This is a genomic window from Rhizobium sp. AN6A (assembly GCF_900215635.1).
GTDB classification, from domain to species: domain Bacteria; phylum Pseudomonadota; class Alphaproteobacteria; order Rhizobiales; family Rhizobiaceae; genus Agrobacterium; species Agrobacterium tumefaciens.
The window spans coordinates 792535-849924 of the sequence record NZ_OCNC01000003.1; the positions used below are offsets into that span (position 1 = coordinate 792535).

Annotated in this window: 54 protein-coding genes, 1 tRNA gene and 1 pseudogene (2 of these 56 cut by a window edge); 45 read left to right on the plus strand and 11 right to left on the minus strand. The window is 59.7% G+C overall.

Annotated elements, in window-relative coordinates; genetic code table 11:
- The 5 genes from CRO62_RS07550 to CRO62_RS07575 all read left to right on the plus strand — a co-directional run.
- On the plus strand, positions 1 to 110 hold the final stretch of the coding sequence (locus tag CRO62_RS07550) for an RHE_PE00001 family protein (protein WP_097099762.1). The gene continues 1006 nt to the left of window position 1, outside the view; the window shows 110 of its 1116 coding nt (coding positions 1007-1116); its start codon lies beyond the left edge, outside the window; it ends in the stop codon at positions 108 to 110.
- Between the two features lie 258 nt (positions 111 to 368).
- A complete protein-coding gene (locus CRO62_RS07555) occupies positions 369 to 599 on the plus strand; it encodes a helix-turn-helix domain-containing protein (RefSeq protein ID WP_004431634.1) in 231 nt (76 codons plus the stop codon).
- Between the two features lie 222 nt (positions 600 to 821).
- A complete protein-coding gene (locus CRO62_RS07560) occupies positions 822 to 2072 on the plus strand; it encodes an adenylate/guanylate cyclase domain-containing protein (protein ID WP_097099763.1) in 1251 nt (416 codons plus the stop codon).
- Between the two features lie 232 nt (positions 2073 to 2304).
- Positions 2305 to 3297 carry an inositol 2-dehydrogenase gene (gene iolG / locus CRO62_RS07570; protein ID WP_004431628.1) on the plus strand — a complete coding sequence of 331 codons (993 nt, stop codon included), beginning with the start codon at positions 2305 to 2307 and terminating at the stop codon, positions 3295 to 3297.
- A gap of 264 nt (positions 3298 to 3561) precedes the next feature.
- Positions 3562 to 4446 (plus strand): DMT family transporter, encoded by an 885-nt coding sequence (locus CRO62_RS07575; RefSeq protein WP_097099764.1) that lies wholly within the window; start codon positions 3562 to 3564, stop codon positions 4444 to 4446.
- A 23-nt stretch (positions 4447 to 4469) separates the two neighbouring features.
- On the opposite strand, the gene CRO62_RS07580 is transcribed toward CRO62_RS07575, so the two are convergent.
- Together CRO62_RS07580 and rocF are read right to left on the minus strand one after the other, a co-directional pair.
- Positions 4470 to 5525 (minus strand): ornithine cyclodeaminase, encoded by a 1056-nt coding sequence (locus tag CRO62_RS07580; RefSeq protein ID WP_097099765.1) that lies wholly within the window; start codon positions 5523 to 5525, stop codon positions 4470 to 4472.
- 13 nt (positions 5526 to 5538) lie between these two features.
- On the minus strand, positions 5539 to 6459 hold the full coding sequence (gene rocF / locus CRO62_RS07585) for an arginase (protein WP_097099766.1): 921 nt from the start codon (positions 6457 to 6459) through the stop codon (positions 5539 to 5541).
- A gap of 132 nt (positions 6460 to 6591) precedes the next feature.
- Here rocF and CRO62_RS07590 point away from each other — a divergent pair, with 132 nt between their 5' ends.
- Together CRO62_RS07590 and CRO62_RS07595 are read left to right on the plus strand one after the other, a co-directional pair.
- Positions 6592 to 7029 (plus strand): Lrp/AsnC family transcriptional regulator, encoded by a 438-nt coding sequence (locus CRO62_RS07590; RefSeq protein ID WP_097099767.1) that lies wholly within the window; start codon positions 6592 to 6594, stop codon positions 7027 to 7029.
- Positions 7030 to 7153: 124 nt separating this feature from the next.
- Positions 7154 to 7227, plus strand: a tRNA-Gln gene (locus tag CRO62_RS07595).
- Positions 7228 to 7349: 122 nt separating this feature from the next.
- Here the strand turns inward: CRO62_RS07595 and CRO62_RS07600 are convergent.
- From CRO62_RS07600 to bioB, 5 genes are read right to left on the minus strand one after another with little or no spacing between them, the layout of a single operon-like run.
- A complete protein-coding gene (locus CRO62_RS07600; protein ID WP_097099768.1) occupies positions 7350 to 8336 on the minus strand; it encodes a beta-ketoacyl-ACP synthase III in 987 nt (328 codons plus the stop codon).
- 2 nt (positions 8337 to 8338) lie between these two features.
- Positions 8339 to 9652, minus strand: a complete 1314-nt coding sequence (locus CRO62_RS07605) for an adenosylmethionine--8-amino-7-oxononanoate transaminase (RefSeq protein WP_097099769.1) — start codon at positions 9650 to 9652, stop codon at positions 8339 to 8341.
- Positions 9649 to 10287, minus strand: coding sequence for a dethiobiotin synthase (bioD, locus tag CRO62_RS07610; protein WP_097099770.1), 639 nt, complete (start codon positions 10285 to 10287; stop codon positions 9649 to 9651). Before bioD ends, CRO62_RS07605 begins: the two co-directional genes overlap by 4 nt.
- Positions 10284 to 11426 carry an 8-amino-7-oxononanoate synthase gene (locus tag CRO62_RS07615; protein ID WP_097099771.1) on the minus strand — a complete coding sequence of 381 codons (1143 nt, stop codon included), beginning with the start codon at positions 11424 to 11426 and terminating at the stop codon, positions 10284 to 10286. The genes bioD and CRO62_RS07615 overlap by 4 nt, the downstream gene beginning before the upstream one ends.
- Positions 11423 to 12427 carry a biotin synthase BioB gene (bioB, locus tag CRO62_RS07620; protein ID WP_414896251.1) on the minus strand — a complete coding sequence of 335 codons (1005 nt, stop codon included), beginning with the start codon at positions 12425 to 12427 and terminating at the stop codon, positions 11423 to 11425. The genes CRO62_RS07615 and bioB overlap by 4 nt, the downstream gene beginning before the upstream one ends.
- Positions 12428 to 12667: 240 nt before the next feature.
- Here bioB and CRO62_RS07625 point away from each other — a divergent pair.
- The 9 genes and pseudogenes from CRO62_RS07625 (at position 12668) to CRO62_RS07665 (ending at position 19633) form a co-directional block, all read left to right on the plus strand.
- Positions 12668 to 13114, plus strand: a pseudogene (locus CRO62_RS07625) (acetyltransferase).
- Between the two features lie 105 nt (positions 13115 to 13219).
- Positions 13220 to 14119, plus strand: coding sequence for a helix-turn-helix transcriptional regulator (locus CRO62_RS07630; protein WP_097099773.1), 900 nt, complete (start codon positions 13220 to 13222; stop codon positions 14117 to 14119).
- Between the two features lie 122 nt (positions 14120 to 14241).
- A complete protein-coding gene (locus CRO62_RS07635) occupies positions 14242 to 15165 on the plus strand; it encodes a hypothetical protein (RefSeq protein WP_097099774.1) in 924 nt (307 codons plus the stop codon).
- Positions 15166 to 15253: 88 nt separating this feature from the next.
- Positions 15254 to 15667, plus strand: coding sequence for a hypothetical protein (locus CRO62_RS07640; RefSeq protein WP_097099775.1), 414 nt, complete (start codon positions 15254 to 15256; stop codon positions 15665 to 15667).
- Positions 15668 to 15754: 87 nt separating this feature from the next.
- Complete coding sequence (locus CRO62_RS07645) at positions 15755 to 15985, plus strand: hypothetical protein (protein WP_065663201.1); 231 nt, start codon at positions 15755 to 15757, stop codon at positions 15983 to 15985.
- Complete coding sequence (locus CRO62_RS07650; RefSeq protein WP_097099776.1) at positions 15982 to 17442, plus strand: TolC family protein; 1461 nt, start codon at positions 15982 to 15984, stop codon at positions 17440 to 17442. The genes CRO62_RS07645 and CRO62_RS07650 overlap by 4 nt, the downstream gene beginning before the upstream one ends.
- A gap of 14 nt (positions 17443 to 17456) precedes the next feature.
- Positions 17457 to 18806, plus strand: coding sequence for a multicopper oxidase family protein (locus tag CRO62_RS07655; RefSeq protein WP_004431584.1), 1350 nt, complete (start codon positions 17457 to 17459; stop codon positions 18804 to 18806).
- 41 nt (positions 18807 to 18847) lie between these two features.
- Positions 18848 to 19324, plus strand: a complete 477-nt coding sequence (locus CRO62_RS07660; protein WP_004431582.1) for a plastocyanin/azurin family copper-binding protein — start codon at positions 18848 to 18850, stop codon at positions 19322 to 19324.
- A 24-nt stretch (positions 19325 to 19348) separates the two neighbouring features.
- On the plus strand, positions 19349 to 19633 hold the full coding sequence (locus CRO62_RS07665) for a copper-binding protein (protein WP_004431579.1): 285 nt from the start codon (positions 19349 to 19351) through the stop codon (positions 19631 to 19633).
- A gap of 89 nt (positions 19634 to 19722) precedes the next feature.
- Here the strand turns inward: CRO62_RS07665 and CRO62_RS07670 are convergent, their stop codons facing one another.
- Positions 19723 to 20559, minus strand: coding sequence for a phosphatase PAP2 family protein (locus tag CRO62_RS07670; protein ID WP_097099777.1), 837 nt, complete (start codon positions 20557 to 20559; stop codon positions 19723 to 19725).
- Between the two features lie 170 nt (positions 20560 to 20729).
- On the opposite strand from CRO62_RS07670, the gene CRO62_RS07675 reads away from it, so the two are divergent.
- The 14 genes from CRO62_RS07675 (at position 20730) to CRO62_RS07740 (ending at position 38381) form a co-directional block, all read left to right on the plus strand.
- Positions 20730 to 21428: a response regulator gene (locus CRO62_RS07675; protein ID WP_097099778.1), complete on the plus strand. Its 699-nt coding sequence runs from the start codon at positions 20730 to 20732 to the stop codon at positions 21426 to 21428.
- Positions 21425 to 22582, plus strand: coding sequence for an ATP-binding protein (locus CRO62_RS07680; RefSeq protein ID WP_097099779.1), 1158 nt, complete (start codon positions 21425 to 21427; stop codon positions 22580 to 22582). The genes CRO62_RS07675 and CRO62_RS07680 overlap by 4 nt, the downstream gene beginning before the upstream one ends.
- Before the next feature lie 320 nt (positions 22583 to 22902).
- Complete coding sequence (locus CRO62_RS07685; RefSeq protein ID WP_097100421.1) at positions 22903 to 23931, plus strand: ketopantoate reductase family protein; 1029 nt, start codon at positions 22903 to 22905, stop codon at positions 23929 to 23931.
- Between the two features lie 49 nt (positions 23932 to 23980).
- On the plus strand, positions 23981 to 24559 hold the full coding sequence (locus CRO62_RS07690) for a TetR/AcrR family transcriptional regulator (RefSeq protein ID WP_097099780.1): 579 nt from the start codon (positions 23981 to 23983) through the stop codon (positions 24557 to 24559).
- Positions 24556 to 25158 carry a 2-hydroxychromene-2-carboxylate isomerase gene (locus tag CRO62_RS07695; protein WP_097099781.1) on the plus strand — a complete coding sequence of 201 codons (603 nt, stop codon included), beginning with the start codon at positions 24556 to 24558 and terminating at the stop codon, positions 25156 to 25158. The genes CRO62_RS07690 and CRO62_RS07695 overlap by 4 nt, the downstream gene beginning before the upstream one ends.
- Positions 25159 to 25279: 121 nt before the next feature.
- Positions 25280 to 26686 (plus strand): FAD-binding oxidoreductase, encoded by a 1407-nt coding sequence (locus CRO62_RS07700; protein ID WP_097099782.1) that lies wholly within the window; start codon positions 25280 to 25282, stop codon positions 26684 to 26686.
- Between the two features lie 18 nt (positions 26687 to 26704).
- Entirely contained in the window at positions 26705 to 28999 is a 2295-nt protein-coding gene (locus tag CRO62_RS07705; RefSeq protein ID WP_097099783.1) for a molybdopterin guanine dinucleotide-containing S/N-oxide reductase, read from the plus strand.
- A 462-nt stretch (positions 29000 to 29461) separates the two neighbouring features.
- Positions 29462 to 31111, plus strand: coding sequence for an ABC transporter substrate-binding protein (locus CRO62_RS07710; RefSeq protein WP_097100422.1), 1650 nt, complete (start codon positions 29462 to 29464; stop codon positions 31109 to 31111).
- A 37-nt stretch (positions 31112 to 31148) separates the two neighbouring features.
- Complete coding sequence (locus CRO62_RS07715; RefSeq protein ID WP_097099784.1) at positions 31149 to 32153, plus strand: ABC transporter permease; 1005 nt, start codon at positions 31149 to 31151, stop codon at positions 32151 to 32153.
- Positions 32150 to 32998 carry an ABC transporter permease gene (locus CRO62_RS07720; RefSeq protein WP_097099785.1) on the plus strand — a complete coding sequence of 283 codons (849 nt, stop codon included), beginning with the start codon at positions 32150 to 32152 and terminating at the stop codon, positions 32996 to 32998. Before CRO62_RS07715 ends, CRO62_RS07720 begins: the two co-directional genes overlap by 4 nt.
- Positions 32977 to 34716, plus strand: coding sequence for a dipeptide ABC transporter ATP-binding protein (locus tag CRO62_RS07725; RefSeq protein ID WP_097099786.1), 1740 nt, complete (start codon positions 32977 to 32979; stop codon positions 34714 to 34716). The genes CRO62_RS07720 and CRO62_RS07725 overlap by 22 nt, the downstream gene beginning before the upstream one ends.
- Positions 34713 to 35792 carry an LLM class flavin-dependent oxidoreductase gene (locus tag CRO62_RS07730; RefSeq protein WP_097099787.1) on the plus strand — a complete coding sequence of 360 codons (1080 nt, stop codon included), beginning with the start codon at positions 34713 to 34715 and terminating at the stop codon, positions 35790 to 35792. The genes CRO62_RS07725 and CRO62_RS07730 overlap by 4 nt, the downstream gene beginning before the upstream one ends.
- 191 nt (positions 35793 to 35983) lie before the next feature.
- Positions 35984 to 37087, plus strand: a complete 1104-nt coding sequence (locus tag CRO62_RS07735) for an LLM class flavin-dependent oxidoreductase (protein WP_003518064.1) — start codon at positions 35984 to 35986, stop codon at positions 37085 to 37087.
- Positions 37088 to 37199: 112 nt separating this feature from the next.
- Positions 37200 to 38381, plus strand: coding sequence for an acyl-CoA dehydrogenase family protein (locus CRO62_RS07740; protein WP_097099788.1), 1182 nt, complete (start codon positions 37200 to 37202; stop codon positions 38379 to 38381).
- A gap of 25 nt (positions 38382 to 38406) precedes the next feature.
- Here CRO62_RS07740 and CRO62_RS07745 read toward each other — a convergent pair whose 3' ends face one another.
- Positions 38407 to 39930, minus strand: a complete 1524-nt coding sequence (locus CRO62_RS07745; protein ID WP_097099789.1) for an MFS transporter — start codon at positions 39928 to 39930, stop codon at positions 38407 to 38409.
- Between the two features lie 151 nt (positions 39931 to 40081).
- Between CRO62_RS07745 and CRO62_RS07750 the strand changes: the two genes are divergently transcribed.
- The 5 genes from CRO62_RS07750 to CRO62_RS07770 all read left to right on the plus strand — a co-directional run bounded on the left by CRO62_RS07750 (position 40082) and on the right by CRO62_RS07770 (position 45130).
- Positions 40082 to 40930 carry a LysR family transcriptional regulator gene (locus CRO62_RS07750; protein ID WP_025595263.1) on the plus strand — a complete coding sequence of 283 codons (849 nt, stop codon included), beginning with the start codon at positions 40082 to 40084 and terminating at the stop codon, positions 40928 to 40930.
- A gap of 235 nt (positions 40931 to 41165) precedes the next feature.
- Positions 41166 to 42689: an FAD-dependent monooxygenase gene (locus CRO62_RS07755; RefSeq protein WP_097099790.1), complete on the plus strand. Its 1524-nt coding sequence runs from the start codon at positions 41166 to 41168 to the stop codon at positions 42687 to 42689.
- Between the two features lie 145 nt (positions 42690 to 42834).
- Positions 42835 to 43617 (plus strand): pyrroline-5-carboxylate reductase, encoded by a 783-nt coding sequence (locus CRO62_RS07760; RefSeq protein ID WP_097099791.1) that lies wholly within the window; start codon positions 42835 to 42837, stop codon positions 43615 to 43617.
- Positions 43618 to 43660: 43 nt separating this feature from the next.
- Positions 43661 to 44506 (plus strand): PhzF family phenazine biosynthesis protein, encoded by an 846-nt coding sequence (locus CRO62_RS07765; RefSeq protein ID WP_097099792.1) that lies wholly within the window; start codon positions 43661 to 43663, stop codon positions 44504 to 44506.
- 27 nt (positions 44507 to 44533) lie between these two features.
- Entirely contained in the window at positions 44534 to 45130 is a 597-nt protein-coding gene (locus tag CRO62_RS07770) for an NUDIX domain-containing protein (protein WP_038494553.1), read from the plus strand.
- A gap of 149 nt (positions 45131 to 45279) precedes the next feature.
- On the opposite strand, the gene CRO62_RS07775 is transcribed toward CRO62_RS07770, so the two are convergent.
- Together CRO62_RS07775 and CRO62_RS07780 are read right to left on the minus strand one after the other, a co-directional pair.
- Positions 45280 to 46203, minus strand: a complete 924-nt coding sequence (locus CRO62_RS07775) for an SMP-30/gluconolactonase/LRE family protein (RefSeq protein ID WP_179783965.1) — start codon at positions 46201 to 46203, stop codon at positions 45280 to 45282.
- A 35-nt stretch (positions 46204 to 46238) separates the two neighbouring features.
- Positions 46239 to 46952 carry a GntR family transcriptional regulator gene (locus CRO62_RS07780; protein WP_179784474.1) on the minus strand — a complete coding sequence of 238 codons (714 nt, stop codon included), beginning with the start codon at positions 46950 to 46952 and terminating at the stop codon, positions 46239 to 46241.
- A gap of 106 nt (positions 46953 to 47058) precedes the next feature.
- Between CRO62_RS07780 and CRO62_RS07785 the strand changes: the two genes are divergently transcribed.
- The 10 genes in view from CRO62_RS07785 to CRO62_RS07830 are tightly spaced (at most 57 nt apart) and all read left to right on the plus strand, a layout consistent with a single transcriptional unit that may run on beyond the window.
- Complete coding sequence (locus tag CRO62_RS07785) at positions 47059 to 48111, plus strand: Gfo/Idh/MocA family protein (RefSeq protein WP_097099793.1); 1053 nt, start codon at positions 47059 to 47061, stop codon at positions 48109 to 48111.
- Positions 48104 to 49120, plus strand: coding sequence for a Gfo/Idh/MocA family protein (locus CRO62_RS07790; protein WP_097099794.1), 1017 nt, complete (start codon positions 48104 to 48106; stop codon positions 49118 to 49120). The genes CRO62_RS07785 and CRO62_RS07790 overlap by 8 nt, the downstream gene beginning before the upstream one ends.
- Complete coding sequence (locus CRO62_RS07795; RefSeq protein WP_097099795.1) at positions 49117 to 50190, plus strand: Gfo/Idh/MocA family protein; 1074 nt, start codon at positions 49117 to 49119, stop codon at positions 50188 to 50190. The genes CRO62_RS07790 and CRO62_RS07795 overlap by 4 nt, the downstream gene beginning before the upstream one ends.
- Positions 50191 to 50212: 22 nt before the next feature.
- Entirely contained in the window at positions 50213 to 51481 is a 1269-nt protein-coding gene (locus CRO62_RS07800; RefSeq protein ID WP_097099796.1) for an ABC transporter substrate-binding protein, read from the plus strand.
- Positions 51482 to 51538: 57 nt separating this feature from the next.
- Positions 51539 to 52507, plus strand: coding sequence for a carbohydrate ABC transporter permease (locus CRO62_RS07805; RefSeq protein WP_003518048.1), 969 nt, complete (start codon positions 51539 to 51541; stop codon positions 52505 to 52507).
- Complete coding sequence (locus CRO62_RS07810; RefSeq protein ID WP_003518047.1) at positions 52500 to 53543, plus strand: carbohydrate ABC transporter permease; 1044 nt, start codon at positions 52500 to 52502, stop codon at positions 53541 to 53543. Before CRO62_RS07805 ends, CRO62_RS07810 begins: the two co-directional genes overlap by 8 nt.
- A 23-nt stretch (positions 53544 to 53566) precedes the next feature.
- Positions 53567 to 54646 carry an ABC transporter ATP-binding protein gene (locus tag CRO62_RS07815; RefSeq protein WP_038494532.1) on the plus strand — a complete coding sequence of 360 codons (1080 nt, stop codon included), beginning with the start codon at positions 53567 to 53569 and terminating at the stop codon, positions 54644 to 54646.
- 39 nt (positions 54647 to 54685) lie between these two features.
- The gene (gene araD / locus CRO62_RS07820; protein ID WP_003518044.1) at positions 54686 to 56410 is read left to right on the plus strand and encodes an L-arabinonate dehydratase; all 1725 of its coding nucleotides are present in this window, start codon (positions 54686 to 54688) and stop codon (positions 56408 to 56410) included.
- A gap of 16 nt (positions 56411 to 56426) precedes the next feature.
- Positions 56427 to 57224: an NAD-dependent epimerase/dehydratase family protein gene (locus CRO62_RS07825; protein WP_097099797.1), complete on the plus strand. Its 798-nt coding sequence runs from the start codon at positions 56427 to 56429 to the stop codon at positions 57222 to 57224.
- A 34-nt stretch (positions 57225 to 57258) separates the two neighbouring features.
- Positions 57259 to 57390, plus strand: partial view of a ribonuclease activity regulator RraA gene (locus tag CRO62_RS07830; protein ID WP_097099798.1) — the start only. 588 nt of this gene lie beyond the right edge of the window; only the first 132 of its 720 coding nucleotides appear in the window; its start codon is at positions 57259 to 57261; its stop codon lies off the right edge, out of view.

The following is a 57390-nucleotide window of genomic DNA, read 5'->3' on the forward strand; positions in this document are numbered from 1 at the left end:
TCGTCAGGGAACTCGGCACCACGCCGCAGGGTGCGATCGGGCTCGCCAATCAGCTGGAGTTGAGGGAGGTTACGGGCCGAGGCCGCTTCCGTGCCTGGGGCATGCTGTAGCACAGGCCGCTCAGTCTTCATCCGCCTAAACCCCGGATAAATAGTATTTTTCTCAACCCCTTGTTCCTGCGATAAATCCCGGAAGAATCCTGCGATCACGAATCTTAACAAAATTTAACTATTGCGTAGGTGGATGAAGCGGCTATGTTCTCGCTGCGTTGCAACACGATTTTTCTCCGGTAACGCGGTCGCATTCGGCTCCGGCAACCTTTCTTTGCCATCCGCATTAAAGTGTCCACCATGAGGGAGATGCAAAAAATGACAATTTCAGTCTCACAACTCGATTCCGATCAGGAAACAGATGCTCCTTTCGCCCGAAAAGTCCTGATGGCGCGCAATCTCGCCGGATATACGGTCGATCAGCTTGCCATCACCTGCGGCCTGACGGCCAATGAAATCCGCGCCCTGGAAGACGGCTCAGACAGCGATCCTCTGCGCATCAGGCGCGTTGCCGCCGCCCTGCATATTCCAGTCGAAACCGTTATCTGATCGTTCACAACGATCCGAACCAAATCTCAGCGCCGCCGGGGACGATGTTCACGCAACATCCGGGCGGCGCGTAACGGTTTGAACGCCACAAGTCTCTCCGGAACATTTTCCGCTCCGCTCTCTTAACATTTCCGTTATCCGGCACCACATGATGTCCGCACGGGACATGTTCGGCATGTGGCCCGCCTGCGCGAGAGCACCAATAATTTCCGGAATCCTGCCATGACACTCAGCCTTAACACCGAAGAACGGGTTTCTTCAGCATTGGATGAATTGTGGCCAACGGAGAAAACGGAAATTCTCGACTGGCTCGTCACCGGCACGAAGGACGAGCGCTTTATCGATGAGATATTCTTCGAGCTGTGCAGCAGGTTGCGCGAGAGTGGAATTTCCATAGCGCGGGGCGCACTTGCCTTCCGCATTCGTCACCCGCAATGGCTTGGCGCGCGCATCCTGTGGAAGGCCGGCATATCGTCGGCCGAGATCACCACCTATGGCTATGGGGCGGAGAGCTCGCCCGAATATCTGAACAGCCCCATCAACGACATCCATCAGGGCGCGACCGAAATCCGCCACCGGCTGACCGGAGACGAGATCGAGCCATCCGCTTATCCGATCTATGAGGAATTGCGCGCCGACGGGCTGACGGATTATTTCGCCTGGCCGATCGAACATACGTTCGGCAAGCGCCATGTCGCCACTTTTTCCAGCGATCGGCCCGGTGGCTTTTTGGAAGCGGAAGTCCTTGCGTTGAAAAACCTGCTACCGGCGCTCGCGCTGGTCAGCGAAATTCGCCTGAAAAACCGCATGACGCGCACCCTGCTGGAGACCTATGTCGGGCCGCATGCGGGCGAAAAAATCCTCAATGGTGCAACGACGCGCGGCAGCGGCATAACGGTCGGCGCGGCGATCCTGATCTGCGACCTGCGCAACTTCACCCATATTTCCGACCTCTGGCCGCGCGATGATGTGATCGAGCTGCTGAACGGTTATTTCGACGCCATGTGCGATCCGATCGAGGAATTCGGTGGTGAAATCCTGAAATTCATGGGCGATGGGCTGCTGGCGATTTTCCCGCTCAGCGATCCGCAGGCCTGTGAAAACCTGCTGAAAGCCATTGCCAGCGCGCAGAAAAGCCTCGTTGCCCTCAACGACATCAATTGCCAGAAAGGCCATGACCCTCTGGGTTACGGCATCGGCGTCCATGTCGGCGATGTCATGTATGGCAATATCGGCTCGAAAACCCGCCTCGATTTTACCGTCATCGGTCCTGCCGTGAACATCGCATCACGGCTTGAAACCCTGACCAAGGAAACCGGCCGCAACGTGCTGTTTTCCGAAGAATTCGTCCGTATGGCCGGACACGAGGACAAGCTGGACAATCTCGGCCCATGGCTTCTGCGCGGCCTCGAAACCCCGGTCGAGGTTTATGCGCTTCCCCAACATGAGGTCCTCGCACCCTCTGTCAACTGATTGCCGGTCAGGACTTTGTTCCCGTTTCGACGCTTTTTCAACGCAGCGCTCGCCCTTGCTGCGCAACCTCCCGAAGAGATGATTTCGGCTACCCTGCCCGTCGTCAAAACGCTTGACACGCCTCCGATGTCGATCTAGCAAAATAGAACATATATTCCATATCGAAACATTGTTTGCGTTCATATTCTGTCTTTCCGGGAGTGGAAGACGGGTGTGAGGAACCGGAGGAAAGATGGTTACGAAATTGGCACTGCTCGGCGCTGGACGGATCGGCAAGGTCCACGCCAAGGCGATCACCACCGACAGCCGTGCGAAGCTGGTGGCCGTTGTGGACGCCGTTGCAGGTGCTGCGGAAGCAATCGCCCGCGAAGCGCAGTGCAAGGTCAGCACAATCGACGAGGTTCTGGCCGACAAGACGATCGACGCCGTCATCATCTGCACGCCGACCAACACCCACGCCGATCTGATCGAGCGTTTTGCCCGTGCCGGCAAGGCCATCTTCTGCGAAAAACCCGTCGATCTGGATGTGGCCCGGGCGGAAGCCTGCGCCAAGGTGGTTGAGGAAACCGGTGCAAAGGTGATGCTCGGTTTCAACCGGCGTTTCGATCCGCATTTCCAGGCCGTGCACAAGGCAATCGAGGATGGCCGCATCGGCAAGGTGGAAATGGTGACCATCACCAGCCGCGATCCCGGCCCGCCGCCAGCCGAATATATCAAGGTTTCCGGCGGCATTTTCCGCGACATGACTATTCATGATTTCGACATGGCGCGGTTCCTGCTCGGCGAGGAAGTGGAAAGCGTATTCGCCACCGGTTCCGTTCTCGTCAATCCGGAGATCGGTGCACTCGGCGATTTCGATAGCGCCAGCATCATTCTGACGACGAAAAGCGGCAGGCAGGCGAGCATTTCGAATTCGCGACGCGCGACCTATGGGTACGACCAGCGTATCGAAGTGCATGGTTCGCTCGGTTCGGCAGCGGCCGAGAACCAGCGGCCGGTCTCCATCGAGATCGCCAATGCTGAAGGCTACACTCGCCCGCCGCTGCATGATTTCTTCATGACGCGTTATACGGCGGCTTACGCGGCGGAAATTACCGCTTTCATCGATTGCATCGAAAACAATGTGGCTCCGTCACCCTCCATCAAGGATGGGCTGATCGCATTGAAACTGGCCGACGCTGCGCTGAAATCCGTCACCTCGAAGGCGGCCGTGACGATCGGCTGATCGACGCAGAAATCACTCCGTAACCGACATCCTGTCCGCAGTGCGTTAACGCATGGCGGACAGGAAAACAGCTATTTGCAAAGCTTTCGCCAGCATCAGCGCCACCCGTGAACTTGACCGGGCAGAGGTGGTCTTCGGACTTGCATGGCAGCTATTCGGAAAATAAGGTTGTCTGACAAGATACGGCGAGACCATATGGCTGCTATTCACCTTAGTCACGCCGAATCCTCTTTTTGCCGGCAACAGCCGGACAGTGGTTTATTTATGCCATCACCCAAGACCGGTTATCTTTATGCGCTCATAGCCTTCACGATCTTTGCGGCGCAGGATGGCATATCCAAACATCTTGGCAGTTTTTATCCACCCGTCTTCGTCGCCATGCTTCGATACTGGGCCTTCGCCGTCTTCGTTTTATTGATGGCTGCAAGGTCCTCTGGCGGCATTCGGGGTGCTGTCATGGCCAACCGTCCGTGGCTGCAGATCAGCCGCGGTGTCCTTCTTGCCGTGCAGATTGTTTTTTCCATCTTCTCTTTCGCCGTTGTCGGGCTGGCGCACAGCCACTCCATCCTCGCTTCGGCGCCGCTGATCGTCGCCGCACTGTCCGTGCCGTTGCTTGGCGAACATGTGGGCTGGCGGCGCTGGTGCGCCATTTTTGTCGGCTTCGTCGGCGTTCTCGTCATTCTGAAACCCGATGGCGAAGGGTTCGACAACCGCCTGCTGATCACCTTCATCGCCGCCTTCATGCTTGCGCTCTACAGCGTCCTGACCCGCCTTGGCAGCAAGAGCGATTCAGCGATGACGAGCTTCTTTTATACCGGCGTGGCCGGTGCGGCGGCGCTGACGCTGGTGGGTCCGTTTTATTGGGTTAGCCTCGCACCCCAGGATTGGGGCTGGATGCTGGCGCTGTGCATTACCGGCATGAGCGGTCATTATTGCCTGATCAAGGCATTCGAGCTGGCGGATGCGGCCTCCGTGCAGCCGTTTTCCTATTACCAGCTCGTGCTCGTCTCCATCATCGGCGTCACCATCTATGGCGAGGTCGTTACATCCAACATGGTTCTGGGTGCTGCAATCGTGATCGCCGCCGGTCTCTTCACCATCTGGCGGGAACATGCCGTTGCCCGGAGGGAACGCCGGCGGGCTGACTGACGTCATTCCCGTTGAACGTCCTCTCAGGCGAGAGCCGCCTCGCAGCGCAACAGCATTCCAAACAGATCGCGCGGCTCATCCGGATCGGCCAGCAGATCCAGTTCCGTATAAAGCCCGGTGGCGGCCAGTTTCGAGCGCACATAACGCAGCGCCGAAAAATCCTCGGTCGCGAAACCAACGCTGTCGAACAGCGTGATCTGCCTGTCGTTTACCCGCCCCTGCTTTTCACCTGATATTACCTGCCATAGCTCGGTAACGGGGTAGTCTTCGGGCAATTGCTGGATTTCACCCTCGATGCGCGTCTGCGGTGGGTATTCGACGAAAATATCCGACCGCAGCAGAATGTCCCGGTGCAGTTCCGTCTTGCCGGGGCAATCGCCGCCGACGGCATTGATGTGAATGCCGGAACCAACCATGTTGTCGGTCAGGATTGTCGCATATTGCTTGTCAGCCGTGACGGTGGTGATGATATCTGCACCTTCCACTGCGCCCTGCGCACTATCGCAAATTTCGATGGTAAAGCCCTGCCCGGCAAGATTGCGGGCGCATTTTTCACTGGCGGTCCGGTCGATATCGAAAAGCCGCACCGTGTCGATGCCGAGAATAGCCTTGAAGGCCCGCGCCTGGAACTCGCTCTGTGCCCCATTGCCGATGATGGCCATCGAGCGGGCATTTTTGCGGGCAAGGTGTTTTGCAGCGACAGCCGAAGTAGCAGCGGTGCGCAGCGCCGTCAGAATGGTCATTTCGGTCAGGAGCAGCGGATAGCCGTTGCCGACATCGGATAGCACCCCAAAGGCGGTCACCGTCTGGCGGCCCTCCTTCATGTTTTTCGGATGGCCGTTCACATATTTGAAGCCATAAAGCGTCCCGTCACTGGTGGGCATCAGCTCGATGACGCCCTCTTGGGAATGCGATGCGATGCGTGGCGTCTTGTCGAAACTTTCCCAGCGACGGAAATCCTCTTCCACCACGTCGGCCAGCTCGCGCAGAAACGTATCGATCCCCACGCGCAGCACGAGTTTCATCATATGATCGACGCTGACGAAAGGTACGATATTAAGGTTCGGTATAATCGTCATTGCATCTTCCCCCTCAGCCGGCCCGCGTCGGGCGGTCCATAACCCGCTTGCCCATCAGGCTGGCAGCCAGGTCGACCATCAGCGTCGCCGTCCTGCCGCGCTCGTCGAGAAACGGGTTAAGCTCCACAAGATCGAGACTGCACACAAGCCCGCTATCATGCAGCATCTCCATCACCAGATGCGCCTCACGGAACGTCGCCCCACCCGGAACCGTGGTGCCGACCGCAGGCGCGATCGACGGTTCCAGGAAATCGACATCGAGACTGACATGCAACAGGCCGTTTGCCGCCTGCACCCGCGCAAGGAACGCGCGCAGCAGAACCGCGACACCATGTTCGTCTATCGAGCGCATGTCGTGAACGGTGATGCCGCTGTCTTCCAGTGCGGCTCTCTCGGCTGGATCGACGCTGCGGATGCCGATCATGCCGATATTTTCCTCAGGAACCGCATGGGAGAGCGGCGGGAAGTAACCCGAAAATCCGTCGCGACCACTGAAATAAGCGACCGGCGTGCCATGCAGGTTGCCGCTGCGCGTCGTTTCAAGCGTGTGGTAATCGGTATGGGCATCGAGCCAGAGCACGAAAAACGGCCGGCCACTCTCCGCCACCCGCCGCGCCATGCCGGCGACGGTTCCCGCGGAAATTGCGTGGTCGCCGCCAAGAAAGATCGGCACGGCGGCAGCACTTTCGCGATAGGCGGCCTCCGTCAGCGCCTCGGTCCAGGCCGCCGTCTCAGCGAGATGATGCACCGCCGGATTGGGGTGGCTAAACTCCCTGAGCAGCGCCGGCGTCACATTGCCGGTATCGACCACCCGATGGCCCAGATCTTCGAGCGCCCGCGTGAGACCGGCGATGCGATACGCACTCGGCCCCATCTCACACCCCAATTGCCCGGCTCCGATTTGCAACGGCGCACCGATCAGCCTGATATCCATTTGAGCCCTCGCTTTTGTAAACCGATAACCTCACTAAACCACACAGACATGGCGGAATGAACATCAAATATTGGCAATATTATCGAAACAGGCTATCGATTTGGTCAAATCTATTTATCAGAATGGCTACCAATGGATAATCTCGACGAACGGCTCGTGACCCTTTTAAGGCATAACGGCAGACGCAGCATTTCCGATCTGGCGATCGAGACGGAAACCTCGCGCGCAACGGTACGCTCACGCATCGAAAAAATGGAAAATGACGGCACTATCATCGGTTACACCGTCATCCTGCGTGCCGATGCGGTGGAGGCGGCGATCCGCGGCATCATGATGATCGAGATTGAAGGCCATGTGACGGACCGCGTCATCCGCACGCTCGGCGGTTTCCCGGAAATATCCGAAATTCACAGCACGAACGGTCGCTGGGACCTGATCGTGGAACTTAACGCCGCCACTCTCAGCGATTTCGACGCGGTGCTCCGCCGTATCCGCCTTGTCCCAGGCATTACCGGCAGCGAGACAAGCCTTCTGCTCTCCACCCCACGCTCCACCCGCGCGCGGCTCTGACGAAGGAGACTAAACGCAAAAGAGCGACGAAAACGCATTTTTCGATTTTTTCGACTTGCGCCCCGCAAGAAATCATCTATATGACGACCCACCAAAGCGAACGCGGTAACCCGCTTCAGGCTTTTGGGGAATAGTTCAATGGTAGAACGACGGACTCTGACTCCGTTAATCTTGGTTCGAGTCCAGGTTCCCCAGCCAAATTTCTCCAAACAAAATAAAACTGTTTCGAGCACTCAAGCTGCATCACCGCGCTCTGCCTACATCTGTCAACGTTGTACGCGCGGCTCGATCCGACTCAGACATTTCCGTATCCAGCTGGCCTAGCCGCGATACACCACCGCGCCCCCAGTCATCCCCGCCCCTGCCGCCGTCAATAACAGCGTTTCACCCTCTGCGATGGGCCGCTCAGCATTGGAAACGGAAAGCGAAAGCGGAATAGTGGCGGCAGAAGAGTTGCCGAAGGTTTCGACTGTACGTACCGTCTTTTGCCGGTCGATGCCGATATTGCCGCAGACGGCATCGAACATGCGGGCATTGGCCTGATGCGGCACGAACCGGTTGATATCGGCGGCCGTCATTTCTGCCCGTTGCAGAGCGCGCTGTGAGGTCTGCGTCATCGTGGCGACGGCACGGGAAAAGACCTCGCGTCCGTCCCGCATCGTCATCAGGGTATCTTCAGCCTGTGTATCAGTGGAAAAAGGCTTGCTGCTGCCGCCCGCCGCGATTTGTATCAGGTCGTAACCGCTCCCATCCGAAACGAGATCGGCCGACAAAAGGCCGCGCTGCGCATCCCGGCAGGGGACAAGCACGACGGCACCGGCAGCATCGGCGAACAGAACCGCAGTTGCCCTTTCCGCCGGATTGATACGACGGCTTAAGATATTGGCGGCAACAACCAGCACCGCGCGGCCGTGGGTGCGGACAAAACCATCCGCAAGGGTGAGCGCATAGAGAAAACCGGAACAGGCCCCGGCAAGATCGATCGCCCCGGATTGTGTGAGGCCCAGCCGATGCGCAAGCAGCGGGGCCGAAGGCGGCAAAAGATGGTCTGGCGTGGAGGTCGCAAGCAATGTCAGTGCGATATCCTCGGCGCCAATTTTCGCGTTTTCCAGTGCCATGCGGCCGGCTTTTTCGGCAAGGCCGCTCAGCGTCTCGCCCTCTTGCGCCCAATAACGGGTGCGGATCCCCGTCCGACGCTCTATCCAGCCAGCCTCCAGCCCAAGACGCGTCTCAATCTCGGCGTTGCGGACACATCGCACTGGCACGGCATGCCCGAAGCCAGCCATGCGGGAAGAACGTGTCTGCATTGTCAGGCCTTTCGGAAACGGTTTTTGATCGCGGCCGCGCCGGGTTCTCCCGGAGCGGCTTCAGTCACGATCGAGGCCACTTCGTCCATAGCGTCGAAGGCACGGGTGAGGTCTTGCGCCGACGAACAATAGGGCGGCATCAGATAGAGCACATTACCGAGCGGGCGGATGATGAGCCCGCGCTCTCGGAACAATTGCCGCATGCGTGGCCCCGCCTCCGCGAGATAACCGCCGGAGGGCACGACGAGGTCAAGCGCTGCGATGGTTCCAACCTGGCGTATGTTGGTGAAGCGCCTGTCATCCGCAAATCGACCGAGATTGTCGCGCAGCACTTCTTGCAGTTGCCCGATGCGCTGCACTACCGGCTCATCCCGCCAGACCTGCAGATTGGCGACAGCGGCAGCGCAGGCAATCGGATTGGCGGTGTAGGAACTCGAATGGAAAAAGGTCTTGCGGCGATCGGTCGAGAAGTGCGCGTCGAAGATTTCGCCGCTGCACAAGGTCGCTGCCAACGGCAGGGAGCCGCCGGTCAGCCCCTTGGAGGTGCACAGAATATCCGGCGAAACTCCCGCCTGCTCGCAGGCGAACATGGTTCCTGTCCGGCCCCAGCCCGTCATCACCTCGTCGGCGATCATCAGGCAACCGTAGCGTTCGGCAATTTGTTTCAGTCCGGCTAGAACTTCCTCGCGGTAAATCTTCATGCCACCGGCACCGAGAACAAGCGGCTCGATCAGCAAGGCGGCGACTCGGCCCGAACGACAAAAGCTCTCGAACATGTCGAGCGTCTCCTGCTCTCGACCCGCTTCCGAAAAAGCAATTCGGTCGACGCCGAATAGCAGTGGTTCATACGCAGCATTGAACACGCCGCGTTCGCCCGTCGACATGGCGCCGATCGTATCACCGTGGTAGCCGTGCTCCATGACCACGATGCGATCTCGCTTTTCACCACAATTGTGAAAATAACCGAGCGCCATTTTCAGCGCCACTTCCACCGAGGTCGAACCGCTATCGGAATAAAACACATGGCTTAGTCCGGCAGGCGCCAGTTCGATCAGCCCTTTCGCCAGCATTTCGGCCGGCTCGTGCGAAAACTCGGCGAAAATGATCTGGTCGAAGACCTCGGTCGCTGCGCGGATGGCGGACATGATTGCCGGGTGCCGGTGGCCGTGAGTGATGACCCACCAGGATGAAATTGCATCGAACAGCCGCTGGCCATCCTCATCGACCAGATAGGCGCCCTCCGCCGAGACGATGCGTTTCATCGGCGGCTCCAGCCCGTGTTGGGTGAAAGGATGCCAGACGGGGGAACAGCTCATGCCGGCACCTCCAGAAAATCAGCGAGATCGAATTGTTGAGTGAATGCATGGTGCAGCGCCTCGCCGGTCATCTCAGGTATGCGAGGCAAGCGGCCAAGCGAGCGAACCCGGCCAATATCGGCGATAATGCGCTGATTTTCCCGGTTCTCATCACCGATGAAGACCACGCCGTGCACCGGAATGGCTCTCAGCCGCAGCGCCTCGAGCGATAGCAGCGTGTGGTTGATAGTGCCGAGAGAGGTTCTGGCGCACAGGATCAGCGGAATTCGCCAGCGGGCGAAGATATCGACAAACAGCAATGTGTCGGTCAGCGGCACCAGCAGACCGCCCGCCCCTTCGATCACCAGCGGTCCATCCGTTTCCGGCGGTAGCAAAAGCTCGGGCTCGATCGTGACATTGTCGAGGCGGGCCGAAAGATGCGGTGAGGCCGGCATTTTCAGGCGATAGGCCTCCGGCAGGATGCGCGTGCGCGGCACGCCACCCAGCCGCTCCACCACCTCGCTGTCGGTCTCTTCCTCCAGCCCGGATTGCACCGGCTTCCAGTAGTGGGCTTGCAATGCGTGGGTGAGCGCCGCAGAAAAAACCGTCTTACCGATACCCGTATCGGTGCCAGAGACGACGAAACGAAGGCTCATCGTTCTTCCTCCATGGCGAGGGCGAGCAGCCCGACCATATCGGCGATCTGGCTTTCCTCGACATTGAGCGTAATGGATATGCGCAGGCGTGCCGTGCCATCCGGCACCGTTGGCGGGCGGATAGCGCGCACGTCGAAACCGCCATCCCGCATACGCGTGGCGATCTTCAGTGCACGCGCATTGTCACCAATCATCACCGGCAATATCTGCGAGCCGCCGGGCGTCACGCCCAGCCGGGATCGTAATTGTTCGCTGGCGAAATTTATCAGTTCTTCCAGACGGATGCGCCGCCAGGGTTCGTCGGCGACGATCCGCAAGGCCTCCCGCACAGCCGCCGCCATCAGGGGTGACGGCGCGGTCGAATAGATGAAACCGCGGGCGCGGTTGGTGAAGTAATCAGCAAGAACCGCAGGCAGACTGATGAGCGCGCCGGAAAGGCCAAGTGCCTTGCCGCAGGTGTGCAGCGCCACGACATTACCCCGACCTTCCAGTTCAGCGGCCAGCCCGCGCCCGCCCGGCCCGAACACGCCGGTGGCATGCGCCTCATCGACGACGAGAAAGCCGCCATGTCGCCCGGCGAGATCGGCAAGGGCCGCAACCGGCGCCCGGTCACCATCCATGGAATAGAGGCTCTCCACCGCGATCCACGTGCGACCTTTCCCGCCCGCCTGCCTCCATCGGTTTATTTCCCGTTCGAATGTCTCAACCTGATTATGCGGCATAGCGACCGCCTTCGCCTTGCCGGCGGCAATGCCGTCATGCACGCTGGCATGGATAAGCGCATCGTAGAGAACGAGGTCGTCCCGCAGCGGCAGTGCGGAAAAAAGTGCAACATTGGCGGCAAATCCGCTGCCGAAATAGATCGCCCTCTCTGCGCCGAAAAATACCGCCGCCTCCGTTTCAAGCGCCTCATGTTCGGGATGGTTGCCACGAAGCAGCCGCGAACCACCGGCACCCACAGGCACGCCCCTCTCGATTGCGTCAGTGATCGCCGCCTTCAGCCGGGGTGCATCGGCAAGCCCGAGATAGTCGTTGGAGGTGAAGTCGATACCCTGCCGGGGCGCTAACGCCCGCAGGCGCGACTTGCGGTGCAGACCGGCAAGCTTCAGCTCATAGGCGGAGAGCGCCGACGAATTCACCGGGTCTCTCCCGCTTCCGCCGTTTGCAACGCCATCGGCTTCAGGCCCAGCCGCCGGAACAGCGCCGTATCGTGATCTTCGCCCGGATTATCCGCCGTCAGCAGCGTCTCGCCGACGAAGATGGAATTCGCCCCGGCCAGAAAACAGAGCGCCTGCGTCTCATCACTCATTTCGGTACGTCCGGCGGAAAGCCTCACATGCGAACGGGGCATGAGGATGCGCGCAAGCGCAATGGTGCGGACAAAGTCGATCGGATCAACCGGGTCGGCCTTGGCAAGCTTCGAGCCGGGGATCGGGATCAGCATGTTGATCGGTACGCTTTCCGGCGGAACCGGCAGATTGGCAAGGGTTACCAGCATGGAAATACGGTCCTCGACCGTTTCTCCCATGCCGAGAATGCCGCCAGCGCAGACCTTCATGCCGGCATCACGAACATTGGCGAGCGTTTTAAGCCGATCCTCGAAGGTGCGGGTGGTGATGATCTCCGGATAGAACCGCTCCGACGTATCGACGTTGTGATTGTAGTAATCTAGCCCGGCGTGAGCGAGACGTTCGGATTGTTCCGGCGTCAGCATGCCGAGCGTCATGCAGGTTTCCATGCCGAGCGCCTTGACGCCTTCGACCATGGCCACCACCGCCTCCATGTCGCGCTCCTTGGGGTTGCGCCACGCCGCCCCCATGCAATAGCGCGTCGCCCCGCCCTCTTTCGCCTTGCGCGCCTCTGCCAGCACTCGCTCCACCTCCATGAGTTTGGAAGCCTTCAGACCTGTTGGATTGCGGGCGGACTGGCTGCAATAACCACAATCTTCCGGGCAGCCGCCGGTCTTGATCGATAAAAGCCGGCTCATCTGGATGGCGTTGGCATCGAAATGGCGACGATGCACCTGCTGTGCCCGGAACAGGAGATCATTAAATGGCAAATTATAGATAATTCCTGCTTCTTCGAGTGAAGAATCCACTTTGATTGAGGAAATCTGCGCCTGATTTTGTTCAATCTCCATGACAATCTGATCCATCCAGCGATCTCCTCTTCAAATAAATAGATAGAACCTATTTTTATCTATTTTTTTATCGCGCCCTTTTGCAAGAACTTTTTTCGAAGAAAAACGTCCGGCAGCGGAGATCGAAGAAATATGCGGGATCAAATTGTGGAGTTTCGCTGCGGGAATTTAGCGAATGGGGAAAACGCCTTGCGGAAAAGACCCATGGCGCAAAAACCCCGCAATTGCTAAGGGTGAGGCATGATCACACTTCGTCCCGCCAACGCTCGCGACACGGTCCGCATCCTTGAAATATGGCGTAAGGCCGTAGACGCTACCCATAATTTTCTTCACAGAGCGGATCGCGCCGCAATCTAGGAAGAAGTGACGGCTTTTCTCCCCGAGGCCGCTTTGACGCTCGCCGTCGATGCGTCGGATAAGCCTCTCGGGTTCATGTTTCTGCATGAAGGGCACATGGAAGCGCTTTTCGTTGATCCGGATCGTCACGGCAGAGGCATCGGCAAGGCGCTCGTGCAGGCAGCGCTTGCCGCACACCCCGCGCTGACCACCGATGTCAACGAACAGAATACGCAGGCCATGGGCTTTTATCGCCGGCTCGGTTTCAAGCCGACGGGACGCTCCGACCTAGACGGGCAGGGACGGCCCTATCCGCTCGTCCATCTTGGGTTTCGCGCAACCGAACATTAAGCCGCCGGGACATGGCTCATCTGGGGGGAGCAAGCCACGAACACCATCATCCGTTTCGCAACCGAAGATTTTCAGCCCGAGCACCGCTTCGACCAATGGCGCGAAGTGCGCGGCAAGAGCCTGTTTGGCGTAACGATCGAGCTTGCGCCGGATCGCCGCCGGGCCTTCAGCGGGTCGTTTCAGGCGCGCGCTGTCGCAGGCGCCGTCGTAAGCGAGATGCGTGCTTCCTCTTACCGGGTCAACCGCACGGAAGCCGATATTGCCCGCATTGCCGGCGACAGCCTCTGCATTGGCTTGCAGGTCAAGGGTTCGGGGTTGCTGCATGCCGGCCGAGACAGGATCCATTCCGTCAGCGGTGGTGATTTCACCATCAACTATTCGGACTTGCCCTATGACGCGATACCCGGCGGTGAGGCGGATTTTCACTACAAGATGCTCAAGATCCCTGTCGACTACGAAGTCATGCTTGGCCGAACGGCCGATGACCTGTTCGCCACACGTTACGCCGACAAGACCGCCTTCTCGCGGCCGTTCCGGGCGCTCTTCAACGCGCTGAACGCCGAACACAGCAGGCTCATCGATCCCGTGCGCGATGTAACGCATATCGCCCGACTAGCCATGACGGCGCGCGGACGGCTTTCGCCTGCGATGCCGGAAGTGCGCGCCGCACTCCGCACCGGGCTTTGTTATGCGGCCCAGGACATCATGATGCGCAAAAAATCCCGGCAGAACCTCACGCCTGCCGCAGTGGCAAAGGAACTGGGCATTTCGCTTCGGCAACTGCACGTCGTTTTCGAAGGCGCGGAGCTGTCTTTTTCCCGCACGCTCGCCTCCATGCGGATCGAGGAAGCGCGACGCCTGCTGCTGGAATCTCCCGCACTGCCAATCACGCAGGTCGCCTATGGCTGCGGCTTCGACAGTCTTCCAACCTTCTACCGGGTGTTCAGCGGCACCTATGGCATGACGCCCGGCGAAGCCCGCGCCACGGGCATGCCGACGGCCTAAAAGTGTCACCTCTGCGCGCAATGAGAAGACGCCTCATCCCGACCCCTGTAAGGCCGTGGATCATCCAATCCCCATCACACTCCGCAAGGAGGGTGGTGCCGGCAATTCGAGGAGCGCTGCCCATGACCAATTTTTTCGATTTCGCGATCTCCGGGTTGCCGGACGCCTCCACCGTTGGCCGCAGGCTACCACCCAGCGAAATCGACCGGTTGCTTCAAACGGGTGCTTTCGCGGCAGCACTACGGCTGCTGGCAGGAAGTTTCATCGCCCTCTACGAAGGTTCGCCCGACATGACCGCGCTTTTCGCCACGCGCCAGAGCCGGCTTCTTTGCCACGCGCTGTTGGCGCTCTATTTTCAAAAGCGCAAGACCGAAACGGACGAACCCGCCCTGACGCGGGAAGATTTCGGCCAACTCGCGCTCCAACACGGCCTTGCCAGCCATGATGTCGCCTATGCCTTCTTCAAAGAGGCGCTGAAACGCGGCCTGACAAGACCGGCGTACCAATCCGGCGAAAAGCGGGCCGATGGCGTGGTGCCTTCACCGTCCACCTTGGCGATGCTTGCCCAATGGTACGACGTGCATTTTCAGGCGCTGGACCTCATCGACGAAGGGTTCAGGGCCTCTCGGTTCATCGAGCGATCCGAAACCATGCTCGCACACATCCATCCCCGCGTGGCGCAGGCGCTGCTGGCCAATCCGGAAGTGCGCTGCCCCGGCCCGCTGTCCATCATCTTCAACTGGTTCGACGCGGGCGGGCTGCTGATGGACCGCCTGATCGCCGGGATCGACTGGGAAAAGCCGACAGAACAGGGCAGACACCTGACGGATGTGAAAACAGCATCGCAACTGGCGACATCGCTCTCCCTTTCCCGAATCCATGTCAGTCGCAAGCTTGGCGCGGCCGAACTGATCGGCGGCATCGGCTGGAGCGGACGGAAAGGACGTTCTGCTCTCTGGATCTCCCAGGGCTTTTACGAGGAATATGCGCGCATGCAGGCGCGTAAACTCCTCATTCTCGACGATGCCTTCATGGGGACAGTGTGAGGTTTAAGAACCGGCAGACGTGCTATTTGTTGATGGTTATGAGTGATATCCATTGACAAACTTCAGGACTGCGGCTCTTCTAGAGCGTATGCGTGGGATGTTGCGAACATCGAAATTGACGGCACTGCTGTTTCGACTGGTGATGATATTGTCACTGGCGGGCTACAGCGTTTCCACCGTCAATGCCGCAATGCATGGTCCCGATACCACGGAAATGCAGACCACCCAATCCGCCATGATGATGGATCACGGCGCGATGATGGACCATGGCGGTTCGGCCATGATGTCCGGCGACCACCATAATATGGATACGGCAGACCACGACAGCGGCGTCAAAAAGCCCGTGAAGCAGGAATGCTGCAATGATTTCTGTCTCGGCATGGCGGTGCTGATTGCGCATGACGCCCTTGGCGGACCCGTCGTCAATTCCATCCGTTCTTTCCTTGACGACAGTAAGACCGTGGGCCAGATCCCGCTGCTTCACCGTCCACCGAATATCTGAACAGGCAAAGCCCGCCTCTCGGGCAATGATCGTGCGTGAACGGCTTTAGCGCCGTCGCGCCGTTGCATCTCCTGTTCGGAAATTACCATGAACCCTATCTACATCGTGGTTGCAGCGCCCCTTTTGCTGGGCGGCTGCACAGCCACATCCTCGATGAACGAGGCCGCCTCGTATGAAGACGCGGCAAACCCGTCGCTCGGCGTAACCCCTCTGCGTTATCAGACACCGGTCGCAGGTTATTCGCACCGTGCTCCGGTGGACCCCAAGCCCTGGCGTAACCAGAACGATGCGCAGGCTCCCAAAGGAGACGCATCATGACGCTACGCGTGATCAAACTCACGGCCGTCCTTTCCGTCCCGCTGGTTCTTGGCGGCTGTGTCACGGCCGCCGACTACACCTCGAAGAACGCAGGCTTCACCACCGTTTCGGCCAGGGCTATCGAGGCGACGGGAAAGCAGACTGTCTGGATACAGAACCGGGCCGAGGCGCAGGCAACCGCAACCCGCGTCAAATCGCTGATGTCAGCGAAAACAATCGATGTCGAGACGGCGGTTCAGGTCGCGCTCCTCAACAACAAGGGCCTTCAGGCGACCTATGCCGATCTGGGTGAATCGGCCGCAACCGCCTGGCAATCGACCATGCTGGTCAATCCGAGGGTCGGCATCGGACTGACGGGGATCGGCACTCCGGGGCTCCGCGCCTACAAGGCGATCGAGGGTGTGATCGTCACCAATATTCTGGCACTGGCCACGCTCAAACAGAATGTCGAGATTGCCGATACCGGCTTCCGCAAGGCGCAGCTCGCAGCCGCGCTGAAGACGTTGCAGCTAGCGGCGGATACCCGCCGCGCCTGGATCACGGCGGTTGCTGCCTGGGAAAATGTCGGCCAACTGGCGCAGGCCCAGACAGCCGCGGATGCCGCCTCGGAACTTGCGAGGAAGCTTGGCGAAGCAGGCTCGCTGAACAAGGAAGGCCAGGCTCGCGAGCAGGTCTTCTATGCCGAACTGACCGGCCAGATCGCCAAGGCGCGGCTTGAAGCCCGGCTTGCGAAGGAGGAACTGACACGGCTGATGGGCCTGTGGGGCGCGGACATAGACTACTCCATCCCCAACCGCCTGCCCCAGCTTCCAAAGGATCTGGCCAAACGTGAGATGATCGAGGCCGAGGCACTGCAACGCCGGGTGGATTTGCAGATGGCGAAGCTCGATCTGGAATCGACCGCCCGGTCGTTCAAACTCACAGAAGCCACCCGATACGTCACCGATCTCGAGCTTCGTTCCGGCTTCGAGACCGAACGCGAACTTGAAGACGGCGAAAAACACAAACAGACGACCGGCAATGCCGAGCTGGAATTCGTCATTCCGATCTTCGATTCCGGTCGGGCAAGAATGCGGGAATCCGAACTCGCCTATATGCGCGCAGCAAACCTGCTGGCCGAAAAGGCGGTCAATATCCGCTCCGAAGCCCGCTCCGCCTATCAGGCCTATCGCTCGAACTACGACATCGCCCGGCACTATCGCAACAGCGTGGTGCCGCTGCGGACCAAGATCGAGGAGGAGTCGCTGCTGACCTATAACGGCATGCTCACCAACACCTTCGAACTGCTCGCCGATAGCCGCGAAAAGGTCAATTCGAACCTGCTCGCCATCGATGCCAAACGTGACTTCTGGCTCGCGGAAGCCGGCCTCGCTCCCGCCATTTACGGCGGTGGCGCGGGTACGGCAGGCGCAGAGACCGAGGTTGCCGCCGCTGGTGGCGGCGGTGGCGGACATTGAGAAAGGAAACGACCATGTTCAATAGAAGAAACTTTCTGGGCGTCGGCGCCGCGATGGTCTCCACCGCAGCCTGGGCTAAGACATCGAATAGCAGCCTGCCGGAGGCGGCCGTGATGGAAACGGCAGCGACGCAAGCCCCCGTCAAGCCCACTACCGGTCCCGACTACAATCCGGTCGTCACCCTCAACGGCTGGACCCTGCCCTTCCGGATGAACAATGGCGTCAAGGAATTCCACCTTGTCGCCGAGCCGGTGGAGCGCGAGATGGCGGAGGGTATGACCGCCCGCCTCTGGGGCTATAACGGCCAGTCGCCCGGCCCGACCATCGAGGCCGTCGAAGGCGACCGGGTACGCATTTTCGTGACCAACAAGCTGCCGGAACATACGACGGTCCACTGGCACGGCATGATCCTGCCATCAGGCATGGACGGTGTCGGCGGCCTGTCGCAACCGCATATCCCCGTCGGCAAGACATTCGTCTACGAGTTCGATCTCGTGAAGTCGGGCACCTTCATGTACCACCCGCATTCGGACGAGATGGTGCAGATGGCGATGGGCATGATGGGCTTTTTCGTGGTCCATCCGAAGGACCCGACCTTCATGCCTGTTGATCGCGACTTCGTGTTCCTGATCAACGCCTTCGACATCAATCCCGGCTCCTACGTTCCGAAAATCATGACCATGACGGACTTCAATCTGTGGTCATGGAACAGCCGGGTGTTTCCGGGCATCGATCCGCTGGTGGTTTCCAAGGACGACCGGGTGCGTGTCAGGGTCGGCAACCTGACCATGACCAACCACCCGATCCACATGCACGGTTACGATTTCGAGGTGACCTGCACGGATGGCGGCTGGGTGCGGCCGGAAGCGCGGTGGCCAGAAGTGAGCATCGACATACCCGTCGGCGCCATGCGGGCCTATGAATTCGACGCCAAATATGTCGGCGACTGGGCGATCCATTGCCACAAGTCGCACCACACGATGAATGCGATGGGACACGACGTCCCGACCTTCATCGGCGTCGACAAGAAGACCGTCACCGAAAAGATCCGCAAGGTGCGGCCGGAATACATGCCGATGGGTACAGCCGGCATGGCGGATATGGGCGCGATGGAAATGGAAATCCCTGAGAACACCGTTCCCATGATGACCGGCTGGGGTCCGCACGGCCCCATCGAAATGGGTGGCATGTTCTCCGTGGTGAAGGTCCGCGAAGGCATCTCCGCGGGCGATTACTCAGATCCCGGCTGGTACCAAAACCCGCCCGGTACCCAGGCCTGGGAATGGACCGGCGACGTGCCGGATACCGAAAAGACCAATGATCCGAAAACACAGATCACGCCGAAACCGATGAAACACGGCTGATCGTGCAGACCATATCCTCACCAGAACCAAGGAAAAATTCGATGACCAGACTGAAACTTGCACTGCTTCTCACCGCTCTTGCCACACCCGCCTTCGCATCGGGCACCCACGGCGGCGGCCATGAAGCGATGGCAATCGGCGAACCCGGCGACAAATCCAAGGTGACCCAGACCATACAGGTCACCATGAAAGAAACGCCTGATGGCAAGATGCTGTTCACGCCCGCCAAGTTCGAATTCAAGAAGGGCAAGACCGTTCGCTTTGCCGTGAAGAATGTCGGCGAGCTGGACCATGAGTTCATTCTCGACGAACAGAGCGCAAATCTGGAGCACAAGGCCGCCATGGCAAAGGCCCCGGAGATGGAACACGACAATCCGAACGCAATCAGCCTTGCGCCGGGCGAAAGCGGCGAAATCATCTGGAAATTCACCAATGACGGCATGTTCGAATTCGCCTGCCTGAAGCCCGGACATTACGAGGCCGGCATGCGCGGCGATCTCAAAGTTTCGGCCAAGTAACCAATCGAAAAAAGGAATCTGACCATGAAGACGATCGTTAAAATTACCCTCGCAGCCGCTTTGTTGCTTACAGCCCCCTTTGGCGCATTCGCACAGGAATTCACCAAGGGTACGGTGAAAAAGGTCGACGCTACCGCCAAGAAAGTCACCATCATTCATGAGGAACTGAAGAACCTCGACATGCCCGCCATGACGATGGTGTTCCGCGTCAAGGACGATGCCCTGCTCGCCAAGCTCAAGGAAGGCGCGAACATCGAGTTCATCGCCGAACGTGCGGACGGCAAGCTGGTCGTCGCGCAGGTGAAATAAGGCAGTCACCGTCTGCACATGCCCGTACCAGACCACAGACACGGGCATGTGCGATTTGAGCAGGCGGCGGACGAACCCCGAACACAAATTTATTGCTCGGGGCATGACCTTTGTTCGGCGCTATGCCGTATTCCCATGAATTTGCGCAGAAACGCAGTGTCGATTGTGTCCCCATGCTTCGTGAACAGCCGATGCAGTGAGAGGAACACGGCGAGCATCAGTGGCCATGCAATCAGGACATCAGAGAGAAAATGTGCGCCCATAGCGGCCCTGTTTAGGGAGCAAAGCACGATGAACGGCATCAAGATCGCCGTGGCGCTCAGGCGGAATTTTTCCGGCAGGAAGATGATGAACGCCAGCAGGGCGATTGCGGACGCGCTTTCGCCGGATGGAAAGGAGCAGTTGCGCGAACAGCTGCCATCAAGAGAAAGAACGGGCGTAAAAAACAAATCCGCCCCGAATTCACTGATATGCCGCGGTCTGGCACGTCCGAACAGGTTTTTCAGGACGTGAACGGTCGCACCCGGCCCCAGCGCATAAAAGGTGAGAACAAGTAGCAGTTTGTGAGGGCGGATGGCACGCCGCACGCCGGAGACAAATGGCGTGACAAGGAGCAGGCAGACAAGCCCGGACAATAAAATGGCGGGAAGTGCGCGGTTCAGATCGCGGACGGAAATCAGGAATTGATCCTCGCCAAGACGAAAACCATCTGTCCAGAACCAGCGACTGGCATCAAGATCGATATCCGGCCTGACGGTGAAGAAGACCATCATTGCAAGCGTGGTCGAAAGCGCGAGCAGAGGTGGGCTGCCGGAAACCCATGCGAAAGTCTGGCGCGCCGTGGGGATGACGGGAAAGCGGAACTTCGGTTTTTCGGGCCGGCCTGGCCATTTCTGCTCGGTCTTATGGGAGAGATACTGGTGCATGGCCGGTTTTCTTCCGCAGAAATGTCAAGGTTCTGCGGAGGAAGTCCTAAGACTGAGAGGAAAAGCGTGCCTGCAGCATCAATCTCGGGCAGCGGCTCTTGCCCGGCGCTTTGCGTCGGCTTAGCGTCCCGGCAATAAAGCGGTAATATCAGTAAGTTCGTAGGGTTAGCATGGACAAAGGGCTCATTCTCATCGTCGAAGACGACCCCGACATCATGCAGATTCTGGACGCCTATCTCATTCGTGACGGATACAGAACGGTTAGAGCCGGGGATGGAGAGACGGCCATGAAGCATTTCTCCATGCTGCGGCCGGATCTCATTCTTCTCGATATCGGGCTACCGAAGCTCGATGGCATCGATGTGCTGACACGCATCCGGCGGGAGCGCGATACGCCGATCATCATGGTCACCGCCCTTGCCGAAGATATGGACAAGCTGACCGGTCTGCGCCTGGGTGCCGACGACTACATTGTCAAACCTTTCAACCCGCAGGAAATGGTCGCGCGGGTGCATGCCGTGCTGAAACGCACGCGTCAGCCATCCAGCGGAGGAATTCTGCGTTTCGGCACCATCGAAATAGATACCGAAGCTTACACCGCGGCTGTTTGCACTGACGCGGGGCGAACCGTTTTGCCGCTGACGCTCAGCGAATTCAGGATTCTCGCCCATATGACACGTCGCCCAACCTATGCCTTTCAGCGGGCCGATCTTCTGGATGCCTGCCTGCCGGAAAGCGATGCGCTGGCACGCACGGTCGATACGCACATCGCCAATCTGCGTAAAAAACTGACGGATCACGGTGCTGGCGGCTATCTGGTGTCGGTACGCGGCATTGGCTACCGGCTTGCCAGGGAGCAGACATCATGAGGTTCCGGCGGCTCCGCCTCAGCACGATGACGGCGATAACAATCACCACAATGCTCATCTTTGCCGTTGCGTTGGTCTATTACGGCGTTTCCTGGTATTCGGACACCATTGAGGAACGCGTCCTTGCCGAACTGTCGCCTGATGCCGCGAAGGCCTTCTCGGATATCGACCGGGGCGTGATGCCGGATCGAAACCAGCTTCAGGCCCTTATTGAGGTTTTGCCGGGCGTGGAGAGTGCCGCAGATAACGAGCTTCTCGCATCATTGTTCTTCTTCGGATTACTCGGTGTCATCCTGTGCAGCTTGCTTGGCTATTTCATTTCCCGGCGCATTGCAGCGCCTCTCAGCGAGCTTGCCGACGCGGCGCGGCGCATGGCAACCGGCGACTTCAGTGGAGGCGAGAAGATCAAGGCGAGCCGCATCGTCGAGATCACTTTTCTGGTCGATAGTTTCGAGAGTTTGACACAGGAGCTTCAGACGATGGAGCGCCGGTTGAAGTTCAACACCATGGCGGTCGCCCACGAACTGCGCACACCGCTTACGATCTTGCAAGGCCGGTTGCACGGTATCGCCGATGACGTCTTTCCACTCGACAAGCAGGCCATTCGCCACCTCATCGGTCATGTGGAAGGACTTGCGCGTCTCGTCGATGACCTGCGGACGCTTTCGCTGGCGGAAACCAACAGTCTCGTTACAGAGATGAAGCCACTTGATCTTGCTGTCGAATGCGCGGCAGTGGCGGAATCCGCGCGGCCTCTTCTGGAAGAGGCCGGAATTCGTCTCGAGATGTCTCTGGACACGGCTCCCGTTCACGGCGACGCTCAACGCCTGCAACAGCTGCTGCTCATTTTGATGGAAAATGTACGCCGCTATGCCGCGAGCGGTGAAAGCCTCATCTGCTCGACCGGAGTCCGGGAAGGACGTCCCTTCATAACAATCGAAGACAAGGGGCCGGGTTTCCCGCCCGGCATCGAGGCACACGGCATCGAACTCTTCTGGCGCACAGAGCCGTCGCGTGCACGCAAGACCGGTGGCACCGGCCTCGGCCTGTCGATTGCTCGAGCGATCGCAAGGGCGCATGACAGCGATTTGCAGATAGATCCGCGACAGGATGGCGGAACCGTCGTCACGGTTCTCTTCAAGGCAGCCACCTGAAAAATCCCGGCGAGTTGATGCTCTTCCGCGCGCGCTGACGGTGTGCTTCGTTGGGGCTTATTCCACGGTTTCACCGCGCCAGGACTGCTGTCGGGAATAAGGTGATCGCAAATTTTCCCTACGCCGAATTATTTTCTATAAAATAGATAGAAAAAGAACGACCTGTCTTTCTTGAGACGCTCCTCGTGCCTAGTTTAGCTGTCATCATTGGTCGCCATCAGGGAGAACCGATGTTGAGCGAAACCCCGTATCGATCCAGCAAACTGCACCGCTGCAATTGATACTGGCGCATTATCGGCCCGGTTGAATTGGAGGAAAAGGTGACACGATACGTTATCATTGGCGCAGGCGCGGTTGGCGCAAGCCTTGCCGCACAGTTCGAGCTTTCCGGCATCAAATATGCTCTGGTCGGACGCGGCGCACAGATTGCCTCCATCATTGAACAGGGGCTGAGCTACCAACGCCCCTCAGGCACGCAGCAAATCAGGCTGAACGCCTTCGACATATCCGCTCCTCCTGAACTGGCACCCGACGATATCCTGCTGCTGACCGTCAAAACGCAGGATGCGGCAGCCACTCTGGCGGACTGGTCATGGCGACAGGTATCGGGTGAGGAAGGTCTAACAGCCACTCAATTGCCGGTGGTTACCTTTCAGAACGGTCTGGCGACAGAAGCGCTGGCGCTCAGGACCTTCGCCAATGTCTACGGCGCCAGTATTCTGACCCCTGCCCGGTTTACACAAACGGGCGCGGTTGCGGTGGGCGGCAATCCGCAGGTCGGCGTGGTCACGATCGGGCGCTTCCCGGCCGGTTCCGACGAAACGGCGAAGGAGATTGCCGCAGACCTCACACGCGCCAATTATCTTGCGGAAACCAGCAGCGATATCCGCCGCTGGAAATCGGCAAAACTGCTTCATAACGTCCGCAATGCGCTGGATCTGTTCGACGGAGAAGACGATCTGCGAGCATCGATCGCCGAAGCGCTGGTCAATGAAGCCCGCCAGACGCTTGAGGTAGCAGGCTACAATCTTGCCTCTCCCTCTGAACGGGCTGTCGATATTTCAGGCTGGAGCATCGCTCAAAACAGCGGCATTCAGCCCGGCCAGCAATCGACCTGGCAGAGCTTTGCCCGGGGCGCTTCCAGCGAGGTCGATTTTCTCAACGGTGAAATCGTGCTGCTCGGCCGTCTGCATAACGTCGCGACACCGTATAACGAGGCTATCCAGTCTCTTGCCGGCAGGCTGGCGCATCAGGGCGGCTTCTCGAAGGCGGTGCCGCTTGACGCGATCCTGTCTTTTGTCGGGCAGCTCCACGAGCGCGACAAAACCGGTCTCGCCGCCGCGCAATGATGCGTGCGTCCCGTTCTTCCCATGAAAACCACCAAGCTGAAGCGATAAAATGAGAGAAGCCATTCCAGACCAGATTCTCACCGCCGCCGGAGCGCTGTTTTATACCGAAGGTATCAGAGCAGTCGGTATCGATCGCATCATCGAAGAAGCGAAGGTCGCAAAAGCTACTCTCTATCGGCATTTTCCGTCCAAGGATCATCTTGTCGCGGCCTATCTTCAGGATCGCCACGACCGTGTCATTCGCTCGCTGAAGGATGTTCTGACGGCGACGATTGATCCAAGGGAGCAACTGCGGGTGATTTTCGAACGGCTTTACGAGAAAGCCGACAGCCCTGAATTCAGGGGCTGCGCCTTTGCACTCGCGGTTGCCGAACACGGCGATTCCGAACGGATCGTCACCATGGCGCGAACCCACAAAAGAATGGTGCGGGATATTTTCGAGGCCGTCATGTCGAAGGCCGGGGTGCGGCTGGATCAGGCCGCCTCCCACCTTTCGCTTCTTTACGAAGGCGCACTTGCCACGGTCGCGGTCGGGCGCGATCCGCACGCCGTACTCATCGCCCGGGACTGTGCGCTCTCGGTGTTCGATCTCGCCACCGGCAAGATATCCTCAGGAGACAAGATATGACCAAGACCATCGACTATTTCTTCGGCATCGGCTCCCCCTGGGCCTTTCTCGGCCTGGAGCCTTTCGCCGCGCTCGCTAGCGAGCAGAACGCCACGATCCGGCCCTATGTCATCCCGCTGATCGAGGATAATGGCGCCATCTACTCACGCAACCGTCCGGAAGCGCGCCGCGCCTATTGGACCAAGGATTTGATGCGATGGGCGGCGTTGCGCGGCAAGTCCCTTAACTTCGACAATCGCGCCGCCCTTTCCGATCCCACGCCGGCCGGCTTCATGGTCATTGCCGCGATCGATGCGGGCGAGGACTGGTTGAGGCTGACCAAGGCGCTTCAGGAAGCTTTCTGGGAAGGCGGCAAAGACATCGGCAATGCCGAAGTTCGCCGCGCTATCGCGGACAAAGCCGGTTTCGACGGTGCGGCGCTGGACGAACGCGGCGGAAGCGATGCCGTGGAAGCCATCCGGAAAGCCAATTATGAGGCTGCAAAGGCAGCCGGTGTGTTCGGGCTTCCGACATTCCGCTACGAGGACGAACTATATTGGGGACAGGACAGCCTGCCCTTCCTCGAACGTCATCTCAAGGGCGAAAAACTGGCCGCCTGATCCCCGCCGAAAACCGGGTGGCTGTCACGCCGTGGCCGCAACCCGGCCATGGCTCTCTCCAGACCATTCCCGTGGAGTTTCTCATGTCTCTTTTCTCGCCCTCCTCGCGCGGAGTATCGCGATGAGCGCACTGCCTCCCGCTCTCTCGGACGCTTTGCGCAACCGTTTCGGCGAGCGTTTTTCCACCGCGCAGGCATTGCGGGAACAGCACGGCCGTGGCGAATCCCACCATACTCCGGCGATCCCGGATGCCGTCGTTTTCGCCGAGAGCACGGATGATGTGGCGGAAACCGTGCGGCTTTGCGCCGCTGAAGGTGTTCCCGTCATCGCCTTCGGCACCGGCACTTCGCTCGAAGGCCATCTGACGGCGGTGCGTGGTGGTGTCTCCGTCGATCTGTCGCGCATGTCGAAAATTGTCCGCATCAGCGCCGAGGATCTCGATTGCACGGTGGAGGCCGGCGTCACGCGCGAGCAACTGAACACGCATCTGCGCGACATGGGCCTGTTCTTTCCGATCGATCCTGGCGCCAATGCGTCCATCGGCGGCATGGCCGCAACCCGCGCTTCCGGCACAAACGCCGTGCGTTACGGCACTATGCGCGAAAACGTGCTGTCGCTGACAGTCGTCTTGCCCAACGGCCAGGTCATCCGCACCGGCGGGCGGGCGCGTAAATCGTCAGCAGGTTATGACCTAACGCGGCTGTTCGTCGGCTCCGAGGGGACACTCGGCATCATCACGGAAGTGACGTTGCGACTCTACGGAATTCCCGAAACCATCTCGGCTGCGCTTTGCTCCTTTGAAAGCGTCGAACAGGCAGTTGCGGCAGCCATTACGGTCGTGCAGCTCGGCATTCCCGTTGCGAGAATGGAATTAATGGACCGTGGCCTGATCGAGGCCGTCAACGCCTATTCCAGTCTTTCTCTCAAGGTCGAGGACACACTCGCCTTCGAGTTCCACGGCTCGCCTGCTGGCGTGAAGGAGCAGGTCGAGATGGTCGCTGCCATAGTGGAAGACAATGGCGGCAGGGATTTCGAATGGGCGAATGCGCCGGAGGACCGCAACCGCCTGTGGAAGGCGCGCCACAACGCGTTTTACGCCGTGGTCTCGCAGCGCCCGACCGCCAAGGGCTGGTCTTCCGATGTCTGCGTGCCGGTATCCGAGTTGAGCGGCTGCATCGTCAGGACCCGAGAATTGCTACGCGATTGCAGCGTGCCCGCCGCCATTCTCGGCCATGTCGGCGATGGCAACTATCATGTGGTCTTTGCCGTAGACCCTGCAAATCAGGCCGAACTCGACGAGGTGGCGGCAATCAACAAGAAGATGGTGCAGCACGCCATCTCGGTTGGCGGCACTTCCACCGGTGAGCATGGAGTCGGCACCGGCAAGATCGCTTATCTGCGGCAGGAACACGGCGACGCGGTGGATCTCATGGCGATCATCAAAAACGCCATAGATCCGGCCGGCATCATGAACCCGGGCAAGATCCTGCCGAGCCAAGACTTGCCCAGCCGCCGAGAAACGCTTTGACCGTGCGGGATTTCGCAGATGGATAATTACAAGACCCACAGCTCCCATTGGGGTGCCTTTTCCGGCAGCTACCGGAATGGCAAGCTCGATATCCGTCCGCATCCGGACGATCCACACCCCTCGCCCTTGCTCGCCAATCTGCCGGCAATCGCCGATAGTGCCGCGCGCATCCGGCGCCCGGCCATCCGGTGCGGCTGGCTGGAGGGAAAACCGGGCAACGCGCAGATGCGCGGGGCGGACGACTATGTGGACGTCGATTGGCCGCAGGCGGCGGACCTCGTCGCAAAGGAGCTTCAAAGGGTTTACGGCGATTACGGCCCACAGGCCGTGTTCGGCGGCTCCTACGGCTGGTCGAGCGCCGGACGTTTCCATCACGCGCAAAGTCAGGTCCACCGTTTTCTGAATACGCTTGGCGGATATGTGCGCTCCGTCAACACCTATAGTTCCGGCGCGGCGATGGTCATTATTCCGCATGTGCTCGGACCCTATGATCATTTCGACCGCAAGAGCGTTACCTGGGATGCAATCGAGCGCAGCAGCGAATTGATCGTCGCCTTCGGTGGCATGGCGATCAAGAATACGGACGTGCATGGCGGCGGCAACAGCGTGCATATCGTGCCGCAGAAGCTGAATGGCGCACGTGCACGCGGCGCACGTTTCGTGCTGATCAGCCCGCTAAAGGACGATTTTCCGAAAGACCTCAATGCAGAATGGCTGCCGATCATACCCGGTACCGATGTTGCGCTGATGCTTGGACTTGCGCATGTTCTCGTCACCGAGGGCCTGCACGATCGGGCGTTTCTTGACCGCTATACCGTCGGCTATCAGCGTTTCGAAGACTACCTGCTCGGCCGGACCGATAGTGTGGCGAAAAGCCCCGAATGGGCATCCGGCATTTGCGGCATCGGCACGGACACTATTAGGGAACTCGCCCGCACCATGGCGCGCGCGAGAACATTGATCACTGTCAGCCATTCGCTTCAGCGCGCCGATTATGGTGAGCAACCCGTCTGGCTGGGGATCGTTCTTGCCGCCATGCTCGGTCAGATGGGCCTCGACGGCGGCGGATATTCCTATTCCCTCGGCGCTTTGGGCAATGTCGGCAAGAACCTGCTGGCCGTTCCCCTGCCGACACTTAGCCAGTTCAAAAACCCGGTCGCGGATTTCATTCCGGTCGCGCGCATTGCCGACATGCTGCTCAATCCGGGTGGGGAATGTCACTATAACGGCCAGAGGATGCACTATCCCGATATCCGCTTGGTTTACTGGGCGGGCGGCAACCCATTTCACCACCATCAGGATATCAACAGGCTGCGCGCGGCGTTCAGAAGGCCCGAGACCATCATCGTGCACGAAACCGCATGGACATCATCCGCGCGGCACGCCGATATCGTGCTGCCGGCGACGACAACTCTGGAGCGCGACGACATTGGCGCCGCCGACCGCGATCCTCTGATGATCGCGATGAAAAAGCTGATCGAACCGGTTGGCGAGGCACGGGACGACTATGAAATCTTCTCCGAGATCGCGCGCCGGCTCGGAAAATTCGAAGCCTTCACCGAAGGTCGCAGCAGCCGGGAATGGCTTGCCTTCCTCTATGAAACAACGCGTGGGGCGCTTGCCGCCGGTGGGCATGAGGCTCCCGATTTCGAAACGTTCTGGGAACGTGGAGAGATAAGTCTGCCGCTCAAGCCGGATGAGGGAGGCCCTGCGCGTGCCTTCCGTGATGATCCCGTAGCCTTCCCTCTGAAGACACCATCCGGTAAAATCGAAATCTTCTCCGAGACGATCGAGGGTTTTGGCTATGACGATTGCGGCGGCCATCCGCAATGGTATCCCGGCAGGACGAAACCGGAAGACGAAGTGCTCTATCCGCTGCATCTGGTGTGCAACCAGCCGCATCAGCGTCTGCACAGCCAACTCGACTATGGCGCCTTCAGCCGCTCCACCAAGATTAAGGGCCGGGAACCCGTGCGCATCAACCCCGAAGATGCAGCGCGCCGGGGCATTGCCGATGGCGATATCATCAGGCTGTTCAACAGTCGTGGCAGCTGCCTCGCCGCAGCCGTCCTGAGCACGGATGTGCGCAACGGCGTGATGCAGCTGGCGACGGGTGCGTGGTTCGAACCGCATGACCGGCATGCAGAGCAAGCGATGTGCATTCACGGCAATCCGAACATCCTGACGCGTGACATCGGCACCTCGAAACTGGCGCAGGGATCAACCGGCCAGATTACCAGAGTGGAGGTCGAACGTTTTGCCGGTGAGGTGCCTCCGGTGCGGATTTTCGAAAAGATGACATTTGCAAAATAAGTGAGAGACGGGTGTTCCGGCACTGCCCGGAAAATCGCACCGCCAACGTATTTCGGGCGTCGGAAAAGCTGATCCTACCACCTTCGGAAACCGCGGCAAAATAATCCATTAATTCGATAGAAAAAGAACAACTGGTCTTTCTCCTTCTGGCCACCCTGCTACGTTAGACATCAAGATCCGAATTTCAAAACAAGGGACCGCGTCATGACCGCACGATGTATCAGCAAGCACGGCCTGCGATCGAACGAGCCGTCAATGGCTGAAAGTAACGGCTAAGCCGTAACATCGGTCGGACCCTCCAAGAGGTAACGCAGGCACATTTTTCCCGATTTCAGGACATTGAAACCACCGGCAAGGCTGTCGTGTGAAGCCTTTCGTGTGCCCGCAAAAAACCGGCGCAGAGCGATGATAGTTCCTGAAATCACAAAGACAAGAAACAACGCGACCAATCAGGATTTTTTAATGACGATACGTTCTTCGCTTTTTTCCTTCTCCCGTCGGGGTCTGCTGAGCACCACTCTCGCAGGGGCAATCGCGCTTCTGACGACGATGGGGCCTGTTCCGGTTGAGGCAGCAGATACCCCGCACAATGGCGGCGACATCACCTTCCTCATCGATTCTCTGGGCGACACCTGGATCCCGAATAACAGCGCCATTTCCAGCTTTCAGGGCCATATCTGGGGCCATGTCGCCGACAAGCTGCTTTATGTCGATGCCGACGGTAAGGTCAGCCCCTGGCTTGCCGAGCGCTGGGAGCAGAACGACAATGCCACCGAATTCACGCTTCACCTCAAAAGCGGCGTGACCTTCTCCGATGGCACACCCCTGGATGCAGCGGCGGTCGTCGCCAATCTCGACATCTGGTATGCCGGACGCAAGAGCGAAGGCATCAACCCGATCGGTCTTTTCCCCAAGACATACGACCATGCTGAAGCAGTAGACGCGTCCACGGTGAAGGTCTTCTTCAAGAAGCCGACGCTCGGCTTTATTCCGACGCTCGGTTACCACGGCTCGATCCTGATCTCCCCGAAGACCATCGCCCAGCCCGCCACCCAGCAGGCCGATCTCAGCAAGACTTCCGGCAGCGGCCCCTATGTGGTCGAATCCTGGAAGGAGGGAGATTACGTCAAGCTGGTCAAGCGCAAGGACTACAATTGGGGTCCTGCCGCCGTTGGCCACACCGGCCCAGCCTTCCTCGATTCCATCACCTATAAGCTGGTGTCGGAACCGTCGTTGCGTGTCGCCTCGGTCCAGTCCGGCCAGGCCGATGTCGCCTATAATGCTTCGCCGCAGGAACTGAAGTCGCTGCACGAAGAGGGCTTTACCGTCGCAACGCCGCGTTATCTCGGCTTCGTCAACGGCTGGGCGGTCAATACCAAGCTTCCGCCCTATGATGATGTGAAGGTTCGCCGGGCACTTCAGGCCGGCGTAAACCGTCAGGAAATCATCGACACCGTCTATACGCCAGACTGGAAGCTCGCCACGTCCTTCATCCAGAGCAACGTGCCGGGCGCGACCGACCACAGCGCTCTTCTCGCTTACGATCCCGCCAAGGCCGAAAAGCTGCTCGACGAGGCGGGCTGGGTCAAGGGCGCCGATGGTATCCGGACCAAAGACGGCAAACCGCTGTCGCTGACGATCCACTCCAATCCCTATCTCGCGACATCCAAGTCGGTCGATGAACTCATCGCCCAGCAACTCGGCAAGCTCGGCTGGAAAGTCGCTATACGCGCTTACGACGTCGTGACCTTTGGTGAAAAGGTCAAATTCGGTGGTGCGGCCATCCCGACCTATGAGGTGACGCGCAGCTTCATCGATGCAGGCACCGTCGCCAGCATTCTCACCAACGCCAATAATGGCGAGAACTGGTTCGCCCTCGACGACCGCGACGCGACGCTCAACGGATTGCGCGACAAGATCGCCGGCGCCGGCTCTGTCGACGAACGCAGCCCGCTTCTCGATGAGCTGCAGAAATATGTCCTTGAGCAGGGCTATTTCATTCCTCGAACGCAGATCGTGCAGAGGATCTACGTGCAGTCCCCGAAGCTGAAGGGCGAAGTGTATAACGGCGTGGCTTATGCCAGCTACTATACCGCCTCCATCAGCGACTGACGCGCACAACAAGGCAACGTTGAAGGAGGTCACCGGCATGAGCAATGCCTACCTAACCTACGCCGCAAAGCGGCTTGGCCAGGCGGTCGTCGTCATACTGCTGGCCTATGTCTTCACTTTCGTGGTCGTCAGCATCCTGCCTGGCGACCCGATCACCAGCGTGCTCCGGAACCCGCAAAACGGGTTCACCGAGCAGGAAATCGCGGAAATCATCGCCGCGCAGGGGCTCGACAGACCGGTTCTCGTGCAGCTGTGGTCGTCCCTGTCGGGGTTTCTCACTGGCGATCTGGGCATGTCGATGCGCTCCAACCGGCCGGTGGCGACCCTCATCGCTGAAGTGCTGCCATCGACACTGATCCTTGCATCCACGGGACTTGCCGTCGCCTTGATTCTGGCAATGGCCGTTGCTTACGGAACCCAGGTGGTACCAAAGCGCTACGGCCAGGGATTGCTAAGAGCTTTCCCATCGCTGTTTCTCTCGACACCTAATTTTGTGATTGGCCTGATACTGATCCATCTCTTCGGCTTTCAGCTGCGCCTCTTCCGCGTTATCGAACCCGATAGCTTCTGGGCAACGGCGTTTGCAGCAATCACAATCGGAATTCCTTTCTCTGCACAAATCGCCGAGGTGCTTATAGCGAACCTCGACAGGGAGGCAGAACAGGAATACGCGGCGGTCGCCCGCAGCCGCGGCATCGGACAGGCGCGGCTGTTTGCACAGCATCTGCTCAAGCCTGCCTCGTTGCCCGTCGTCACCGTGATCGCCATCACCGTCGGTGAACTGCTTGGCAATTCACTGATCACCGAGTCTGTCTTTGGGCGAACCGGTCTCGGCAGCCTGGTGCAGCGCTCCGTGACCACGCAGGACCTGCCTGTCCTGCAAGCGATCGTTTCGCTGGGAGCCGTGGTGTTCGTGCTCGTCAACCTGATTGCCGATCTTCTCTACCCCCTGCTCGATCCACGCGTGCAAATTCTAGGCGCGCGAAAGCATCGCTTGGCCATCACAGAGGGTCCCTCCACCACCAAGGCGGTGACACCATGACTTTCGCCGCAAACGCCTCCCTGCCGGGTGCGACCCCTGCGAACAGGCTGACAGGGCTGCGGATACCGCTGACCGTCGCCTTGTCCTTCGCCATTATCGCGCTCGTCGTCGCCTGGTCACTTGCGCCCGGCCTGTTTACCAGTCACAGCCCGGTCGTCGGGGTGCCGACGGACAAATTGCTCGGCCCAAGTCTTGCGCATTGGTTCGGCACCGACCACCTCGGCCGCGATGTCTACGCACGCGTCGTCTACGGCACGTCCTCTTCCGTCTCCAGCGCACTCGTCGCGGTCGTCATCGGCGTCTTCGCCGGCGGTCTAATCGGGCTTCTTGCGGGCTTTCTCGGTGGCTGGGTCGATATCACCCTTGCCCGGCTGGTCGATGTGCTCTTGGCAATTCCAAAGTTTCTGCTGGCGGTGATCGTGGTCACCGCCATCGGTTTCGAGACCATCAATGCCGCCATCGCCACCGGCGTCTCCGCCGTGGCGGTCTTTGCCCGCGTCACGCGTGCGGAAGTCATCAAGACCAGACAGGCGACATTCGTGGAGGCTTCGTACCTGCTCGGCGGCTCGCGCTGGTTCATCCTTCTGCGCCACGTTCTGCCTAACGCGTCACGCTCGGTGATGCCGCTTGCCGTGTTGCAGTTCGGCGAGTCGATCCTCGTGATCGCAAGCCTTGCCTTTCTCGGATACGGCGACCCGCCGCCCGCCTCCGACTGGGGCCTGCTGATCTCGATCGGCAAGGATTACCTCAAATGGCCGTGGCTCGTATACGCCCCCGCCTTCGTCACAATCGCGACCGTCCTCTCTGTAAACAGGATCAGCCGATGGCTACGCAAGACAGACTGACCACCACTATCGCCCGCCCCGTTACCTTTGCGGCCAGACCGCAGCCGCAGCAGGCTCCTGTCCCGCTTCTCCGGGTTAACGATCTTTCGGTTGCCTATGGAGGCCAGGAGGTCGTCAGCAATGTCGGTTTCGAACTCGGCCGTGGCAAGAGCCTTGCCCTCATCGGCGAGTCCGGCTCCGGCAAATCGACGATCGCCCGCGCGGTCCTCCGGCTCTTGCCAAGCGGAGGACATGCCACCGGCCACGTCACCTTTGGTGATCAGGAGATATTGGGACTGCCAGAGCGCAGCTTCCAACCGCTGCGGGGACGCGCCATCGGCTTTGTCCCGCAGGATCCAGGCAATTCGCTCAATCCGGTGCGGACAATCGGCGCGCAGGCAATGGAGGCTGCCGCACTTCTCGACGAGCCTGACAAGGCGATCCGCAAGGCCCTCATTCTCGAGACCTTCGCGCAGGTGGGATTGGACAACCCTGGTGTCGTCTACGAGTCCTACCCGCACCAATTATCCGGCGGCATGTTGCAGCGGGTGCTCATCGGCCTTGCGGTTCTGCCGCGCCCGTCACTTCTGGTCGCAGACGAGCCAACGTCTGCGCTCGATGTGACGATCCAGAAGCGGATCCTCGATCTGCTCTCGCGGTTGCAGCACGAGCTGGATATCAGCCTGCTCCTCATCACACACGATCTGGCGATCGCCGCCGAACGGGCGGATTCGCTGGTAGTCCTGAAGGGTGGCAAGGTTCAGGAAGCCGGAAGCACCGCATCGGTCTTTTCCGCACCGGCCTCCGCCTATGCGAGGAAGCTGCATGCCGACGTGCCGGCACTCAATCCGGATCGCTACGCCCGGCTGCGCGATCCAGGTTTCCGTCTGCTGAAGGCAGAAGCCACCACGATGCCAAAGATCGCGGTCAATGCCGTCACCAAGAATTTCAGGGTCGGCGACAGGGTGCTGACGGCGGTCAACAACGTCTCCTTCAACGTGCCTGCAGGTACCACCCATGCGCTGGTTGGTGAGTCCGGCTCTGGCAAGACGACAACCATTCGGCTGCTGCTTGGCCTCGAAGAACCCGACACCGGCACGATATCAGTAGCCGGCGAAGAATTGACCGGCCGCTCCCGCACGTCGCTGCGTGCAACCTGGCGCCATCTTCAGTTCGTCTACCAAAACCCGTTTACCTCGCTTGATCCCACCTGGAGTGTCGAACAGCTGGTGCGCGAGCCGCTTGATCGTTTCAAGATCGGAACCCGTGCGGAACGGCTCGAAACTGTTCGCGAGGCTCTGGCCAATGTGGGGTTGAGCGAACACCTGCTCAACCGCAAGCCGACGGCCCTTTCGGGTGGCCAGCGCCAGCGCGTTGCCATTGCAAGGGCGCTGGTTCTCCGACCGGATGTGATCGTGCTCGACGAGCCGACCTCCGCACTTGATGTCAGCGTCCAGGCAGACATCGTCGATGTGCTGCTCTCGCTGCAGGCGAAGCTCGGCCTGACCTATGTTTTCGTCTCCCATGATCTGGCACTGGTACGCCAGCTCGCCCACACCGTTTCGGTGATGCAGCGCGGGCGTATCGTCGAACATGGAACGGTCGTCGATATCTTCGACAATCCGCAGCACCCCTATACCGCGTCGCTGCTGGAATCGATCCCATCCGGTGCCACAACCATTGCCCGTGCGCCACAGCCGCTGCCCCGGCGTGTTCACGACAAGGAAAAGATCGCATGACCATCGCTGCACCCATCGATACTGCGTCCACGTCCTTCCGCCCCAAACAGCGGCTCGGCTTCAATACCCGTGTATCCTTCAGCGACGATGCCGGGCCGGCGCAGGGGCTGCGTGAGGGTATCGAACTGTTCAAGGCTGCCGAACAACTGGGCTACCAGTCCGGCTGGGCCTATCAGCGGCATTTCGATCACTATCTGTCCTCGCCGCTTCCGTTCTTCGCCGCTGCCGGCCAGCATACCCGGCATATTACGCTCGGTTCTGCGGTCATCCCCATGCGCTATCAGGATCCGATCCTGCTTGCCGAGGCGGCCGGCACGACCGATCTTTTGATTGATGGACGACTGGAACTTGCCATTTCGACCGGCGCAAACGCCGCCTTTGACACGGTTTTCGGCACGGTCGACACCGATGCCCGCACAGAGGCCAGACGTCGTCAGGCCCGCTTCCTCTCGGCAATCGCCGGCGATGTCCTGCACCGTGTCGAAGGCGGCCAATCCAACCCGGAGGGCACGGCGCTGCGTGTCACGCCGCATAGCCCGACACTGCGTTCGCGCATCCGGCAGGGTGCAGCAAGCATTGCTTCGGCTGTGCAGGCGGCGGAACTCGGCATCGGCCTTATCTCGGGAACCGTCCAGCACGATCAGGCAGAAGGCGAGAGCTTCGGGGAATATCAGGCCCGCATCATCGAGGCCTTCCGTTCCACATGGCGCAAGACATGGACAACGGAACCGCCGCCGGTCGCCGTCGCCGCCTCCATCCTGGTTGGCACCACGGCCGAGCTTCGCGAAAAATACGCCGCCTATGATCTGGAGCGGCGTACCAAGGGTATTGCCGCATCTCGCCCCAAAGGCGCTCTCGAACAGGCAGCCCAGCCAGCGGGGTTTCAAATTTCGCCCGTTTTCCAAGGCACGCCCGATCAGGTGCTGGAAGCGGTATTCAACGATCCGGGCCTTGCAGCCGCCGATGAGGTCGTGCTGTTTTTGCCGCCTGCCTTCGGTCTCGCCGAAAACATTCAACTGCTGACCGATCTCGCGGACACGGTGGCTCCGAGCCTGGGGTGGTCGCCCACCTTTTAGCCTTTGGGGCATGAGCGATTGCCACTTCGTGGCAGCGACTTGAAGACGGAAACGCGGCGGCGGTTGCTGGTCCTATATCGAAGGCCGTCGCAGGGAATATTTTCTATATATTCGATAGAAAAAGAAAGACCTGTCTTCCTCGCTCATGCGCCGCGCCCTAAGATGCTTGCATTGAACCTGAAGGAGCGCCCATGTCCGCGGAATTTATCAGCGTAAGCTTTCCCAATGCATCGAACGATCTAAACCCCGTTCCAGACGCACCTGTGGATCCTGTTTTTCTGGAGCGCTATGCCCGCGCCCTTGATGATTACGGTTTCAACTATACGCTGATCCCTTACTCCTCATCGTCTTTCGATCCTTTTACGCTGGGCGCCACGGTGCTGGCGCACACGAAAAACATCAAGATCATCGTCGCCCTGCGGCCGAACACGGTTTATCCCACAGTTGCCGCCAAGTCGCTCGCAACGCTCGATCAGTTGAGCGGCGGGCGTGTCGTGGTGCACTTCATTGCCGGCGGCAGCGATGAAGAACAGGCGCGTGAAGGCGATTTCCTCAACAAGGAAGAACGCTATGAGCGGCAGGAGGAATATATCCGCATCCTGCGCCTGGCCTGGACCTCGAAAGAGCCCTTCGACTTCGACGGAAAATATTACCAGTTCAAGCAATTCCGCAGCGCGGTGCGGCCCACAAACGGGCTTATTCCAATTTCGCTCGGCGGCTCCTCGGACGCCGCCTATCGCATCGGTGGTTCGCTCTGCGATATCTTCGGCCTGTGGGGAGAGCCGCTTGCCGAAACCAAGCAGCAGATCGAGCGGGTCTATGCGGAAGCCGCAAAGGCGGGCCGCACGGATCGCCCCCGGATCTGGGTCACATTCCGGCCAATCGTCGCCGAGACGGATGAGCTTGCCTGGGAAAAGGCTCACAGAACTCTGGATCGGTTGAACGAGAACCGCCAGAAAGGCGTAACACGCGCGCCGCTCAACGCGCCGCGCCCGGCCAATGTCGGTTCGCAACGGCTTCTGGAAATCGCCGCACGCGGCGATGTGCATGATCGTGCCCTCTGGTATCCGACGGTCACCGCCACCAATGCAAGCGGCGCCACCACTGCGCTGGTCGGTTCGCCACGCACCATTGCGGATTCCATCCTCGACTACATCGATCTTGGCGCTGACCTGATCTCGATCCGCGGCTACGACAATTACAACGACGCGGTGGATTATGGCCGCTACATCCTGCCGCTTGTCCGCGAAGGCATTCGCGAACGGGAAGATGCGAAGAAAAAGACCGCTGCATGATGCCGCGATCCGGCCCGGTCGTCTGACCGGGCACTTTTTTGAAGTGCAGACGGAGCCAGTCGCCCCTGATGGGGAAATGGTGTTCCCCACAGCCAGAGAGCCTCGACCACGCATGTCCCATGACCCAACTGTCCTAGACGCAACCGCTCGCATCCTTGAACAGGCCGCTCCGGATGCGGACCAGACTGGCCAGTTTCCCTGGACGGGTATCCGTGCCGTTCACGAAAGCGGCCTCCTCGAAAGCACGGTTGCGACACGTTACGGCGGCCAGGGGGCGACGCTTGCCGATACTGCTCGAATTCTGGCGGCACTTGGCCGGGGTGATCCATCCGTGGCGCTGATCAGCGCCATGACGATCTTTACCCATCTCGCCCAGGCCGCGAAAAGCCACTGGCCCGAAGATCTCTACCGGCGGCTTCTGACGAACGCCAAACAACGGCCGTTGCTGCTCAATGCCGCGCGTGTCGAGCCGGAACTGGGGTCGCCGGCGCGCGGTGGCCTGCCCGCGACGCTCGCCCGCCGGACAAACAATGGCTGGTCTATCACGGGCCGAAAACGCTTCGTGACGGGCGCATATGGTCTCACGCATTTCCTTGTCTGGGCGCATACTGACGAAACGCCGGCGCGGGTGGGAACATTCGTGGTGCCGAACGGGTTGCCGGGCATCAAGGTCATCGAGAACTGGCAGAGCCTCGGCATGCGCGCTACGGGATCGCACGATGTCGAATATACCAATGTCGAAATCCCGGCGGAAAACGTCATCGACCTCGTCGATCCATCGGTCGCCCAGCAGGATAACCGGGCGCATGCGGCACTCACGCTGGCTTTGACAGCGCTTTATCTCGGCGTGGCCGAAGCCGCTCAGGCCAAGTTCATCCGCTTCGCGCATGAGCGTGTGCCGGCCAATCTCGGCCATCCCATCGCCCGCACGGAACGCTTCATAACGCTTTCAGGCGAAATCGATCTTCTGGTCTCCGGCGCCCGCCAGATCATTTTCGGCACGCTCGAAAACAACAATGGCGATGCGGAAGGCTTCATCAGGGCTAGGCTGCTTGCCGGCCGGCAGCTGCGTGATGCCGTTGAGATCGCAGTGCGCGGCATCGGCAATCCAGGTCTTGGTGGCGAACTGGGCCTCGAACGGCATTTCCGCGACATTCAGACCGTGCTCGTCCATGCGCCGCAGGAGGATACGTCGATTGCAATTCTGGGTCGCTCCGCCTTTGGCCGCTGGAGCCGCGAAGAGACTGCGGCCGCCCAACCTTCGGCAGGACTGCAAATCCTGAAAACAGCCTGACTGTCGTCCCAGCGCCAAGACACCACTAACCGTCGGCAAGCTTTCGCGCCGGGCCGAAGACCACAAAGCTCAGAGCGGCGAGCAACCAGACACTGATGCCGGCATAAAGCATGACCAGACCGAAACCGTCTGCGAGTGCCTGATGGACGAGTGCATCCGAAACACGCTCCACCGACGATCCCGCGGTTCCCGCCGCGATCTTCTCCGCGAGCGAACGCAGGGCGGGCAAATCCGCGCCGGACGGCAGATTGGCCCTAAGCGACGACCAGACGCCCTCAACCAGAATGAAGCCCATGACCGGGATGTTGATGGCAAGCGAGATCATTCGCGCGCTCATGTCGATGCCGGAGGCCATGCCGGAACGGGCAGCGGGAACGGCACCGGTTGTCGTATTGGTGACCGGCGTGTTGGTGAGGCCAAGCCCGACACCGGACAGGATGCAGCCGGGCAGCATGGTGAGCCAGCTCGCATCTGCGACACTGCTGCCAAGTTTCATCAGCATGAAACCGAGACCGATGGTGAACAGCCCGGCCGGGACGACAAGACGGGGTTGATAACGCAGCGACAGGCGCTCGGCCAACGGCGGTACGACCAGCGCTGGCAGCGTATAGGCAAGCAGACCGAGACCGGCGGTGACGCTGTCATAACCAAGGCCCGCCTGAAACCAGATCGGCAGATAGATCATGAACGGCCAGAAGCTGATGTTCATCGCCGCCGAGCCGATAATCGCGCCGGAAAATGGCCGGATGCGAAATACGGAGAAATCGAACATCGGCCTTGGCGTGAGCTTTTCGACGATCACAAAGGCGATGAAACTCGCGACTGATAGACCAAGGATCAGAAGTGCCTTTGAACTGGCAAAGCCGAGTTCCGGTCCCTGGGTGATGAAAAACGCAAGGCAGAACACGGCAACCGAGAGTGTGGCGATACCGGCAAGATCAAGACGGGTCGCATCCGGATCACGCGATTCTTCCACACCGCTTGCGGCAAGGAACAGTGTCACGATGCCGAGCGCCACGTGAACGAGGAATACCCACTCCCAGCTCCACAGCGCAACGATGGCTCCGCCGATGATCGGCCCGAAACCTAGCCCGACGCCGGAGACAATACCCCACCAGCCGAAAGCCATTCCACGCTCGCGGGCCGTGCGGAACTGATGTGACAGAATGGCGATCTGGCATACCAGCATCGCTCCACCGCTTAGTCCCTGAAGGAAGCGGGCGCCGATCAGCACCGCCACGCTTTCAGTCATGCCGCAGGCGAGGGAGGAAATGGCGAAAGCGGCGATGGTCGCGATGAAGACGCGTTTGCGACCGAAGCGGTCGGCCAACGCGCCGGTTGCCATCAGCACCATCGTCACGCCGATCGTATAGGCGTTCATGATCCACTGAAGCTGCCCGAAATCCGCGTGCAGCACCTGCTCGAGCGTCGGCAGGATCGCCGGCACGCTGGAGATTTCCAGCCCGAACATCAGAGCGGAGAGACAGACGGCAGCGAGCGCAATGGCACTTCTACTACTCCGGGTTGGGGCGGTAACGGCAAGGGTCATTCTTCAGCCTTTCGTGGTTCGGACTGAAGCAGCGCAAGACATGCTCGCTTCGATCCGTGTTTTGCAGAGTCCAAGGCAAATTAGTGAAAGCTTGACCATAACTGAATTGGATGCTTGGATATTTCAGAGACAACAAATTTGGATTATTAAAGTGACCACTTTGGATGTGGATGCCGTTCAGGCTTTCGTCACCATCGCCGATCTGCAGAGCTTCACCCGCGCTGCCGAAACGCTCGGAACCACGCAGGGTGCCATCAGCGTCAAGCTCAAGCGGCTGGAAGACCGGCTCGGCCAGCGGCTTCTTGAACGGACGCCGCGTTCGGTGCGGCTTTCCGCGCAAGGCGCCGTGTTTCTCACACCTGCCCGCGAATTCCTTGCCGCGCATGATCGCGCCATGGCAGGGCTTTTTTCCACGCGCCGACGCTTTGGCCTTGGCATAGCAGCCCATGTTGCCGGGCCGGAAGTGCCAACGCTGCTGGCGCGGCTCAATGCGCACGATCCGGGACTGACGATAGAAGTGCGGATGGACAATTCCCGCACGTTGCTGGATGCCTTCGACCGTGGCGAGATCGACGCTGCAATCATCCGGCGCGAGGATGACAGACGTGATGGCGAAGTGCTCGGGCCAGAGCATTTCGGCTGGTTCGCAGCCCCGCAATTCGAGCATCGTCAGGGCGAGCCGCTGCGACTGGCGGCACTTTCGCCCGCCTGCGGTGTACGTGACATCGCCGCCCGTGCTCTTGATTCTGCCGCCATCGCTTGGACGGAAGTCTTTCTTGGCGGCACCTCATCGATGGTGACCGCGGCCGTTTCGGCAGGTCTCGCCATTTCGGCATTCTCCTGCCGCCTGGCGCCACCCGGTACAATCGAGGTCAGCCAGCGTTTCAGCCTCCCGCCTCTGCCTTCCACCGAGATCGTGATGTTCTCGACCCTTACCGACAGCAGATCCCGTGAGGCGCTGCGCACACTGGCCGCCGCTTTCCGGGAGCATCGGCCGTGACTGTGAGCGATGACGACTCTTGCCGACCGATCGTTCCGGCGTTATAGAACGCCTGTCGAAAAAGGCACGACTTGGTGTGGTCTAGCCCAAGTCCTTTCGGAAACGAAAGATCTGTCCATGCCGAGTGCATGAGTCCCACGACGAACAACGACGCTGTTCAGGCGTCACATTGTTCGTCCGTGTGGTTCTCAAAAACGACGAGCCGCTCCGGTCGAACGACCCAAAGGAGCAGTTGATGTCAAATAACCCCAAGACTTATGATGTTGTGATCGCCGGTGCCGGTCCCGTCGGCCTGTTTCTCGCCTGCGAGCTGCGTCTCGCAAACCTCTCCGTTCTGGTGCTGGAGCAGGCGACCGACCCTTACTCCCCGCTCAAGAAACTCCCCTTCGGCATGCGCGGTCTTTCCGACCCCACCATCGAGAGCTTCGACAGGCGCGGGTTACTGGATTATCTCGCCGAAAAGCAGGCAAATGTCAGCAACGCAATGGCCGCACACTGGATGCACCAGCAGCGCCGGCCGGGCGGCCACTTCGCCGGCATTCAGTTCTTCCACGATAATATCGACATTTCGAAATGGCCGTATCACCTGCCGGGTTCTACACCTGTCACCATGGCCTCCAACATGGAAGAGATCGAATCCATTCTGGAATACCGCGCAAACGCGATGGGTACCGAGATCAGGCGCGGCACCGGTGTTGACGGCTTCGAGCAGTCGGATGAAGTCCTGACCATTCGCGCTGGCGGCCAGACATTTCATGGACGATGGCTGGTTGGCTGCGATGGCGGCCGCAGCACCGTGCGCAAGGCTGGCGGTTTCGATTTCGTCGGCACAGATCCCGAATTCACGGGCTATTCCGTTACGGTCGAAATGGCGGATGCGGAAAAACTCTCTTCCGGCCGCCACTACACGCCGACCGGCATGTACACCTATCAAAAACCCGGAACCATCGCGATGGTCGATTTTGACGGAGGCCGGTTTCATCGAACCCATCCGATCACGGCGGAACATGTACAGGCGGTGCTGCGGCATGTTTCCGGCACCGATGTCACCGTGACAAGCCTTCACCTCGCAACCACATGGACGGATCGCGCCTATCAGGCCACGACCTACCGCAAAGGCCGGGTGTTGCTGGTGGGCGATGCCGCCCATATCCACTCTCCGCTCGGTGGGCAGGGCCTCAACCTCGGGCTGGGTGATGCGATTAATCTGGGCTGGAAACTTGCAGCGACGATCCGCGGCGATGCGCCGGACGAATTGCTGGACACCTATACCAGCGAACGACACCCAGTGGGTGCACAGGTCCTTGACTGGTCGCGCGCCCAGGTCGCACTGATGCGCCCAAGCCGGAGCACACGGGCGCTGGAAGCCATCATCCGCGATCTCATCGAGACCAGCGACGGCGCGACATATTTCGCCGAACGCGTATGGGGCATTTCCCTCCGCTATGAGCTAGGCGGCAACCATCCGCTGGTGGGCTGCAGCGTTCCGGACTTCGCACTGGCGGACGGGAGGAGGACCGGCGAACTTCTGAGACAGGGCAAAGGACTGCTTTTGAATTTTAGCGCGGACGCATCGCTTGAAGCGCTGGCAGGCCGCTGGAACGGCCGGATCTCCTATGTCGCCGGCAATGCCATCGACCAGTTGGGCTTGAGCACAGTCCTGGTGCGCCCCGATGGTATCGTCGCCTGGGCCACGGAGTCTGTTCCGGACAAGGAGGAATTCGCAAGGGCTGCAGCCCGTTGGTTCGGAGAGATTTGACGGGTATGTGAAGTGGCCGATCCGGTTGCCAAGCCATTTCTTCGGCAGATATGCCAGCCCCCGGCAATCTCGAGATTGTTTCATCGCCTTCCTGCATGAGCCGGACCGATGTATCGTTCCTTCCTATCAATGCAATGGAGTCATCATGTCCGTTCCCCAGAAAATCGGCTTTATCGGAACCGGCGCTATCACCGATGCGATGGTGCGGGGGCTGCTCAGCACGCCTGCCGCCGTGCCGCATGTCATGGCGTCCCAGCGCAGCGCGGATATCTCGGCCAGGCTTGCCGCAGATTTCCCGCAGGTGATTGTCTCAAGCGACAATCAGGCGATTGTTGACGGCTGCGATACCGTCGTGCTGGCCATCCGCCCGCAGATTGCCGAAGAGGTCATCCGGCCGCTGCGGTTTCGCGAGGGGCAGAAGGTCATAAGCGTCGTTGCCGCAACCGGTCGACAGGCACTCCTTGACTGGATCGGCGCGGATGTGCGCCTGACCCAGGCGATCCCGCTGCCCTTTGTCGCCCGCCGCAAAGGCGTCACGGCCGTTTACCCCTCCGATGCGGATACCGCCGCGATCTTCAACGTGCTCGGCAATGCGGTGGAATGTGAAACAAAGGCGGAATACGACCTTCTCGCCGCCGCAAGCGCACTGATGGCAACCTATTTCGGCATTCTGCAACAGACGACGGAGTGGTTGGCCGAAAACGGCCTGCCGGAAGAAAAGGGCCGCGCCTATCTTGCACCCCTCTTCGCCGGCCTCTCCGAAGTGGCGCTGCTTGCCGGCAGGGACACGGACTTCACCGATCTCAGCCGCGAATTCGCCACCAAGGGTGGCTTGAACGAGCAGGTTCTTCAGGACTTTGACGGCAATGGCGGTTCGAGCGCATTGAAGCGGGCATTGAGCCGCGTGCTCGAACGGATTACGCAATAGACAGTCCGCGCCGACAATTGATCCGAACTGAAAGAACGATGCCATGACCTTTGCTATCCATATGATCGATGTATTCGGCTCCGGCCCGCTTTCTGGCAATCCGCTGGCGGTCGTCACGGGTGCAGACACCTTGACCACGGATGACATGCAGCGATTGACGCGGTGGTTCAATCTGTCCGAAACCACGTTTCTGCTGCCGCCCACCCACCCTCAGGCTGATTACCGTGTCCGGATATTCTCACTGGACCGGGAGATGCCTTTTGCCGGACACCCTACGCTCGGCACTTGCCATGCCTGGCTCTCCGAAAACGGCCTGCCCAAAAGCGAAACGGGCATCGTTCAGGAGTGCGGTGCCGGTCTGGTCACGATCCGGCACGCGCACGGTCGACTTTCCTTTGCCGCTCCGCCCCTTATCCGTTCCGGCGCGCCGACACCGGCCGAGCTGGAAGAGGCCCGGCAGCTGCTGGGAATAGAGACCCACGACATCGTTGATGCCGCATGGATCGACAATGGCCCCGGCTGGTTGGGGATCAGGCTGGCATCGGCTGAGAAGGTGCTGGCCCTTGAGCCGGTCCGCAGCTGGCCCGGCCGCATTGACGTTGGCGTCATTGGTCCGCACGCAAATGGCGGCGAAGCCGCTTTCGAGGTTCGCGCCTTCTTCAGCGATCATCTGGGCGCCATCGCCGAGGATCCCGTCACCGGAAGCCTCAACGCCTCGCTGGCGCAATGGCTGTTTGGGACAGGCGTGGTCGCGGAAGACTATGTCGCCGCTCAGGGCACACGTCTTGGCCGTCAAGGCCGCATTTACCTGACTCGCGATGATACCGGCCAGATATGGGTCGGCGGCGAGACAAGCACGCATGTCGAAGGCCGGCTGCACGGCCTTTGAAAAGACAGATAATGACGAGGTGACTTGATGAATAGCAGTGTTTACCGCCCGATTTCGCAACGCGTATTGGCGGATGATTGGGGACGGCTGACCAAATATGAGTATGAACTTCAGCTAAGGGACGGAAGCTGGCAACGGCAGACCCGTGAGGCGTATGATCGCGGCAACGGAGCGACATGCCTGTTGTACAACCCCGCAAACGACCATGTTTTGCTCACCCGCCAGTTCCGTTTGCCGGTTCTCTTGAACGGCGGCCTCGAGTCGCTGATCGAGACACCGGCAGGGCTGCTGGAAGGCGCTGAACCGGCAGCGCGCATGCGTGCGGAACTGATGGAGGAGACCGGTTATGAGGTTTCCGAACTCACCCACCTGTTCGATATCTATATGAGCCCCGGATCGGTCACCGAATACCTCGCCTTTTTCTACGGCGAATATGCCGAGAACCATAAAGTGGGCGCAGGCGGCGGCTCCGCGGACGAGGGAGAAGACATAGACGTGCTGGAAATCGCTCTGCCAGAGGCTATGCAGATGATCGGCCGCGGCGATATTCGCGACGCCAAGACCATCATTCTGCTGCAGCACCTCACCATCCGGCTTTTGCAGGAAAAGCACGGAACACGCTGATCCCGACCGCAATATTACCAATGCGGACCCGATGCTGATTACCGGCCAGACTACAGGATGAACAGGACGAATTTGCCTGCCGTAGACTGGCCGAAACCCATCACTTGCGTTGGAGGGGCGGCAAAGATCAAAGACTTACGATTTGGGCTTCACCTGCCATCCTCAAAACGGAATGCGGGAAAGCCCTTGATCTCCGAAGGAATAACCCAAACGCCACCGGAAAGAGGTACCTCGCTCAGCCTGTCTTCCGTCATGTTATGGCGGTGCGATGTGACGAAAAGCGAGCCGAAATCCGGCCCGCCAAAGCAGGGCATCGTTGGATGCGGAACAGGCATCCTTATCGTCCCGATCTGTTGACTGCCGTCTTCCGAGAAAATGTTCAAGACGCCGGCAGAGACACCCGCGCTCCAATATTGGCCGCTTATGTCAAGACATCCACCATCGGGCCTTCCGGTCTCTTCCTGCATTTGTGCGACGAGCACGCCTTCATCAAATACACCGCTGGTTTTGTCGAAATTCCGCCTGCGTATCCATTTCTGCACGGAATCGCTTTGCCACATGACGGAACCGTCCTGCGAAAAAGCGAGGCCGTTGGGACATGTCAGTCCGGTCTGGATACGTTCGGCCCCGTTATTCGTAATACGCCAGAGCTCTCCGTGGGGCTGCATCTGCGAGAGCGGGACATTGTGCATGGTGCCAACCCAGAAAGCTCCATCCGGACCCACACGTCCGTCATTCAGCCGGCAGGCGATGCCTTGAGGTGCGGAAATGGAATGAAGGGTGCGCCGCGCGCCGCTTTCCGGATTGAGGATGAGTATGTCCATCCCGCAAGCGACAATCAGATCACCGCTCTGACAGAGCCCGAGACTGGAGACGGTTTCCGGGAACGTCCATTCACGATACTGGACGCCGCCCAGCCCAGCTGAACGTAGCTTCTTGCCAAGAATGTCGCACCAGAACAGGACCTGACGTCTTTCGTCCCACACCGGGCTTTCCGCAAGAATGCTGATTTCGTCGCACAGTAGTCCGGCCTGATCGATCGCAGGCGCGTTGTCGAAATTTGCTGTTGTCATTTTCTGTCTGAACCGTTGAATTGCGCAGCGTGGCGTTATTCGAAATATTCATGATGTGCTTCGAAGATTTGCGACAGAATGCCGAGGACGCGGCGGAGATGCTGGCGCAGATAATCCACCGCGCTCTCCTCCTCACGCGCCTTGATTGCACTGTAGACGGCCTCATGCTCCGTCAGCAGTCTGGCCATGTGTGCTTCGTCGGTAATCGCCAGCGCTCGCAGGCGGTCTAGCCCAGCCTTTTCCCGGATCAGCAGGGTCTCCAGCCTTTCAAGGCCGGTTGCGGCGGCAAGGGCGCTGTGGAACTGGTCGTCATGGATACGGAAGGCCTTTTTGTCGCCAAGCTCCATCGCCACACGCTGGCCGTCCAGCGCATGCAGAATTTCCTGGTCCGCCTCGGCTGAGATGCCGGTCTGGCAGAGCCTGCGAGCGGCCGCGACCTCCAGCGCCTCACGAATGAACTGTGCACTGCGGATATGTTTTTCCGATAGTCTGGAAACATAGGTCCCACGGCTCGGCAGGGTAACGATCAACCCGTCGTCACGCAGCCGGCTCAGCGCCTCGCGCACCGGGGTGCGGCTGGAGTTGAAGGACTGGCCAATCTCGTTTTCCGACACCGCCTGACCCGGAAAAAGCTCCCGCGAAAGGATGGCCGATTTCAGCGCCGAATAGATCTGGTCCACAACCGGGCGGTTGAAATCAAGTCTTTCCATCGTCGGCACCGTGCCGCCTGTCATCGGGATTTTTGGCATGTGCTCTCCAAATGTCTTTCTCTGTAACCGGTATACCGGAACACTGGTGTGTTGACAACCGGCATACCGGTATGCAATTGAATGGCCATGGGAAGGAGGCTCCCGAATGCAAAATATCAAGACCTGCGTCATCGTTGGTGCCGGAATGGTAGCGAAAACGCATGTGCTCGCCTGTGCGGCAAGCCCTGAAAAAATCCGCTTGAAAGCTATTGTCGACGGTGGCTCCGGCCGCGCGAAAACGCTGGCTGCCGAAGCCGCCAGGCATACCGGCCACGACGTTGCCGTATACGCGTCAATCGAGGAAGCCGCGCGAGACGGAGATGTCGATTTCGCCATCATCGCAACGCCGCCCAATGCCCGCGCCGATATCGTCGGGCCGCTTGCAAAAGCGGGTAAACACATTCTTCTCGAAAAGCCGGTTGCCCGTAACACACAGGAAGCGAATGATCTCGTTGCGCTGTGTCGGAACGCAGGCGTCACGCTCGGCATCATTTTCCAGCACCGCATGCGCGCCGCATCGCAAAAAGCACGCGAGCTGGTCGCATCGGGTAAGCTCGGCGAACTCGGCCTTAGCGAGATTTCCGTGCCATGGTGGCGTACCCAGGCCTATTACGACGAACCGGGACGCGGCACGCTGGCGCGTGACGGCGGCGGCGTTCTGATATCGCAGGCTATCCACACGATCGATCTGGCACTGAGCCTTACAGGCCCTGTGGCCCGCGTTCAGGCAATGGCGGCAACGACACGTTTTCACAGGATGGAAACTGAAGATTACGTGTCGGCCGGTCTTCGTTTCAAAAACGGCGCCGTCGGCTCGCTCGTCGCGAGCACCGCAAGCTTTCCCGGTGCGCCTGAATCCATTCTTCTCCACTTCGACAAGGGAAGCCTGCGGCTCGCATCCGGCCTGCTGCATGTCGACTGGCGCGACGGCAGCCAGGAAACCTTCGGTGGTGCCGCTTCCGGCACCGGCGGCGGCGCCGATCCAATGGCTTTCACGCATGAATGGCATCAGGGCGTTTTCGACGATTTCGTCGACGCCATTTCTTCAGGGCGCCCGCCGGTCGTCACCGGTGAAGCAGCTCTTTTGTCTCACAGACTGATCGACGCGATCATCAACTCGGCCGAAACCGGCAAGGAAGTGGAACTGCAGGATGAGTAAACCAATCAAGTTCGTGGCTCTCGGCATAGAGCACAGGCACATTTTCGGCATGGCTCAGAACATGCTGGATGCCGGTGCGCAATTTGCGGGCTGGTGGACGCAAGGCGAACCAGACGTGGTCGAAGGTTTCGTAAAGCGCTTCCCGGACGTGCCACGTGCTGCCTCCAAGGAGGATTTGCTGGCTGACCAAACCATCGATCTCGTCATCATTGCCGACATTCCGTCCAAGCGTGCCGATCTTGCCATCGCTGCCATGGAAGCGGGCAAGGACGTCATGTCCGACAAGCCGGGCTGCACCACGTTCGACCAGCTTGAGCGCCTGCGCCAGACCGTTGCCAAGACCAAAAGAATCTGGACCGTCGACTTTTCCGAGCGCTTCGAAGTCCCGAGCGTCACGAAAGCCGCCGAGCTGGTCGCGCAGGGCGCCATCGGCCGCGTCATCCAGACGGTCGGTGTCGGGCCACACCGCCTGAACCGGCAGATTCGCCCGAAATGGTTTTTCGAACGTGAGGCCTATGGCGGCATTCTCACCGATATTGCCAGCCACCAGATCGACCAGTTCATGTTCTTCACGGGTTCGACCGAGGTGGAAATCGTGTCAGCCACGGTTGCCAACTATGCCAACCCGGGCGACCCGGGCCTTCAGGATTTCGGCGAAGTGCTGCTGCGCGGTGACCGCGGCCATGGCTACATTCGCGTTGACTGGTACACGCCAGATGCGTTGCCGACTTGGGGCGACGGCCGCCTGACGATCCTCGGCACCGAAGGTTACATCGAACTGCGCAAATACGTCGATGTCGGCAACACGGAGGGCACCGACCGGCTGATCCTCGTGAATGGCGACCGCTGCGAATATATCGATGCATCAGATGCCGGCCTGCCCTACTTCGCCCGTGTATGCGACGATATCCGCAACCGCACGGAAACTGCCATGACGCAGGAACACGTCTTCAAGGTGTGTGACCTCTCGCTTCAGGCGCAGGCCAAGGCTGAAGGAACCGCAGCATGATCGGCGTCGCCATTATCGGTGCCGGTATCGGCGCACAGCATCTGAGCGGTTATCTGGCGCTGCCGGAACGTTTCACCGTCAAGGCGATCTGCGATCTTGATGTGGAGCGGGCACGGGCGGTGGCTGGCGAAGGTTCTTCCATCCGCATCACGGCGGATCTCGAAGAAGTCCTCGCCGATGAAAGCATTTCGCTCATAGACGTCTGCCTGCCGCCGCATCTGCATTTCCCCGTAATGCTGAAGGCCCACGCGGCCGGCAAGGACGTGGTCTGCGAAAAGCCGCTGGTGCGTTCGCTGGAGGAAGCAAATGCGCTGATGGAATCTGTCAAGAAGACCGGACGGCGCGTCTTTCCGGTTTTCCAGTATCGTTTTGGCCCCGCCCTGCGGCAGCTGCGCGCCCTCATCGACGCCGGCCTTGCCGGCAAGGCCTATGTGGCAAGCTCGGAAGTTCACTGGAACCGTGGCGCGAGCTATTATGATATTCCATGGCGCGGCACCTGGAAGGGTGAATGCGGCGGCGCGATCCTCGGTCACGCCATCCATGCCCACGATCTTCTCTGCCATGTCCTAGGTCCGGTGGAACAGGTCTTCGCCATGGCTGATACACGGGTGAACAAGATCGAGACGGAAGACTGCGCCGCCATTAGCTTCCGCATGAAGAGCGGCGCGCTCGCCACCTCCTCGGTGACGCTTGGCGCGGCCGACGACACGTCCCGTCTGCGGTTCTGCTTCGAAGGCTTCACGGCCGAAAGCGGAACGCTGCCTTATCGTCCGGCGGAAGATAAATGGCACTTCACCGCGCGGGCACCGACCACGCAGGATCAGATCGACGCCGTTCTCGCAACGGTTAAAGATGGCGAAAACGGCTTCACCGGTTTTGTCGAGGCGATTGCCAATGCGATGGAGGGTCGCGAGGGCAAGGAAGTGACGATTACGGACGGCTTGCAGTCCATCGAACTCGTAACCGCCATCTACACATCGGTACAGGAAGGCACGCCCGTTCGCCTGCCGCTTACCGCGGAAAATGAGCGGTTCAAGGGTTGGGCTCCGCGCACGTCCGCCACGGCATAATCATCTAAAGGGAGGAAACCAGATGAGCAGAAAATACAGCCTGGCGTTTGCCTTGGCCCTGGGGACGGCATCTTTTGCCGGTGCCGCTGAGGCACAGGAAGTTCGCTTCACCTGCGCCTATGACGGCAACGGCTGCGAAGTCCTGAAGGACATCCTGTCGCGTTACGAAAAACAGCATCCTGACGTCAAGATCGTTACGGATATCGTGCCCTACAAGGCGCTTCTCGAAGGCCTGCCGGTGCAGCTCGCTGGCGGCAGTGGCCCGGATTTCGCAACCGTCACCGATCTTGGCGGCCTCAATCGCTATTATCTCGACCTGACGCCCTATGTGGATGCGAAGTACTGGCAGGACAATTTCGGGGATGTGCTGAAATGGTATCGTAGCGGCCCCGACGACAAGGGCATCTATGGTATGCAGACGCAGCTTACCATTACCGGCGCCTTCATCAACCGCACCTTGTTCGATCAGGCGAAAGTCGCCGTTCCCGGCAAGGATGCGACTTTTGACGACTGGGCGAAGGCCGCAAATGAAGTGGCCAAGGCCACCGGTTCGCCATATCCCATGGCGATCGACCGCTCCGGTCACCGTATCGCCGGTCCGGCTATTTCCTACGGTGCGAAACTTTTCGACGCTGACGGCAAGCCGATCCTGGTCGACGAGGGCTTCACCACTTTCGTGAAGAAATTCGTCGAATGGAACAAGGACGGCACCATGGCGCGTGACGTCTGGGCAGGCCAGGGTGGCAACACCTACCGCGATGCAGCGCAGGAATTCATTAACGGTCAGCTCGTCTATTATTATTCCGGCAGCTGGCAGACAGCGCGCTTCGACAGTCAGGTCGGCGATGCTTTCGACTGGGAAGTCGTGTCGCAGCCATGCGGACCGGCCGCATGCACCGGCATGCCGGGCGGAACGGGTATCGTGGGCTTCAAACAGACCAAGAACCCCAAGATCGTCGCGGATATTCTGAACTTCCTCGCGCAGGACGAAAATTACCTCGATTTCACCGTCCGTACCCGCAACGTCCCGGCTCACAAGGCCGTCGGCGCAAAGTCTATCGACTACACCGGCGCAACCCCGGCGACCCAGAAGGCCATGAACGCGTGGCTGGATCAGGTCCCCGGTATCAGCCCCATCGCCTACGCCTATCAGGGCTACAAGAACAACCGTGCGATGTTCAACATCTCAGTCCAGCGCGTCACGCAGGCGATTGTTGGCGAAAGCTCGGTTGACGACGCCATGACGCGTGCGAAGGCCGATCTTGAGGAAGCGTTGAAACAGGCGAAGTGATCCATCGCCTTCCGGCGCGGCCTTGCCGCGCCGCGCCGGATCGAAGGAGGACCATCAATGTACAGACTTCTTGCGCCCGTCATGGGCATCATAGAGCTGCCTTTCGCCCTCTTGCAGAAAATGCTCGGGCATCGGCGCATCGCATGGGTGTTTCTGACACCCAATCTCCTGTTGTTTGCGGTCTTCGCGTTTTTGCCGATCGTTCTCAACATGGCTTATTCAGTGACCGGCAGCGAGCATATCCTGCTGTCGGAACGCCCCTCCGTGGGCGGCGAAAACTTCTCGGTCCTTCTCTCGTGCCAGAACTATTTCGATCCCAATTCCTGTCAGCGCGATCTTTTCTGGCGCTCCGTCTGGAACACGCTTTTCTTCGTGGTGCTGCAGGTCGGGTTCATGGTGGGCTTCTCGCTGATTACGGCGGTCGTGCTCAACCGTGACATCCGGGCACGCGGCTTCTTCCGCGCCGTCTTCTTCTTTCCCGTGCTGCTTTCACCGGTGGTCGTGGCGCTGATATGGAAGTGGATATTGCAGCGTTTCGGCGTCCTGAACGCTGCGCTCGATTCCCTCGGTATCGGTTCGGTGGACTGGCTGCTGGAGGCCAACCTTGCCTTTGGATGGTCGGTATTCCTGTCCGTCTGGGCGCACATGGGCTTCTACACGCTCATCCTGCTTGCCGGCCTTCAGGCCATTCCGCGTGACGTCTATGAGGCGGCACAGCTGGACAAGGCAAGCCCGTGGCGGATTTTCCGCCGGATCACAATGCCGCTTCTCGCCCCGACCATGCTCGTGGTTCTCGTATTGTCCCTCATCAAGGGCGTACAGACCTTCGATGAAGTCTTCGCATTTACCGGCGGTGGGCCGGGTTCGGCGACGACCTTCATCATTCAATTCATCTATCAGACTGGTTTTGCCGGAACACCCCGCAACTTCGGACTGGCCGCGGCCGCTTCGCTGCTGCTTGCCGTGGTTCTCGTGGTGCTGACTGCCCTGCAATTCCGGGCCAACAGGAGCAAAGTCGATGGCTAGGATTGGCGCATTTCTAACCCGCACACGCGGCAGAAACGGCAAATTGCACTGGACCGACTGGCTGTCCTACGCCTATCTCGGCGTTGCCGTTCTGATGATGTTCGGACCCGTTCTCTGGCTCGTTCTCTCCTCCTTCAAGACGGAAGCCGACCTCCAGCGGTTTCCGCCGCGCCTGCTTCCCTATGCGCAGGAAACGGTGGTCATTGACGGTCAGGCCGCACCTTTGCCGGCCTTTGTCGACAAGGAAGGCCGCAAGCTCGGTATGATCAGGCGCGTCGGGCTCGTCGCCCAGGTGGTGGATCCGGCAAAGCCCGGCGAAGTCATGAAGATGCCGTTCAACGAGCTGCGCCCGGCCGAGAAGGTGGCACTGGCGACGGAGAACTACACCGAGCTTTTCCAGCGCTTCAACTTTCCGCTTTATTTCTGGAACTCGACCTTCATCACCGTGACGTCGACCGTCATCATGCTGATCGTGAACTCCATGGCGGCCTTTGCACTGTCGAAATACAGCTTCAAGGGCAGAGGCGTGGTTCTGGCACTCGTCGTCGGAACGTTGATGATCCCGCAGACCGTCGTGCTCGTTCCGCTTTTTCTCATCACCAGCCAACTCGGCATGATCAACAGCCTGTGGGGTGTGATCATTCCAGGAGCGGCCACACCGACAGGGGTATTTCTGCTGCGCCAATACATGCTGACCATCCCGGATGAAATCCTTGATGCGGCACGCATGGACAAGGCCAGCGAATGGAAAATCTACTGGCGCATCATCCTGCCGCTGTCTGCACCGGCGCTCGCGGTGCTGGCCATCCTCGCCATCATGTGGCGTTGGAACGACTTCCTGTGGCCGCTTATTGTGCTGACGCGCAACGACAATTTCACCCTGCAACTGGCGCTCAACTCCTTCCAGGGAGAAATGACGACAGAGTGGAGCAACCTGCTGGCCATGACGGTGCTGACATTGGCGCCAATCGCGCTGGTCTTCATGTTCCTGCAAAAATATATCGCCACCGGCATCGCATCGACCGGCGGAAAATGATCCTCAAGGGAGGGAATGACACAATGGCAAGTATAGAGCTTCGTCAGGTCAAAAAAACATATGGCGCCCTCGACGTCATCAAGGGTATCGATCTCGATATCAAGCACGGCGAGTTCTGTGTTTTCGTCGGCCCGTCCGGTTGCGGAAAATCGACGCTGCTGCGCATGATCTCCGGTCTTGAAGAGTTGAGCGGCGGCGATATCGTCATCGGCGGCGATGTGGTGAACGCGGTTCCGGCTGCCGATCGCGGGCTTGCCATGGTGTTCCAGTCCTATGCGCTCTACCCGCATATGACGGTTCGGGAAAACCTGTCCTTCGGCCTGGAAAATATCGGCACCCCGAAAAAAGACATCGTCGAGAAGGTCTCACAGGTGTCCAAGATGCTGCAGATCGACCAGCTGCTCGAGCGGCGGCCCAAGGATCTGTCGGGCGGCCAGCGACAGCGCGTCGCGATCGGTCGCGCTGTCGTGCGCGAACCGCGGGTTTTCCTGTTTGACGAGCCGCTGTCGAACCTCGATGCGGAACTGCGCGTGGATATGCGCGGCGAGATTTCCAGCCTGCATCGGCGTCTTGGCAACACCATGATCTATGTGACCCACGATCAGGTGGAGGCCATGACGATGGCCGACAAGATTGCCGTGCTGCGCGCCGGAAAGCTCGAGCAGTTCGGCGTTCCCCTCGATCTTTATAATCGCCCCGCAAACCTTTTCGTGGCAGGCTTCATCGGCTCCCCGAAGATGAACTTCTTCGCCGGCGAAGTAGTAGCGGAAGGTCAGCCGTCCCTTAAAATCGCGACCGGCGAATTGATCCCGTTGCCGCAGAGCGGCTTTTCCTACGCACCCGGCCAGAAGGTCACGCTCGGCATTCGTCCCAACCATGTGCAGCCCACACCGGATGGTGCGGTGACCATGTCCGTGCGCACGGCAGAGCAGCTCGGCGGGGAATCCTATCTCTATGGCAACCTCGGTGACGGCAGCCACGTCACCCTACATCTTGCGGGGCAGACATCGACATCGGCTGGCGAAGTCATCCGCATGTCGGCGCCGCTGCAACATATCCACCTCTTCGATACGAAAAGCGGGCTGACGCTGAAGCAGGACTAAGCCTCCGTCGCCACGCCCCCGTAAAGCAGGACCTTTGACATGACCGACAAAAAACTCCGTTCCTCCCGCTGGTTCGCGCCCGACGATCTGCGCAGTTTCGGCCACCGCTCACGCATGATGCAGCTTGGCTATTCGGAGGAGGATTTTGCCGGCAAGCCCGTCATCGGCATTCTCAACACCTGGTCGGAGCTAAATACCTGTCACTCGCATTTTCCCGAACGTGTGAAAGATGTGAAGCGCGGCGTCCTACAGGCGGGCGGCTTCCCGGTCGAGATGCCCTCGCTTTCGGTCGATGAGAGTTTCACCAAGCCGACCTCTATGCTCTATCGCAACATGCTCGCCATGGAGACGGAGGAAATGATCCGTTCGCATCCGCTGGATGGCGTGGTGCTGATGGGCGGTTGCGACAAGACCACCCCCGGCCTCGTCATGGGAGCGATCTCGGCCGGCGTGCCGATGATCTATCTGCCGGCTGGGCCGATGCTGCGCGGCAACTATGCCGGCAAGGTGCTGGGCTCCGGCTCCGATGCCTGGAAATACTGGGACGAACGCCGGGCCGGTAACGTGACCGATGAAGAATGGCGCGGCGTGCAGGGCGGCATTGCCCGCTCCGCCGGCGTCTGCATGACCATGGGTACGGCATCGACCATGACGGCGATCACCGATGCGCTCGGTCTCACTTTGCCCGGCGCTTCCTCCATCCCGGCGGTGGACGCCGAACACCAGCGCATGTCGGCAGGCTGTGGCCGTCGCATTGTGGAAATGGTAGCCGAGGAGCTGACCCCGGATCGTATTCTTACTGCGCCCGCGTTTCGGAATGCGGCCATCGTTGCCATGGCGACCGGTTGTTCCACCAATGCCGTCGTGCATCTGATTGCCATGGCGCGCCGCGCCGGTGTGCCGATGACGCTGGACGAGCTGGACGAACTCGGCCGCGTGACGCCGCTTATCGCCAATGTCCGCCCCTCCGGCAAAGATTATCTGATGGAGGATTTTTATTATGCGGGTGGCCTGCGTGCCCTGATGAAGCAGATCGAAAGCCGGCTGGACTGTTCCGTGCTCACCGTTACCGGCCGGAGCATGGGCGAAAACCTCGAAGGCGCGCGGGTCTATAATGACGACGTCATCCGCTCGCTGGATAACCCTGTTTACGCCGAAGGATCGCTTGCCGTTCTACGCGGCAATCTCTGCCCGGATGGTGCGGTGATCAAGCCCGCCGCCTGCGATCCGAAACTTCATTTCCATGAAGGTCCGGCGCTGGTCTTCGATAGCTACCCCGAGATGAAGGCGGCAATCGACGATGAAAATCTGGATGTGACACCCGATCACGTTCTGGTTCTGCGCAATGCCGGCCCGCTTGGCGGCCCAGGCTTTCCCGAATGGGGCATGCTGCCCATCCCCAAGGCGCTGATCAAAAAGGGTCACCGCGATATGGTGCGCATCTCCGATGCCCGCATGTCCGGCACCTCTTATGGCGCCTGCGTTCTTCATGTCGCGCCGGAAAGCTTCGTCGGCGGGCCGCTTGCCCTGCTGAAGACCGGCGATATCGTGCGGCTCGATCTGCCGCAGCGCCGTCTCGACATGCTGGTCAGCGAAGAGGAGATCGCCCAGCGTCGGGCTGCATGGCAGGCGCCGCCGCCGCGTTACGAGCGTGGTTATGGCTACATCTTCTCGAAACACGTTACCCAGGCGGATGCCGGATGCGATTTCGATTTCCTCCAGACGGATTTCGGCCGCACCGCTGGCGAACCAGACATATTCTGATACGGGAGCGCGCAAAATGATGAAACGTTTGCTGATTACGGGCGCCGGCGGCAAGCTGGGCAGCATGTTGCGCGGCAGGCTCGGCCACCTCGCGGAGATCATCCGCCTTTCGGATGTGGTTGATATGGGTGCGGCGGCAGCGAATGAAGAGATCATCCGCTGCTCTCTGGAGGACGGAGGCGCCGTCCATGCGCTGGTGAAGGATTGCGACGGCATCGTCCATCTCGGCGGCATTTCCGTCGAAAAGGCTTACGATCCCATCGAGGCCGCCAATCTGCGCGGTGTCTATAATCTTTACGAGGCAGCAAGGCTCGCTGGCATGCCACGCATCCTGTTTGCCTCCAGCAACCACACCATCGGATATTATTCGCAGGGTGAGCAGCTATCGCCGCAGACGCCGTTTTTGCCGGATGGCCTTTACGGTGTCTCAAAGATTTTCGGCGAGGCAATGGCGAGCCTCTACCATTCCAAATTCGGACAGGAAACGGCCATCGTCCGCATTGGCTCCTGCGAGGAGAAGCCCACCAACTGGCGCATGTTATCCACCTGGCTCAGCCATGACGATCTGGTCTCCCTGGTCGAGTGCGTATTTCACGCGCCAAAACTCGGTTGCCCGGTCATCTGGGGCGTCTCTGCCAATGACGACAGCTGGTGGGATAATTCCCACGTCGATTTTCTCGGCTGGCAGCGGCGGGATAATGCCGCACGCTTCCGGGCCGATATCGAACGGGAAGTCCCTCGCCCTGATCCGGATACCGCAATCGCGAAATACCAGGGCGGCGTTTTCATAGACGAACCGATCCACAAAAACTGATGTGCAGACACTCACGCTATTCGAGGAGAATAAGATGAATACAGAAACCCGGGAAAAATTGATGACGGTTTCCGTCGCCACGCTCGCAACCGCGCTCTACAAGCGCGGCCTGCGCAACCAGGTCATCCAGGGTGTCCACCCGCTTGGCCACAAGGGCGCGAACATG

Bases quoted from the DNA above. Each gene is read 5' to 3' on its own strand.
- CRO62_RS07805 (WP_003518048.1), top strand. From the start codon at position 51,539: ATGTACAGACTTCTTGCGCCCGTCATGGGCATCATAGAGCTGCCTTTC.
- CRO62_RS07800 (WP_097099796.1), top strand. From the start codon at position 50,213: ATGAGCAGAAAATACAGCCTGGCGTTTGCCTTGGCCCTGGGGACGGCA.
- CRO62_RS07755 (WP_097099790.1), top strand. From the start codon at position 41,166: ATGTCAAATAACCCCAAGACTTATGATGTTGTGATCGCCGGTGCCGGT.
- CRO62_RS07575 (WP_097099764.1), top strand. From the start codon at position 3,562: ATGCCATCACCCAAGACCGGTTATCTTTATGCGCTCATAGCCTTCACG.
- CRO62_RS07770 (WP_038494553.1), top strand. From the start codon at position 44,534: ATGAATAGCAGTGTTTACCGCCCGATTTCGCAACGCGTATTGGCGGAT.
- bioB (WP_414896251.1), bottom strand. From the start codon at position 12,427: ATGGAGATTGAACAAAATCAGGCGCAGATTTCCTCAATCAAAGTGGAT.
- CRO62_RS07665 (WP_004431579.1), top strand. From the start codon at position 19,349: ATGAAGACGATCGTTAAAATTACCCTCGCAGCCGCTTTGTTGCTTACA.
- CRO62_RS07730 (WP_097099787.1), top strand. From the start codon at position 34,713: ATGACCATCGCTGCACCCATCGATACTGCGTCCACGTCCTTCCGCCCC.
- CRO62_RS07650 (WP_097099776.1), top strand. From the start codon at position 15,982: ATGACGCTACGCGTGATCAAACTCACGGCCGTCCTTTCCGTCCCGCTG.
- CRO62_RS07715 (WP_097099784.1), top strand. From the start codon at position 31,149: ATGAGCAATGCCTACCTAACCTACGCCGCAAAGCGGCTTGGCCAGGCG.
- CRO62_RS07815 (WP_038494532.1), top strand. From the start codon at position 53,567: ATGGCAAGTATAGAGCTTCGTCAGGTCAAAAAAACATATGGCGCCCTC.
- CRO62_RS07810 (WP_003518047.1), top strand. From the start codon at position 52,500: ATGGCTAGGATTGGCGCATTTCTAACCCGCACACGCGGCAGAAACGGC.
- CRO62_RS07590 (WP_097099767.1), top strand. From the start codon at position 6,592: ATGGATAATCTCGACGAACGGCTCGTGACCCTTTTAAGGCATAACGGC.
- iolG (WP_004431628.1), top strand. From the start codon at position 2,305: ATGGTTACGAAATTGGCACTGCTCGGCGCTGGACGGATCGGCAAGGTC.
- CRO62_RS07645 (WP_065663201.1), top strand. From the start codon at position 15,755: ATGAACCCTATCTACATCGTGGTTGCAGCGCCCCTTTTGCTGGGCGGC.
- rocF (WP_097099766.1), bottom strand. From the start codon at position 6,459: ATGGATATCAGGCTGATCGGTGCGCCGTTGCAAATCGGAGCCGGGCAA.
- CRO62_RS07720 (WP_097099785.1), top strand. From the start codon at position 32,150: ATGACTTTCGCCGCAAACGCCTCCCTGCCGGGTGCGACCCCTGCGAAC.
- CRO62_RS07600 (WP_097099768.1), bottom strand. From the start codon at position 8,336: ATGCAGACACGTTCTTCCCGCATGGCTGGCTTCGGGCATGCCGTGCCA.
- CRO62_RS07670 (WP_097099777.1), bottom strand. From the start codon at position 20,559: ATGCACCAGTATCTCTCCCATAAGACCGAGCAGAAATGGCCAGGCCGG.
- CRO62_RS07560 (WP_097099763.1), top strand. From the start codon at position 822: ATGACACTCAGCCTTAACACCGAAGAACGGGTTTCTTCAGCATTGGAT.
- CRO62_RS07705 (WP_097099783.1), top strand. From the start codon at position 26,705: ATGGATAATTACAAGACCCACAGCTCCCATTGGGGTGCCTTTTCCGGC.
- CRO62_RS07775 (WP_179783965.1), bottom strand. From the start codon at position 46,203: ATGACAACAGCAAATTTCGACAACGCGCCTGCGATCGATCAGGCCGGA.
- CRO62_RS07795 (WP_097099795.1), top strand. From the start codon at position 49,117: ATGATCGGCGTCGCCATTATCGGTGCCGGTATCGGCGCACAGCATCTG.
- CRO62_RS07765 (WP_097099792.1), top strand. From the start codon at position 43,661: ATGACCTTTGCTATCCATATGATCGATGTATTCGGCTCCGGCCCGCTT.
- CRO62_RS07640 (WP_097099775.1), top strand. From the start codon at position 15,254: ATGCGTGGGATGTTGCGAACATCGAAATTGACGGCACTGCTGTTTCGA.
- CRO62_RS07825 (WP_097099797.1), top strand. From the start codon at position 56,427: ATGATGAAACGTTTGCTGATTACGGGCGCCGGCGGCAAGCTGGGCAGC.
- CRO62_RS07780 (WP_179784474.1), bottom strand. From the start codon at position 46,952: ATGCCAAAAATCCCGATGACAGGCGGCACGGTGCCGACGATGGAAAGA.
- CRO62_RS07555 (WP_004431634.1), top strand. From the start codon at position 369: ATGACAATTTCAGTCTCACAACTCGATTCCGATCAGGAAACAGATGCT.
- CRO62_RS07745 (WP_097099789.1), bottom strand. From the start codon at position 39,930: ATGACCCTTGCCGTTACCGCCCCAACCCGGAGTAGTAGAAGTGCCATT.
- CRO62_RS07690 (WP_097099780.1), top strand. From the start codon at position 23,981: ATGAGAGAAGCCATTCCAGACCAGATTCTCACCGCCGCCGGAGCGCTG.
- CRO62_RS07675 (WP_097099778.1), top strand. From the start codon at position 20,730: ATGGACAAAGGGCTCATTCTCATCGTCGAAGACGACCCCGACATCATG.
- CRO62_RS07760 (WP_097099791.1), top strand. From the start codon at position 42,835: ATGTCCGTTCCCCAGAAAATCGGCTTTATCGGAACCGGCGCTATCACC.
- bioD (WP_097099770.1), bottom strand. From the start codon at position 10,287: ATGAGCCTTCGTTTCGTCGTCTCTGGCACCGATACGGGTATCGGTAAG.
- CRO62_RS07700 (WP_097099782.1), top strand. From the start codon at position 25,280: ATGAGCGCACTGCCTCCCGCTCTCTCGGACGCTTTGCGCAACCGTTTC.
- CRO62_RS07680 (WP_097099779.1), top strand. From the start codon at position 21,425: ATGAGGTTCCGGCGGCTCCGCCTCAGCACGATGACGGCGATAACAATC.
- CRO62_RS07740 (WP_097099788.1), top strand. From the start codon at position 37,200: ATGTCCCATGACCCAACTGTCCTAGACGCAACCGCTCGCATCCTTGAA.
- CRO62_RS07790 (WP_097099794.1), top strand. From the start codon at position 48,104: ATGAGTAAACCAATCAAGTTCGTGGCTCTCGGCATAGAGCACAGGCAC.
- CRO62_RS07725 (WP_097099786.1), top strand. From the start codon at position 32,977: ATGGCTACGCAAGACAGACTGACCACCACTATCGCCCGCCCCGTTACC.
- CRO62_RS07605 (WP_097099769.1), bottom strand. From the start codon at position 9,652: ATGAGCTGTTCCCCCGTCTGGCATCCTTTCACCCAACACGGGCTGGAG.
- araD (WP_003518044.1), top strand. From the start codon at position 54,686: ATGACCGACAAAAAACTCCGTTCCTCCCGCTGGTTCGCGCCCGACGAT.
- CRO62_RS07635 (WP_097099774.1), top strand. From the start codon at position 14,242: ATGACCAATTTTTTCGATTTCGCGATCTCCGGGTTGCCGGACGCCTCC.
- CRO62_RS07710 (WP_097100422.1), top strand. From the start codon at position 29,462: ATGACGATACGTTCTTCGCTTTTTTCCTTCTCCCGTCGGGGTCTGCTG.
- CRO62_RS07655 (WP_004431584.1), top strand. From the start codon at position 17,457: ATGTTCAATAGAAGAAACTTTCTGGGCGTCGGCGCCGCGATGGTCTCC.
- CRO62_RS07785 (WP_097099793.1), top strand. From the start codon at position 47,059: ATGCAAAATATCAAGACCTGCGTCATCGTTGGTGCCGGAATGGTAGCG.
- CRO62_RS07735 (WP_003518064.1), top strand. From the start codon at position 35,984: ATGTCCGCGGAATTTATCAGCGTAAGCTTTCCCAATGCATCGAACGAT.
- CRO62_RS07580 (WP_097099765.1), bottom strand. From the start codon at position 5,525: ATGACGATTATACCGAACCTTAATATCGTACCTTTCGTCAGCGTCGAT.
- CRO62_RS07660 (WP_004431582.1), top strand. From the start codon at position 18,848: ATGACCAGACTGAAACTTGCACTGCTTCTCACCGCTCTTGCCACACCC.
- CRO62_RS07695 (WP_097099781.1), top strand. From the start codon at position 24,556: ATGACCAAGACCATCGACTATTTCTTCGGCATCGGCTCCCCCTGGGCC.